This window comes from Trichocoleus sp. ST-U2, assembly GCF_039961875.1.
In the GTDB taxonomy this organism is placed as follows: Bacteria; Cyanobacteriota; Cyanobacteriia; order Cyanobacteriales; family FACHB-T130; genus FACHB-T130.
Genome location: NZ_JAMPJY010000032.1, coordinates 1 through 57,671 on the forward strand (window position 1 = coordinate 1; position 57,671 = coordinate 57,671).

The following is a 57,671-nucleotide window of genomic DNA, read 5'->3' on the forward strand; positions in this document are numbered from 1 at the left end:
TTATGAACTTCGGCTCAGTCAAAGGTAAGATGAGTAAAACTTATGACCGGCAGCTAGCAATCGCCTAATTTTAGACCCCATATTACCCCAGCGACGACTTTTGCAAGAGGTCTATTAAGTGCGCTTCGATCTGCCGGTGTGGGTGTCAGTCCTCAACCTGCCTTATTCGTTATGCTGTTTGGCATTCATGTGACGAATAATCCAATAACTAATTGAAAGAGATAATAGGGCAATTCCCAACCCAATTATGTCAACCCCTGATGTTTTTTCCAAGTCTAAAATAATAATTTTTCTAGCAACAGCGATTATAGAAGTAACAATAACTAATTCAACTTGAATAACGTGTTTTTTTAGATATGCAGTGATATTTTCTAGTATTTCAAGAGCAATCAAAACATTCAAAAACAACCCAAATATTTTGAATAATGTTTTAGTAAAAGGCTCATCTGGTTGACCAATCAGCGTTTGTGCCAAAGACAAGCCTAGATTCCAAATTGCTAACAGGATAACTAATATCATAGCAACCGAAAGAACCTTGGAAACTATGCCTTCTATATTTTCCAGCCCGTGCAGAAAGTTTTCGTCTTTGGAAGCGGCTCTGAGTTGTTTTGTTAGCTTTCTGCCTATCCGCATTTTCCCAGCCTCTTTACTATAGAAACACCATTGAGATTGTTTAAAAAGCGTTAGTATTTTTTATAATTAACGCGCTAAAAGGCAAAAGGAAAAAAGGTGCGTTATTTTTCCTTTTGCCTTTTGCTTTATTCGTCGTCGTGAGCGAAGCGGTTGTAGAGGAAATCCAGAGCGTGATTCCGCAGTTTGTAGTATTGCGGATCTTCCATAATTCGGGCGCGATCGCGCGGACGCGGAAAAGGTATTTCCATTACCTCACCAATTTTAGCGTGAGGCCCATTCGTCATCATCACCAATCGATCTGCTAGAAATAGAGCTTCATCAATATCGTGAGTGATCATCAACACGGTTGCCCGGTTGTCGTTCCAAATTTTCAGCAATTCTTCCTGTAATTCTTCCTTAGTAATTGCATCCAACGCCCCAAAAGGCTCATCCAAAATCAATACTTGGGGACGAATCGCCAAAGCACGAGCAATACTCACCCGCTGTTTCATCCCGCCGGATAATTGCGGCGGCTTTTTGTCAGCAGCTTCTGTGAGTCCTACCATTGCTAAATGATCTCGCACTATTGCCCTTTTTTCAGCTTCCGGTTTATTAGGATAAACTGCGTTAACAGCCAGGTAAATGTTTTCAAACGCAGTCCGCCAAGGCAACAAAGCGTAATTCTGGAATACTACCATGCGGTCTGGTCCCGGTTGGGTGATGCGCTTCGAGCCAACCCGCACCTCGCCGCTGCTGGGCGTATTGAAACCCGACACCATATTGAGCAGTGTCGATTTACCACAGCCAGAGTGACCGATGAGGCAGATAAACTCGCCTTGCTGTACGGTAAGGTTAACGTCTTCCAGCACCGTGTAAGGACCTTTTGGTGTTGGATAAACTTTGGATACGTTCTCAATCACCAAAAACGGTGAACTAGGGGATTTTTGAGTGTTGAGTGTTGAGTTTTGAGTTAAAGAATTTGAGGTTTGAAAGTTAAAAGCTTGCATGGCGGTAGAAGGAGTAAATAAACTGTGGGAGCAAAACTAGGGGATTTCTAATCGCGGCTACACAGGCAGAACTCTACAAAAGTGGGTTTCAAATTCAATCCACGCAGGCGGACAAGAGTTTGTATAGCCGCGAATGACCTTCGCTGAGGTTTCTATTAATTAAGCTGCCGTCTTTGTCCTGGAATCGATGACAACTTCCGCAACTGAAAAGTCCTGCTTAATTGCCAGACTGTTGAGGTAGGAAATTGGGTCATCGGCGTTAAAGGGAGTGCCGTCAAAAAGTTGAATTGCGCTGCGAGTGTAACTAATGTCAAGACCCAGTTCTCGCGCTGCTGTACTGAACGCACCAACTCGACAGACTCGTTCCAGGATTTCTACCCAATTTCTGGGGAAAGGAGTATCGCCCCAACGCGCTAGCTGTGTCATAATCCAAAGTTGCTCAGTACGACTGGGACGGTTGACACCACCTTCACCGTAAAACTGGTGATGGGCATACTCGCGCATGGGATGCTCTAAGCTACAGGCAGAGTAGTTTGGTTCTCCCATCTGGATGTAAGCCAAATCGGTGCTTACATACTCCCGTCGCGCCAAAATCTCCCGAATTTCTTGGGCATTAGCCATATCTGCACAGTATTTGCAAGCCTCTAAGAGAGCTTTAACTAAGGCAATGTGGGTGTTCGGATAAGCTGCTGCCCAGTCTTCCCGCACTCCTAGAACTTTGCCTGGGTGTCCCAGCCAAATTTCTAAGTCTGTCGCAATAGTAAAGCCAATTTCTTCCTCGGCGGCGCGGAGGTTCCAAGGTTCCCCGACGCAGTAACCGTCAATCGTTCCGGCTTGCAAATCTACCACCATTTGAGCGGGAGGGATGGTCTTCAGGGATACGTCGCGGTCAGGGTCAATGCCACCAGCTGCCAGCCAATAACGCAGCAGCAAATTGTGCATGGAACTGGGATGCACCATTCCCATCCGGTGCTGACGATCGGGGGTGCGACGCAGGTAATCTTTAAAATCAGATAAGGTGTACACGCCTTCCTCGTAGAAGTGCTTGGCGAGGGTGATGGCGTTGCCGTTGCGGGTCATGGTCAGGGAGGTGACGACCGGAACGGAGCGGTTTTCATGACCTCCCAGAGTTAACCAGAGAGGCATTCCGGAGGGCATCTGGGCGGCATCTAAATATCCGCCAGTCATGCCGTCGGTGATTCCCCGCCAGCTGGTTTCACGCATCAGGTTGACTTCATCAAGTCCATGCTTGGTAAAGAAACCTTTTTCTTTAGCGACAGCTAGAGGCGCACAAGCGGTTAGCGGTAAGAAGCCAATATCGAGATTAACTTTTTCTAGACCATGACGAGCGATCGCTGTCGTCTTCCTCGCCCGAATTTTCTTAATCCGTTTCTGCTGATTGAGGAAGTAAATCATCTCACTCCGCAAGCTGTAGTAGCTGGGATGTTCTACCACTTCCATCCGCTTGCGGGGTCGGGGAATATCAACTTCTAGAATTTGACCAATCTTGGATTCTGGCCCATTGGTGAGCATTACAATTCGGTCAGATAACAGTACCGCCTCATCGACATCGTGAGTCACCATGACGGCGGTGACTTGGTTTTCTTCGCAAATTTTCATCAGCTGTTCTTGCAAGTTCCCCCGCGTCAGTGCATCTAATGCACCAAACGGTTCATCTAATAGGAGTAACTTGGGACGAATCGCGAGGGCGCGGGCGATCGCTACCCTTTGTTTCATTCCACCGGATAATTGAGCGGGTGGCTTATCGGCAGCATGACGCAACCCTACCATATCGATATGCTGCTCAACGATTGCTTTGCGTTCCCCGGCTGGCAAATCTTTCATCACCGAGTTTACAGCTAACGCAATATTTTCCCGTACTGTGCGCCAAGGCAATAGCGAATAATTTTGGAATACTACCATCCGGTCAGGGCCAGGTTTAGTAATGCGTTGTCCTTCCAGCGTCACTACACCTTCAGTTGGCAAATCCAAACCCGCCACCATGTTTAACAAAGTGGATTTACCACAACCGGAGTGTCCAATCAGAGAGACAAATTCTCCCTTTTTTATCTGGAGGTCAATTCCTTTGAGGGCGACATAGGTGCCACCTCCGGTTAACGAAAAAACTTTATCAATTTGGTCAACGGCAACAAAAACGCTCATGGTAGTTGGTGATTGGTAATTGGTAATTGGTGATGACTAACGGGTGATTGGTAGTAGGTAATAGGTAGTAAGTAGGCGCTTTTTACCCATTACCCAGTCCCTACTTCTGTCCTTCGGGTAAAATCCGCGTTTCGATCCAACCCATCGCTTTATCTAGCAGCAGACCAACAACACCGATGTAGATTAAAGCCAAGATAACTTCGCTAACTGCGTTATTCTGATAAGCTTCCCAGATAAAGAAGCCAATCCCGACAATCCCGGACATCACAATTTCTGCTGCGATAATTGCCAACCAAGCCAAACCGATTGCAATTCTCAAACCTGTGAAAATGTAAGGTAAAGCAGCAGGAATGAGAATATTGAAGAAGTATTCTTTCCGTGAAAGCTGCAAAACTTTGGCGACGTTGTTGTAATCTTGGGGGATTTGCTTCACTCCTACCGCTGTATTAATCAAGATAGGCCAAATAGCGGTGATAAAAATTACGAAAAGGGCGGCTGGTTCGTTTTGGCGCAATGCTGCCAAAGAAATTGGCACCCAAGCTAGAGGCGGTACGGTTCGCAATAACTGGAAGATGGGATCTAAAGCTTTGGACATCATTTTATTTGTACCAATCAAGATGCCCAAGGCAATACCAATAATCGCTGCTAAGGAGTAACTAATAGCGACTCGTTGTAAACTAGCGAGAATCTGCCAAAACAAACCTTTGTCCGTACCGCCTCGGTCATAAAAAGGCCAGAAAATTAGTATCCAAGTATCTTTGACAACCTGTATTGGCCCTGGTAGCGTTGCACCTGGAGTCCAAGAAAACAGCTGCCACGCGCCGAGGAAGATAGCGATCGCAATAATTGGCGGTATCAGGTCAGGAAATTGTTTGTTCAGACGGGATAACCAGGTGTTCTGGGAAGCAGTTGCAGGGCGTCTTTGTAGCGTTGTCATGGACAGGGTTCTCCTAAACTTTACTAATGGGTAATCGGTCTATTGGTTGTTGCCCGTGGTCTATTGTTTGTTATCAACTAACTGCTGACAACCGACTAAGCTCTCACCTTCTTGATTTTCAGTTGTTGCAGGTAAGCTGTGGGATTCTCTGGGTCAAACTTGACACCATCAAAAAATTCTTCAACGCCACGAGACGTACTTGTAGGAATGTCCGCAGCAGAAATTCCGGCTTCTTTGGCAGCTTCTCGCCAAATGTCTTCCCGATTGACTTTATCAATAAGGGCTTTAGCATTTGCCAATGCAGATTCAGGCAAAAATCCCCAGCGGACGCTTTCTGTGATAAACCAAAGATCGTGGCTCTTATAAGGATAAGAAACACTTCCTTTTTCATCTTTCCAGTAAAGAGATGCCATTGATTTATCATCAATGATGCGACCGTCGCCCATGTCATATTTCCCCTGAAATGGTTCGGCTAAAATTTCGGATGGAAGATTAAAATAATTTCGTTCGCCAAGGATTTCAGCGGCTTCTTTCCGGTTGTCAAAATTATCTAACCACTGCTGCGCTTCCATCAGACCTTTCAAAAGTGCTTTGGTAGCTTTGGGATTCTTGTCAACCCACTCTGCTTTCATAGCAAAGTATTCTTCTGGGTGGCACTTCCAAATTTCCGCTGTCAATGCTGAAATGAAGCCAATCTTATCTTTAACAATTCGATAAGGCCAGGGGTCGCCTGTACTGAAAGCATCCATCGTTCCCGTCTTCATATTGGCAACAGTTTGAGCAGAGGGTACGGGAATTAATTTAACTTCCGTATCTGGATCGATGCCGTTTCCTGCTAACCAGTAGCGAATCCAGAAATCCTGATTAACTTGTGAAAAAGTATAAGCAGCGGTAAAAGGAGTTTTTGCGGATTTTAGTCCGTCAAAAAATGCCGTCGCTTTGTCCATTTTTAACTCAAGACCTTTTCCGAGATGCTTGCTAGCAATCGCGATTCCATTTCCATGAGTAATCAACTGAGCCAGCACGTACATGGGAATTTTCTGATTACCTTTGGTGATTAAGCCTTCAGTAATGAGATGCGGCATTGGCATCTGATATTGACCACCATCAACGCCGCCACCCGCTGAACCTATTTCGGTGTTATCCCGCATAGAACCCCAGGAAGCTTGCTTGGAAAGCTCAACTCCAGTCATGCCATACTTGGCAAAGAAGCCTTTTTCTTGAGCAATAATAAAAGGAGCTGCTTCTACAATTGGGATATATCCTAGTTTTACTTTATTAGTTTCCGGTGCTTGTTCTGGGCTAATGTTAGCGGCAGGCGTTGTCTGTGCTTGCGTTCTGTTGCTGAATTCCGGGGGATTTCCTAAACAGCCTTTGAGCAATAAAGACCCCATTGCGGATGCTCCAGCAGTTAGGATAAATTTGCGGCGTGAAAGTTTAGAAAATTCGCTCATAAAGTCTCCTTCCTACAATCTGGTTTAGTATTTTGAACGGAAGAGCTATCTTAATTAAAAGAACGCTTTTTGAACGCAAAAGCCATGCCAATTAGAGGCATACAAAACCGATTTCCTAGAAGGGTCAAAGGTTCAATGCACTAAAATTGACGGTTGTTTGCTACAACCAAGTCGCGAACCTAGTGATAGATTTACGACAATTAGCTTTTGAAAAATTTGCTGAGGTTGGTCGCGCTAGCTTCTTTGCGTCAGGTAACGCTGCTTTTCCTCTGCGTTAAAGGTAAATATATCACCTTGATTAGTGAGCGCCTAGCTAAAAAGCGTTACTTATCAGTGGAATCTTCAATGGTATTTATAAATTTTTTCTTTAGATTAGACGCCATAATCAGCTAAACCAATAGGCTGATTAACGGGTGATTATCTAAACTCCTGAATTTGAGCTAAAACCTAATTCAAGGCAGCGCGATCGCTCAAATTGCATACATCAGGCAGACTTGTTAATGAAAAATCCAATGGTAATCATAGAAATTTCCTTGGATGTCATCGCTCGACCGAATAAACAGCCTAATTAAGTTTTACTTATTTAACCGATTTAATGTGGTTTATCAATTTTCCTCAACTTGAGGCGAGCGCTGATGCTGAATGTATTGATCCCTCTAGCCTGTCGGGAGAGCTAAATTCATCTTCTATTTCCGCCTAACACACCAAGCAGACTGGCGATCTTGGTAGATTACGATGTGAAGCGAGCAGCCAGGTTGTGGTTGGGTTTCGCTCCCACACAAGCCTAACGAACGGCTTTTCAAAGGTTTCAAGAGTTTTGGAGAGTCTTGCAGCTCGAAACCTCGTCCCCAACTCTCTCTTTGCTTGCAGGGAATAGCCGGGGTGGGGTAAAACTGGACTGCATCCAAACCAGAATTGCTGTATGCGAAAACTAAAATATTACGTAGCTTGCACCATTGATGGGTTTATTGCCCACGAAGACCACACAATTGATGGTTTTCCTTCGGAAGGCGAACACATAACCGATTATCTCGAATCGCTCAAGCAGTTTGATGTCGTTTTAATGGGACGCAGGACATACGAGTTCGGGCTAAAGCTCGGCGTGACTAATCCTTATCCAGCGATGAAGCAGTACGTTTTCTCCCGGACGATGAAGGAAAGCCCCGATGAGAATGTTGAACTCGTTTCGGACAATATTGCTGAATTGGTCAGGAAATTGAAAAATGAAACCGGCAAAGACATCTACCTTTGCGGTGGCGCGAATTTAGCGACAATGCTTCTTGGCGAAAACTTGATTGACGAGATCATCCTGAAGTTGAGTCCGGTACTATTCGGTTCGGGCATTCCACTTTTTTCCGGAGTCATCAGGCAAACTGCTTTAGAACTCACCAACAGCAAAATCTATGGAAATGGGATCTTATTGCTTCATTATCGCGTGCAGAATTGAAGCGCTAAGACTTATAGATTAGAAGGATTAGAAGAGATGGTGGTTAGGCGATCGCAAATTCCCAAGCCTGATGCATTGATGAAACTAAAAAAGTTCATCGGGAGTAAGAGACTCTGATTGCAAGTCATAACGAGTAAGGCTTGACATCCAAAAACCTTTTGCAGGGTTTTGCACTTATGAATTTATTAGAAAATACTAATGCTGCCATTGCGGCATAATTAGTAGTTAGACCACTGCCGCTTGGTGAAGGGTTTGTGTAAAACCCGCTGCAAGCAATCCTTTTTTTCATGAAAATTGCATTTGACTTTGCCGATCCGGATCAAGCTACCAAGTTCCCCAGCCATGGTTGGGCTAGAAATAGCCAGGGAACTAAGCTTCTATGGTTGCCAGTTCTTCGATTGGTACATCAGGCTCCAATTATTCGCAAGGCAAATGGTGTGTCAGACAATTTGTCTCCTAGTCAATGGTCAGAAATTAGGGCTTTCGTTGAAACAATAAGGCGTCTTGTTCTCATACTTCGGGAGCTTCACAAGTGTGTTCGGATTGGGTCAGATCCGGAGTTCGACGAGCAGGATCAAGAGAAGTGGAATGCCAGCCAGGAAGCGATTTTGTTAATCCCATTGTTTGTTGACCAGGCTTTCGTTTATACCAGGAGGATTGCAGACCATTTCGCTAAGGCAAGCCGTCACGTTCTTTTCAAGAAGTCTGGCTCAGCGCCATGGGAGTATAAGAATCTTCGATCGGTTGTTGCTGACCGAGCCAAGTTGCAGCGACTATCTCCAATTTGTGACCTCGACTGTTTACAAAGAGCTTTTGAAAACCACTCAGGTTGGCTTGACAAACTCCGAAAATCTCAAAGCTCTAGTAATGAGAGTGGCGGAACACAAAAAGGCATTCGCGATATCATCGAACATGGTTCGACTAATGTCACCGTATCCCATCACAAATTAGGTGATGATCCATGGGAAGTGATTGCTAGTCTTGAAGAACTTGGTGCCTATTCTACCTTTCGGACAGATTTGCTTCCTACACTGAAAGATATTATTGCTGGGCTTAGCTGTCTTTGGACGGAAGTTTGTATTGCTACTAATCTGCCAAAAGCTGAGTGTCAGTGGGTTGCACCTTATGGCGATGCAGTATTACTTACGGGAAACGATGAAGATTTCACTGGCTTCTGGCCCGAAATAAAAAGCTAGAGACAGGTTCAGTGGTTGGGTGACAGATGCCAAACTGCGGCGAAATATGCTGGGTTGCATAAGTCAGCTGCCACAACCGGAAACTTCAGAAAACTTTTGGGTGCTTTACTGGTACAAGGAGCAATCTCAGGGAGAGAGTTAGGCGCGATCGCTCAAAATGAATGATTCCCTGGAAACAGCACTGCTTGGGACGCGATCGCATTTAACCGTCGCCAAGGAAACGGGGAGCGAACTGTATTTGCATCTCCTTGCGCGATCGCATCCAATTTAATTTATGACTCAGTAACACTCACCGCAGCCCTGAGAATTGCTAAAATTTGCATCATTTATCTTTCAGGGGGAGTGATGACAAACTGGCAAATCATTAGTGGTGGAGTAACGGCTCCTAGAGGGTATCGGGCGGCTGGAATCGCCGCCGGACTAAAGCCTTCAGGCTTACCGGATTTAGCGCTAATTTATTCAGAGGTAGAAGCGATCGCAGCAGGCGTTTTCACCACCAGTCAAGTACGCGCTGCCTGTGTCGATTATTGCCGTCAGCACCTCTCTACCAAACACAGCGCCCACGCAATTCTCTGCAACGCTGGGCAAGCCAACGCCGCCACGGGTTCCCAAGGTTGGATTGACGCGATTGAAAGCGCTCAGATGTTGGCTCAAATACTGAATATTTCCTCTGACTCTATCTTGTTGGCATCTACGGGCGTTATTGGGCAACGAATTAAGATGGATGCCCTGCGAGATGGAATTCCTAAATTGGTCGCTGCTGCTTCTGAAACCGGCGGCGATGCAGCAGCCCAAGCGATCGTCACTACCGATTTAGTGACGAAATCGATTGCGTTAGAGACCACTTTTGGCGATCGCCCGGTGCGAATAGGCGGTATGGCAAAGGGATCTGGGATGATTCATCCCAACATGGCGACGATGCTAGCTTTTGTCACTTGCGATGCGGCGGTTGCTCCTTCTCTCTGGCAAAAAATGGTGAGTCGAGCCGCTGACCAAAGTTTTAACCAAATTACCGTAGATGGCGATACCAGTACCAACGATACGCTGATCGCCTTAGCAAATGGGGAATCTCGCACCCCAGCGATTACCGAGATGGGACCAGACGCCGAGAAATTAGAGGCGATGCTGACTGAAGTTTGCCAATATTTAGCGAAAGCGATCGCCCGTGATGGCGAAGGGGCTACCTGCTTAATTGAAGTGCAAGTTACCGGCGCATCTGATGAAAAAGCTGCCCGTCAGGTTGCCAAAACGGTTGTCGGTTCATCCTTAGTTAAGTCAGCCGTGTTTGGGCACGATCCAAACTGGGGAAGAATTGCAGCAGCGGCGGGTCGTTCCGGAGTGCTGTTCGATCAAGAACATCTCCGCATTCAGCTAGGGGACTTCTTATTGATGGAAAATGGTCAACCGTTGCCCTTCGATCGGGCGGCGGCGAGTGCTTATTTAAAACAAGCGGCGTCGGCGTCGGCAAAAGAGGTTCTCAGCACTGATTCCAGCAATGACTTAATGCAAGTAGAGTCGGGTGAACCTGTTGCGTTTAGTCGTCCTGCATCGCCGACTGATTTTAAAGATCAGACCGTTGCGATCGCGCTGAGCATCGGAAATGGTTCGGGTTCTGGTATCGCTTGGGGCTGCGACTTGAGTTATGACTATGTAAAGATTAACGCTGAGTACACAACCTGAGTTTTGAGGAATTTGACCGATCTGTTCTGATTGCAATCCTGCCAACTCTCGCTAAGGTAAATAGGATGAAAACTGAAACAACCAAAAATATTATCAAATTTCAACCCTATAAGTTTGCCTTTGAGCGCATGGAAGAGCGCATTGGCTGGATAAGAGCGATCGCATACTAGGCAAACTTCAATTAAAAAGCTGCTGTATCCAAGATACAGCAGCAACTAAATTAAATTCGGTTTTTATTCACTTATGCTTTGACTGCAACTTTCTGCTGCTGTTTGCGCTTCAGGGAACCTGCACCCATAGCACCAAATGCTAACAGACCTAATACAGAAGCAGGTTCAGGAACAGGAGCTGTTTCAGTGTAAGCACCTTTTTTGCTAATCGTTAACTTTGAATCAAGCCCACTATCGAGCAAATTGAGAACCCCATACCCTACAGTGTAAATTCCATCTGCGGTGAAAGTATAAGTAGTATTGACTCCGTTGGCTTCACCATAATTACCTGATAGAGCAACATCACCTAGTTTCTGGATAACAGAACCGATGGAGAAAAAGGAAAAATCATTGTATGGCAGGTAGTCACCAGCGTTAAACTTCCAATCAAAACTAAATACATCTCCTGCTTTGGCTTTGATTGTTGTTTTCAGAGCAGAACCATTAGTAGCATTTTGACCTTGAACAGCGTCTAAACTACCTGCATTTAAGCCCAAGAATTGCTCTATCTCGGAATCAGATGTCCCAGAAGAATTTAAGATGGCCTCTCCATCGCTTGTTGTAACACTACCAATTGTCTGGGTGTTTGCAGGATTAAAGGTAAAACTTGCAGCATAGGAGGGAGTAGTACTCAAGACAGCAGCTAAACTCGCTAAGCTAATTCCAGCAGTTTTTAAAGTAGCAGCCATTGGTAATTTTTTCAGTGAATTTGCGTTAGTCATTAGTTTCCTGTCTCTACGGTGAACGTTAATGCCAAAGTTAGTTTGAGGTAAGCTTTCCTTTCAGAATCGCTCCACACTTCTCAGAAATCCAAGCGAATCTTTCCCATCTCTTCAAGCAATGCTTGAGAGGTTGGGTAAGAGCGATTGCAAGTATCAAATTATGTAGATGCTTTTAGCAATTAGCTTGCTTGTGAATTTTTTGAGCTTTAGTGCGCTCGCTTGTTGAATTAAGAATGACACACCTTTTCTGGCGTTCGCAAGCACCTACACTCGATCCTCATCAAAAAAATACATACTTTAGATAGATGCAATCACTGTATACACTGAATTTTTTAATCCCTAAAGCATACAGTACGAGGGCTTACCGCCTTAAAGGATACGTCTTTAGATAGAGGCTAAGATAAAGTTCCTGTGAAGGTTAGGGCTAGCGCTGGCTATGTTTAAGAGACTGTTTGTAAATAGATAGGAAGCAGCGGTGCGCCAAGAGATAAGAATCCTGACTCGCGGCTCTGAAAGATTGCCTGAAAATCACGAAGGGGTGATTTATGTAGTCCTGAGCCGATTGATGCTCCAGCGCTTGACGCAGAATCGCCGAACGGGGAAAGCGAAAACAACTTAATTAACATTTACTAGCACTTTCTGAAGAAAGTGTTTTCGTGGAATCAATTATGATTGCGGAAAGCATCATCTAGATCGGCTTCTGAGTTACTTAGTTGTTAGACTGAAAGAAGCTGGAGAAACTCATCAGTTTACAAATAAAGAAACCTTTCTAGGAAGATTGATTCAGGAATGGAAAAGGCGGGATGAGAAAGTTCCGTATAAAACTAGGGAAGATTTGATTGATGCTGTGAGGCTCTGGAGCTACGACCGGAATGAATGCGCTCATGGTCTTGTGAAATCTCGACCTGGCGACCCGACTACATCGGTAGAAGAGTTTACCAAAAAAGCTTCTAACTGTGCAGTCAATGGGAAACAGCTAGCCCGTGATATCTGTAGCTGGACGCAAAGCAAAAAATCAAAAATTAGAAAGACGAAAGTCCAAGCGCCTGAATCAATCGATACACCCACACAGCCTGCTTGTTCTGATTTAATTTAAGACGATCGCTTTCACCAAGCGATCGCTGAGTGCCCCATGAAATTACCAACACACGCATTGTCCTCCCTAGGAGGATCGATAATGTATGTTCAGAAAAATGGAGTTGCTTTGCCTTGCTATCATGTTGGGAATCGCCTTGCTGCCCAAACAAACACTGGCGCAAGAGTCATCTTACTTAGAATCGCGGATTTCTAGATTGGAATCCGAAACTTATCAATTGCGATCGCAAATGCGATCGCAAATAAATCAGCTACAGTCGCAGTTACAAGGACAGAACCAGTCCCCCTCTGGAAGAACCGGCTCAACGAAACCAGCGCCTCCTATCGCCCCTAGAGGCAATCGACCCGCCTCAGCAGACCCCATGTTTGACCGCCTAGCCACTCTGGTAATCGAACTCAAGCAGCGTATCAACAAACTAGAAGCACAAGTTGCTGAATTACAAAAACAACGCCGTTGAAACTCCCCACGGCTATAAGCCGGGGGATGCTTTCACCTCAGGGATTTCCATGAATTTATCCTCCCAAAGGTACTGCGGCGAAGAATTGGGTAGAAGCCAAACAATTTTAGATTTTTTAACTAAAACCTGGTGCATCTACGCTCCTGATAAATTCCCAGCAATTTCTCGATCCCGACAAAGCAACCTTTGATCGGGGAACCGCTAATCTTAAGCTTGGGTAAGGATTTCGACGCCTTCCTCAGTAACAGCCACCGTATGCTCAAACTGAGCGGAGAGCTTGCGATCGAGTGTGACAGCGGTCCACCCATCGTCGAGAAGCTCGACTTCCCAAGTTCCCTCATTAATCATCGGTTCAATCGTAAAAACCATGCCTGGTCTCAGACGCTTCCCGGTTCCGCGTCTACCATAATGGAGGATCTCTGGTGCAGTATGGAAAATGCGGTGAACACCGTGTCCCGCGAAGTTCCGCACCACTGAAAAACCTTCTCCTTCAGCGTACTCTTGAATCGCTGCCCCAATATCGCCAATCCGCGCCCCCGGCTTGACTTCAGCAATTCCTCTGTTTAGGCACTCCAGCGTCACCTCAACCAACTTTTTCGCGATGGGTGAGGGCTTCCCGACAAAAAACGTCTTAGAGGTATCGCCGTGGTAGCCATCCACCAGCGGCGTCACATCAATGTTAATGATGTCTCCTTCTTTGAGAACCTGTTTAGCGCTGGGGATGCCGTGACAGACCACTTCGTTGATACTGGTGCAAAGAGACTTGGGAAATCCCTTGTAGCCCAGCGGGGCGCTTTTCGCTTTGTGAGCCAAAGTCCAGCGTTCGGCTTCATCGTTGATTTCTAGGGTACTGACTCCTGGCTTGACCATCGGTTCTAGATGGTTGAGGAGTTCAGCCGCCAAGCGTCCAGCCTGACGCATTTTATCTAACTCCCGGTTTGACAACAGCTCAATTGTTTCGCTTTTCATCTGTAATATATTTCCTTGATTTTCTAGTGGCGATTAGCTGCTTGTGAGGCAAGAGAAGGCGTCTCATTTGCAGCTAATTCGTGTATCTGGGAATGCAGAGTAGAGGCGCTGCTTCCCCCTGGCTCTGTTTCTGGTGCGTTCTGGAGTGGTTTATTTCTGGGCGTGAATCACCTGCAAACTTCCACCTGCATGGAGAGTCGGTTCTTCCACCAGATTAAACCCAATCTCCTGCAACAACCCAGCCAAATCCGTCTTTAACAGCTGCCAAGCGGTTTCTGTTTCAAACAGCCACAAAAATAGGGAGATTGGAGGCCAAAATAGCGGATTTGTGGGACGATGAAAATCGACTAAGGCAAAGATACCTTCCGGTTTTAGTACCCGGTAGACTTCTTGGAGAATTTGCCGCAATCGATCGGGTTCCATTTCATGCATAGCAGCACGTTTGTGAATCGATCGTTAACCCTTGCAAAGGTAGTTGACGAAATCTTGCTTCCCCGCCTACACTCACAGCAGCTAAACGAGCGATCGCATCATACAACCACTGGTGTTGATAACTCCAAGTCCTTAAAATAGTAGCCACTACTCCACTCCTAGTTAAAATCTGTATCTCTTATTGCAGACCCGAACCTTTAAAAGAATATTATTGTTAAAATCAGTAACGAAAATGAAAGATTTGGAAACTGTAACCGCTATGGGTCGTGTAGGAGTTTTGCTACTAAATCTGGGTGGGCCGGATGATTTAGAGGATGTTGGGCCTTTTCTGTTTAATCTGTTTTCCGACCCAGAGATTATCCGCATACCCTTTTCTGGGCTACAGAAACCCTTAGCGTGGCTGATTTCCACCTTAAGAACCAAGAAATCGCAAGAAAACTATCAGGTCATCGGGGGTGGCTCCCCACTGCGACGGATTACAGAAGCCCAAGCAGAAGCGCTTCAGGCAAAATTGCAGCAACAAGGACAAGAAGCGAATATTTACATCGGGATGCGTTACTGGTATCCCTTTACAGAAGAAGCGATCGCTCGCATCAAACGCGACGCCATAGAACACCTGGTAATTCTCCCCCTCTACCCTCAATTTTCCATCAGCACCAGCGGTTCCAGCTTCCGCCTTTTAGAAAGACTATGGCAGGAAGACCCAGCACTTAGCCGGATTGAATACACCGTTATTCCCTCCTGGTATCAGCAACCCAGCTACTTGCAAGCAATGGCTGAGTTGATTACCCAAGAACTCAACCAATTTCCCAATCCCGACCAAGTTCATCTCTTTTTTAGCGCTCACGGCGTTCCCGTCAGCTACGTTGAAGAAGCCGGAGATCCCTACCAAAAAGAAATTGAGGACTGTACTGCTCTAATTATGCAGACCCTCAATCGACCTAATCCCCACACCCTGGCTTATCAAAGTCGAGTCGGGCCAGTTGAGTGGCTTAAACCCTACACTGAAGACGCCCTAAAAGAACTGGGAGCCAAGGGAGTCGAACATTTGTTAGTTGTACCGATTAGCTTCGTCTCCGAGCATATCGAAACCCTACAAGAAATTGACGTCGAGTACCGCGAACTGGCAGAAGAATCTGGCATCCACGACTTCCGCCGCGTGCCAGCGCTAGATACTCATCCCCGCTTTATTGAAGCAATGGCGACTTTGGTGATTGATGCTCTCGACGCCCCCAGCTTGAAGCTATCCCAAGTCACACAGCTCAAAAAGAAAGTCAAAATGTATCCCCAAGAGCGCTGGGAGTGGGGCATGACCACAGCAGCAGAAGTCTGGAACGGACGGCTGGCAATGCTTGGCTTTCTTGCCTTAGTAATCGAGTTAATTAGCGGTCGCGGCCCTCTACACTTTGTCGGACTAATGTAAAAACTAAAAATAAAACAAAAAAGTAAAAAAGCCAAACTAAAAACAAACAATCCTTTCTTTTGCCTTTTTACTTTTGCTTTCCTTTAGTCGGGTTGCTGATAGTGTCCCCTAGAGCGTTTTTGTCCTCGATACCAGCGATACCATTCCTTAGAGCTGCGAATAGCCAGCCACAACAAAAGTAAGGCGATGAGTCCTCCATGCTTGGGCGCATCGAAGGCGAAGACCACCAAGACAACGCACAGAACATCTTGCAAAAAGACGACCCACAGCGGTAGACGCCGCAAGCGGTAGAACCAGCCGACCTGAACTAGCTGGAGGACGAACGCTAATAAGCTGCCCACCACAGCAACTATCCAGAGAAGGCCAGTGGAAGCGCCAGCAATTTGGGCAACGGCAACGCCCATAATCGCTCCGACAATTGGGCTGAAAAGTAGCTGGATCAGTTGCAGTACGCGCTGACCCAACAGCTTTTTCGAGGCGAACAGCTCAAATAACGACCAGCTGGTTAGCACTCCTAAAACGACAGGAGGAGGAAATCGCGACAGTAGGGGCACGCTTGACCAGAGATTGGTACTATGCAATAGACCAATTACCAGCAAGGGAAGAGCTACTCTCATTCCTGCCGCCGCAGATGCAGAGAGTGCGGCTAAGATTTCAATCATAAGAATTCAGCCGACACAAGAACTGATTGCTTGACATCAGGGCAGACGAGAATTATTTCCTCTGTTTACAGTTTCACACTGCTTTAGAGAGCTTGCCACTAATTTCCAAGATATTTCATAAACAGCGATCGCGCTGATGGGTCATCCCCCCTCCCCCGCCGTCCTAAGCTCTACTTAAACCGGAATTGTGTCGCTTATTCTTAAAATGTTACATATAATACAGTTTTTTTTGTGTTTTAATGTTGGTAGGGAAAGTTAAGCGTCTTCCGAGAAAGAAAATTAATTGCAATACGTGCGACGCGCACACTTATTAAGTCGGTAAAAATAAACAAAAAATCCTCACTTTGCTGAGAAACTCGACGATGAGCAACTCGCAAAATTCCCTATTGAAAAATAGGTTTAGAGAGGGTTCGGTTTTTGCCTACTTAATTAAGAACCCTAGCCAAAGCAATCGTTTTCTATTGCGAGAATCTACTGAAACAGGTGGTGTAATTAAACATTACTTGTAGGGTTTGTAATGGGTAATTGGTTATGCTGCATACCAGTTAACTTTTTCACTTCCAATCCTCAAGAATTAGCTTAATTTGCACCATTCTGCTTTTCTTAAAGTGAAATTTGTATTTGCATACCAGCTTGATTGTGCAACAGGAGGAATCGTGGGATGTCAGACTCATTATTTGCTGATGCTAGCCAAAGATTAGAACAAGCCCTAAAATTTGTTTCTATTTCCGACGATGCAGCCGAACACTTAAAATATCCAAAAGCCAGTTTAGCCGTTTCAATTCCTGTCCGGATGGATAACGGTACTTTGAGGATTTTTCAGGGCTATCGTGTCCGTTACGATGATACCAGAGGTCCGACTAAAGGAGGGGTACGCTATCACCCCAATGTTTCAATGGATGAAGTGCAATCCTTAGCCTTTTGGATGACTTTTAAGTGTGCTGTGTTAAATTTACCGTTTGGCGGAGCGAAAGGGGGAATAACGCTGAATCCGAAAGAACTCTCGAAGATGGAGTTAGAAAGGCTAAGTCGCGGTTATGTGGATGCGATCGCAGACTTTATTGGCCCTGACGTGGATATTCCAGCACCCGACGTATACACCAATCCCATGATTATGGGTTGGATGATGGATCAATACAGTATCATCCGCCGTCAAATTACTCCAGCCGTTGTCACCGGCAAACCGTTAACAATGGGGGGTAGTTTAGGCAGAGATACTGCTACCGCTATGGGTGCTTTCTTTGTGATTGAAAGCATCATGAGCAAAGTTGACCGGCTCCCTCAAGAGACAACCGTAGCCGTTCAGGGATTTGGGAATGCTGGTGCAGAGATAGCAGAATTACTCTACAAAGCCGGATATAAAGTTGTTGCGGTTAGCGATTCCCAAGGTGGTGTCTATTCCAAAAAAGGTTTAGATATTCCCAGTATTCGGCAATATAAAGTCTCCAGCAGAGGTATTAAAGCCCTCTACTGCCAAGACACCGTTTGCCACATGGATGAACACGAAGTCATCAGCAATGAGGAACTTTTAGCTTTAGATGTGGATGTCTTGATTCCCGCCGCCTTAGAAAATCAAATTAATGAGGCGAATGTCAAGGATATCAAAGCAAAGTATATCTTTGAAGTTGCTAACGGCCCGATTAGTTCAGCCGCTGACAGAATTTTGGAAGAACGGGGAATTTACGTCTTTCCCGATATTTTAGTTAATGCGGGCGGCGTTACAGTCAGCTACTTTGAATGGGTACAAAATCGCAGCGGACTTTATTGGACGCTCAAAGAAGTCAATCAACGCTTAATGGAAAAAATGGTCGAAGAAACTGAGAAAATTTGGGCAATTTCTCAGGAACTAGCCATTCCAATGCGAACAGCAGCTTACGTCCATGCTTTAAATCGGTTGGGAGAAGCTATCAACGCCAAGGGTACGCGAGACTATTATCTCAACGGTCGAGTTTATGCATAGTCCGTAAGTTAACGAGAGGCGGCGCTATCTAGGGCAGGGGATACCTCTGCCCTATTTCGTTGATATCATCCATCTGAAACCCCCAGCCATCGGCAAACTGCCCATTGCAGTTTATGGCGTAGATAGACAAAAACGTAAATACCTTGAGATTGGAAAAGCTCGGTCTGGAATCGAGAGTAATCTAGGATACCTGTTTAAGTCTTGCCATTGGATAGGGACATCCAGCCGCTTTTTAGAGTATCAAGTTAGATTTATAGAAAAAGCTAATTGCAATGCCTATTGTCTCGGCTGAGAAACTGAGCAAAGTCTACCCAGTGGCGGTTAAAGAACCCGGACTTAAGGGGACATTACAGCACTTTCTGCGCCGCACCTACCGCGAGGTAAAGGCGGTTCAAGATGTCTCCTTCGAGATTGAACCGGGGGAAGTAGTGGGGTTTTTAGGTGCCAATGGCGCGGGAAAAACGACGACTCTGAAGATGCTCACGGGGTTAATCCATCCCTCCGCAGGGAATGTAAGAGTGGCGGGACAGGTTCCTTTCCAGCGTCAGGCGTCCTTTTTAAAACAAATTACGCTAGTGATGGGGCAAAAACAGCAGTTGCTCTGGGACTTGCCAGCGATGGACTCGCTGAGGATAAACGCCGCTGTTTATAACATCTCCGACAAAGAGTTTCGGCGGATGGTGGGGGAACTGACGGAGATGCTTTCACTGCAAGGCAAGCTGAATCAGCCGGTGCGGAAGCTTTCTTTAGGGGAACGAATGAAGGCTGAGTTGCTAGCAGCACTCCTCCACCAGCCCAAGGTACTGTTCTTGGATGAGCCGACGCTGGGGCTGGATATCAATGCTCAGGTGGGGGTGCGGGAATTTTTGCGGGAGTACAATCAACTCTATGGAGCGACGATTCTCTTAACCAGCCACTACATGGCAGATATCACGGCTTTGTGTCAGCGGGTGCTACTGATTCATCAAGGTCAGCTAATTTATGATGGTAGTTTGGATGGACTCCTAGACCGCTTTGCCCCCTACCGCGAGGTGAAAATAGAGTTGACGCATCCGCTACCCAAAGACGATCTTGAAAGGGGAAGTTTGGCATCTTTAAAGTCTTATGGCGAAATCAAAGCGGTAGAAGGTCAAGTGGTGCGGTTGCTGGTGCGGCGGGAGGCGCTGACACGCACAGTCGCTAAAATTTTGGCGGAAATGGATGTATTGGATTTGGCGGTGACTGACCCGCCGATTGAAGAAGTCATCGGTCAGGTGTTTCGGGCGGGAGTCGTTGTATGAGTTCAGCAATTAGAACCGCCAAAACTTTGCTGATAGCTTATTACGCTCATATGGTGGAGTATCGGGCAGAGTTATTTTTGTGGGCGTTATCAGGTTCTGTGCCCTTCATCTTGATGGGGATTTGGATGGAAGCAGCATCGCAAGGTGGACAATTTGGACTGTCGCCAGTAGATTTTGCCCGCTATTTCATTGCAGCTTTTCTGGTTAGGCAGTTTACGGTTGTTTGGGTGATTTGGGAATTTGAGAAGCAGGTGGTACAAGGGACGTTGTCTTCTCGGCTGCTGCAACCCTTAGACCCGGTGTGGCATCATGTCGCTTCTCATCTTTCCGAACGCCTTGCCCGTTTACCGTTCATTGCGGGGTTGATAATCTTGTTTTTCACTCTCTACCCGAAGGCTCTTTGGTTGCCGAGTGTGGGGACAATTTTATTATTTTTCGGGGTGTTAGCGATCGCCTTCACGCTCCGCTTTCTCATCCAATACACGTTTGCTCTGTTTGCTTTTTGGACGGAACGCGCTAGCGCCATCGAGCAATTCTGGTTTTTGCTGTATCTGTTTCTTTCTGGCGTTGTGGCACCCCTAGAAGTTTTTCCGCCAGCGATGCGTGAGGTGGTGCTGTGGACGCCATTTCCCTATCTGGTGCATTTCCCGGCGGCCTTGTTGGTAGGGTTGCCAGTGGATTTAGGGCGGGGTTTGTTGGCAATGTTCGGTTGGTGTTTGCTGTTTTTTGTCTGGAATCGTTGGATGTGGCGGCGGGGATTGAAACAATATTCGGGGATGGGGGCGTAGGAAGAAAGAGGGGAAGAGTGCGATCGCTCTCGCAGTCTTGCTAGGACTAAATCGCGTTACTTTCAAATTGGCACACCTTGCAACCTTGAGAAGATGCAACGATATCTACGGGTACTAAAGCTATTTTGGAGTACAGCGATCGCTGCCGAACTTGAATACCGGGTTAATTTTGTTCTAGCAGCACTCAGTAGTTTGGGAAACTTAGCCGGTAGTATGTTTGGGTTGTCCTTGTTTTACCGCAATGGTTACACCTTTGAAGGGTGGAAATGGGAGGAAGCTTTGGTTGTGCTAGGAGTTTTTACGATCCTGCAAGGCTTTTCTAATAGCTTTTTGGTGCCTAATTTAAACCGGATTGTCGATCAGGTTCAGCAAGGGACATTAGATTTTGTGCTGCTGAAGCCCATCAGCAGCCAATTTTGGCTTTCTACCCGCGCCTTTTCTCCTTGGGGACTGCCAGATTTAGTCTTTGGAGGGGTGCTGATTGGCTATGCTGGGGCGCGGTTGGGTTTGAGAATCAGTGACTATTTTTTAAGTACGATTCCGCTACTATTCGGTTTCGCAATTTTGTATAGCCTGTGGTTTATGCTGGGGGCGACTAGCATCTGGTTTGTGAAAATCTACAACGTCACTGAGGTACTCAGAGGCTTTTTAGAAGCTGGGCGATACCCAATGGTTGCTTATCCCGCTGCTTACCGTTTTTTCTTTACTTTCATAGTGCCAGTAGCGTTTTTAACGACTATCCCAGCGGAGGCGATGCTGGGGCGCGTCGAGGTGGGTTGGATAGTGAGTGCGGGAATTCTGGCGTTGGCGCTATTATTCGCTTCGCGGGTTTTCTGGCGGTTTGCACTGCGATTTTATACGAGTGCGTCGAGTTAGAATTACCAGAATTTGCGATCGCTTGTTGAGAACTAACCGTCAGACAGACGATTTCCATCCGGCAATCTTCAATCAATTGAAGGGGTAGAAGACGAAAGCAAAATCAAACAATGGAAACGAAAGAACTCGGACATACGGGTGTCAAAATCAGCGCGATCGCACTGGGTGGAATGCCGATGTCTTTAAGTAGCAGACCCCCAGAATCAGAATCCATCAAAGTCATCCATCGCGCCCTCGATTTGGGCGTGACGCTGATTGATACCGCTGATTCCTACTGCAAAGATGAATCAGATAAGCACCACAACGAAGGCTTAATTAGTAAGGCGCTTTCCTCTTATTCAGGTGATAAGAGTAATGTGATCGTTGCAACCAAAGGCGGACTCATGCGCCCTAATGGTAGCTGGACGCGCAACGGCAACCCTGACCATCTGCGAGAGACAATTCGGATCAGCTTTGAGACTTTGGGGGGAAAGCCGATAGATATTTGGCAATACCACGCACCCGATACAGATTACACGATTGAAGAGTCACTGAAACCAGCCAAAGAAGCTGTAGAACAAGGGATGATCCGGTTTGTCGGCGTCTCTAACTTTTCAGTAGAGCAAATTAAACGCGCCCGTGATGTGGTTGAGATTGTCTCTGTACAAAATCAGTACAATCCTTGGAATCGTCAGCCGGAAGAGGACGGAGTGCTGGAGTATTGCGAAAAGGAACAACTAACGTTTTTACCTTGGAGTCCGTTGGGTGGTAGCCGTCGCGTGGGCAAACTGGAAGATATTGATGCGATCGCTCAACTTGCCCAAGAAAAAGGCGTTTCTGTCTACAATATTGTCCTAGCATGGCTGCGGGCAAAATCTCCAGCCATTGTGCCTATTCCCGGCGCAAGTAAAGTTTCTAGCATTGAAGACTCTGTGCGTGCTGTCGATGTCAAGCTGTCAGATCGAGAAGTTGACCAAATCGACCGCGCTACAGCATCCTGATGATTGTAGGGGCTTACGCATTCCAGCGAAAAAACGCTTGCTGTAACAATAGTTGCTCCGAAGGCTTCGCCCTTCCCACGGCTAGATTGAGGGCGAAGTCTTCGGGTTCAAAAATCAGGGTGTGTAACAGAAGTGTTCGCCTAAATGCGAAAGCCCTACAGGAAATCAGAGAACGAGAAAATAGGTTAAGCTACCGCTAGTTCTGCTTCCTCAGACATTTCTGTGGGAACGCCATCCTGAACCAGAGAAGGCATCTGTCCGCTTTTCTGCATCAGATTTGTCACCATTGCCAACAAAGCATTCACCTTGCGAGTCCGCCACGCATCCACCATCTCTTCTACTGCTGCATCTGGGAGGCGACGCTTTAGCGCTTCTAAAAGATAAGCGGCGTGTCCGGTTTCGTCGTGGGCGATACTGAGGAGTCCCTTTTTCAAGCTAGCGCTGTTCGGTTCATCCTCTGGTAACACATTAGCCATGCGAACGAAGTCTTTGCTGGCATCCAGTTCTAGGATATACGTGCTAGCCATGAACACCACCCAGTCAATATTCTGCGGTTTCAAGCTTTCTTGGGAGTATCCTTCAAAGTAAGCTTCAAAAAAGGGACTGCGGCGGCGTTCATCCGGCTTACCCTCTGGCTTGGCTTCAGCGGCTTTCTTGAAGTCAATGACTTGCTTATTCAGCCGCTTCAGCGCTTGGGCAAAAATTTGACCGTGACGCTTTTCATCAGAGGCGTGGCGGGCAAGTTTTTCAGCTAGCCACGTATCGCCTTCAGCAGCGGCGCGATCGCTTAAGGCTTGCAGAAATGGAACTGAACCTGATTCTGCCAGTTGGAACCCGGCGAGGACGTTTGGGCGCGTTAGAGGATCGCGGATTTGGCGGGCACCAATGTAAGCACTAGCACCCGATCCGGCTAAGTGCAACAGGTAGGTAAAAAAGTTCATGCTGAAATTTTCTTGAGTGTTTAGAGCTAACGGATGATATTCTATCGCTGTTTTTTTAAATAGGGGGTTAGAGAGAATGCTTTTGTTGTTGCCAATGTGGGGTTGTTCGCTGACTCTAAGCTCTTCGCTTTATTGAGCTGAAATACTAAAAAGCATCCCTCCCAGGAAATATTTATTGTAGTTACCTTTGAGGATTTTAGGTTGCAGAAGATTCTAAGCTGAGCGGGCAACAGTTTAACAGGAACTGAGTGTTTCGCTAATTTAAAAGGAATTGTCAATCCTCAAGTAAAAATTTAAAATCAAATAATCTCTGCATTGAAAAGAATAAGATTGCCATGAAAAGTTTACCCGTAATTTCACTGAGTTTTGTTGCGATCGCGACGATTTTCATGTCTTCGGACGCACTCGCAGAAATTTTCAAAACCAGTCGGAGACTATCGGGTTTCTCAACCGATAGTCGTCACTATATTTACCTTGAAAGTTATCGAAACCCGATTACGGAAACGCCTAAAGCACAATTGCAAATCGTAAATGCACCTACAAATTCTTGCGTTGAATATGGCTGTATAGAAACAGAAAATACTCAGGAATCTTCAAGCCCAACGACTCAAGCCGCTGAAACAGAATTACTTAAAAAAACTTCGGTAATTCGGTACAAATTAAAATTAAATCGTCCAGCAGCAGGAAGAAGACTGCCTGCTCTTTCTCGCGTCACCAACCCAGATGGAAGTGAAGTTTATACCTTTTTAGTGAAGAATAAGAAAGACCCTCTACAGGTATTAATGCGGCAAAAATATATCCCATCAGTTGCGTATGGAGGAAATGCGGATACAGATCGTGCTGCCCTACAACTTGAGATTATTTACAACAATCGGAGACGTACCCTGAGCAGCCTGAATACATACCGCGATAATACGATGAAATATGCGCTCAGAGAAGTGCGCTTAGCCCCAAATGGACGCAGTGCGGTTATTCTAATGAATACGATCGAACCTGCTGAACAGGGGGCGGTACAGACGACTTTGGTACAGAGTTTCCCGCTTTAATCCAGCTATAAATTGTCCGGTTTAAAAATGCAATGCCGCCAGAAAATTTAACCGATTATCCCTACTTTAGTGCCCGACGAGTGGTGATGGGGCAGCGAGGTGCTGTGGCAACTAGCCAACCTCTGGCGGCTTTGGCTGGGATGGAAATGCTGATGGCTGGGGGAAATGCGGTGGATGCCGCGATCGCGATGGCGATCGCGCTGACTGTCGTAGAACCCACCTCTAACGGCATCGGTTCAGACGCTTTCGCTTTAGTTTGGGATGGGCAATTGCACGGATTGAATGCTTCGGGGAAAAGTCCTCAGCATCTCAATCTAGACGCTTTTGCTGGGATGCAGCAATTTCCCGATTTGGGTTGGCTGACTGTCACTGTACCGGGTGCTGTGTCGGGATGGCAAAAATTATGGAAGCGTTGGGGAAAGCTACCGTTTGAGCAGCTATTTGTCCCGGCGATTCGATACGCTGAAGAAGGTTTTCCCGTGTCACCGGAGACGGCACGGGCGTGGAAGCGAGCCGAGGCAATCTATTTGCCGCTGATTGCACCGGAGTTTCAGCCATTTAAAGAAGTATTTTTTCCAGAAAATCGGGCACCCGCCGCTGGGGAAATTTGGCGGAGTCAGGTTCATGCCAAAACCCTAAGAGCGATCGCCCAAACGGAAGGGGAAAGCTTTTATCGCGGGGAAATTGCCGAAAAAATCGCTAACTTTGCTGCCAAAACCGGCGGTATTTTAACAGCATCTGACTTGGCAACCCACGCCTGTGACTGGGTGCAGCCGATTTTTACTAACTACCGGGGCATTACCGTCTGGGAAATTCCTCCCAATACTCAAGGCATCGCAACGCTAATGGCTTTGAATATTCTCGAAGGTTATCCCCTACCCGATTATCCCCGCGAATCCGTTTCTAGCTACCATCTGCAAATTGAGGCGATGAAGCTGGCTTTTGCAGATTTACATCAATATATTGGCGATCCTCGGTTTATGGAGGTGCCCCTAGAACACCTGCTAAACAAAGCTTATGCTGACGAACGACGCTGTTTGATTGGACAAGAAGCTGCGATCGCTCAGCCTGGGTTGCCCAAGGGAGGCACCGTCTATCTAGCGGCGGCTGACGGCGAATTGATGGTATCTTTCATCCAATCCAACTACAGTGGCTTCGGAAGCGGCATTCTCGTTCCCGATACGGGCATCGCCCTGCAAAACCGGGCATCGGGATTCACGCTAACTCCCGGACACCCAAATCAAGTGGCAGCCGCTAAACGCCCCTTTCACACGATTATTCCCGGCTTTCTGACGCAAGACAATCAACCTTTAGGGCCATTTGGGGTCATGGGGGCACCCATGCAACCACAGGGACATCTGCAAGTCGTTGTCAACCTCCTAGACTATGGGATGAATCCCCAAGCAGCGCTGGATGCACCGAGATGGCGGTTTGTCGCTGGCAAGACAGTGCTTTTAGAACAGATAGTGCCTCGAAATATCGCTTTAGCTCTGGCCGAACGCGGTCATGATATCCAAATTAGTGCCGAGCCGGGAATGTTTGGCAGAGGTCAGATCATCTTGCGGCAAGGCGGGGTACTGGTTGCCGCCTCCGAACCCCGCGCCGATGGGCTGGCATTAGCCTGGTAACACCTTTCCTTAGAGAGACGCGATCGCATCTCTAAATACCTCCATAGGCTGAGAGGCTCTTGACCAATTTATTATTAACTTTTGTAAATAGCTCTGTAATTTATCTTTACCAAAAGGCCATTCATGAAAAGTTTAGGAAAACTGTTGTTCAGCGTCATCGGTGTTGGTAGCCTGGTCGTTCTCTCTGCTTGCGGCGGTCAGCCTGGTGCAAACACAGCGAACCAAGCTCCGACGGGCGATTCGACCGCAACAACCGAATCACCAGTTGCTGAAGCTCCTGCAACTACTACCTCACCCAGTGCTGAAGTTTCTCCTACTGCCTCCCCTGGTGCTGAAGCCAATGGTGCGGCAACCGAAGACAAAAACCTGGGAGAACTGGCACAAACAGCAGCCAGCAATGGTTCCTTCACCACTCTCACCAAAGCAGTGCAAGCAGCAGGCTTGACTGACCAATTAACCGGAGACAAGCCATACACGGTATTTGCACCGACTGATGCCGCTTTCGCCGCTTTACCAGCCGGTACTGTGGACAAACTCCTGCAACCAGCAAACAAACAAACTCTAGTCAAGCTTCTGAGCTACCATGTGGTGCCAGGTAAAATCCCTTCCACCGAACTAAAATCCGGCGAAGTGAAAACCGTTGAAGGTACCCCCGTTACCGTTAAGGTTGATAGTGCCAGCAGCGAAATCACCATAAACAACGCCAAGGTGATCCAGCCGAATATTCCAGCCAGCAACGGCGTCATCCACGTTGTTGACAAAGTAATTCTGCCTCCGGATATTCAAGCAAGTCTTGGTTCTAGTCAGACAGCACAGTAGGACTTGACACTCCCCTGACTGAAGCGGATTTTTCTAGATATCTATCAAAGCCTTGTTTCAATACAGATGTATCTACCTGAATTCCATCGTTTCAAGCTTTGGCATTCAAGCTTTTAAATGTGGGTAACAATGAGGCATCGATTAGCCTTTCAGGGCGGGGAAACCCGCCCTTTTTAGTGGGTTGATTTCCCTAATCTCCAGAAAATGAGAAATTATAAAATGTTTACGGAGAGCCTAGCGGCTGCTTTGTAGCGACGTTTTAGCCCGATCTAGAATTCCAAATCGTCGCTGCCTTGCTTCCCCGCGACTTAGCCTCAAGAGCTGCCGATGTTCAAAATTCTTAATGAAAATTCTCAGCAAATCAGTCTAATCTAACGTTTTAGCGGTTTTCAAGCCGTGGAAAAGATCGGTACGCTCCTCCGTAGACTTTAGGGATAAGAAATTTAGCATGAGCAGCAATTTAGCAACCAAATTGCGTGAGGGAACCAAAAAATCCCACACAATGGCGGAAAACGTTGGTTTTGTCAAGTGCTTTTTAAAAGGCGTTGTTGAGAAGAACTCTTACCGGAATTTGGTAAAGAACCTCTACTTCGTCTATTCCGCAATGGAAGAAGAGATGGAAGGGCACCGGCAACACCCCATTCTGTCTAAGATTTATTTCCCCCAACTGAACCGGAAAAAGAGCCTAGAACAAGACCTTGCTTACTACTACGGCACCAACTGGCGCGAACAAATCTCTGCCTCGCCTGCTGCTGAAGAATACATCCAGCGCATTCGGGAAGTTTCGACTTCGGCTCCAGAAATGTTAGTTGCCCATTCCTATACCCGCTACCTTGGCGACTTATCCGGCGGTCAAATCCTCAAAGGCATTGCTCAACGGGCGATGAACCTCACGGATGGGCAAGGGACAGCTTTCTACGAATTTCAAGAAATTGACGATGAAAAGGCGTTCAAGGCAACTTATCGCCAAGCCATGAACGATCTGCCCATTGATGACGCCACAGCAGACAAGATTGTGGATGAAGCCAATGATGCTTTTGCCATGAATATGAAGCTGTTCCAAGAATTAAATGGCAACTTGATCAAGGCAATTGGTCAGATGCTGTTCAACACGCTGACACGCAAACGCACTCGCGGCAGCACGGATCTCGCAACTGCCGAATAATAAGTTGACGCTCCCTCAAGACTCTTAGACTACAACACACGATTTTCTACAATCCTGGAGGCTGGGTGATGGTGAAGCCATTATCATCAAGCTTTCAGGATTGTCAGCTTTTATCGGGCATCGTGATGATAGGAAATGTCTCTTAAACGCGACTGCAAGAAGGCGATCGCGTAGCTGCACGCGCTTGGTCAATCCATTGTGCGATCGCGCCCCGCGTGGGACAGAGATCCCGGCGTTGTAGAGTGGCGACTTGGAGCCGCAAAATTTGTTGATGTATCCTTTCAACGGGCGTTTGCGCGAGTTGGGCGCAAGAAGCAATTCCGGCATGAAGCAACAGCCCACAATATTCGCAACCCACACCCGGAAGGCGAGACAAGTCCGCCAAAGCCACCCATTTATTGATGTGTTGAATATGAATCTGTAACTGGGTAGCTAAGGCTTGTCTTTGCACTGGGCTACTGGCTTGCTGGAGTAGTTGCAAAGTGGTTCTTATGCCACAGTCTATTAGTCCAGCTTGATTTTCAGCACTTAATCCAGGCAGTTGCTCGATTCGCCAATTGCTAGAAATGAAGCGATTTGGACGCGAGGGATGAACAGGTTTCATTTTCCGAATTACAAAGTGCATGGACTTTTAAGAAATCTACAAGATTGCAGCGGTTGTATCAGCGCTTCCACACACCGAGAAAGTCACATCCCGCTTGGGAGGTAATATTTTTTACTCTATCAAATGGCTAATAATACAGCAACTAACGATTTAATTGGCTGAAAATTCAGATAAAAGTTACGTAAAATCATTTACTTCTTCAGAGAGACGTAAGAACTAAATTCCTTTTATAAATTAACTAGAGTTTGAGTGTTCCCATTTTGAGAGCGCTTATTTAACCAAGTTTGATAATTTTAGGGTTTGCAGAGAATTATGGCATCACATCACGCATTTTTAGAGAAAGTCAAGGCAAAGGGGAACTTAAACGATCTGGATGAGGCAAAAAATGCGACTGAGGTAGTCTTCCGCACCATGCGCGACGTAATGACGAATGAAGCGGTGGAGCGAGTCGAAGAAGAACTGGACAAGTCAGCAACTGATGAAGTGGAAGATTTGTGGGAAGACACAAATCCAATTGTCAGTTTCTTAAGCAAGATAAGACCCCAGCTAAAAATCAAGCCGGAGAACTTTTTAGTTCGACTGAGGCAAGAGGGCAACTTACCCGGAAGAGACGCAGAAACAATTATTAAAGCCGTATTTTCTGCAACCAAAGAGGAGCTGTCTTCGGAACGAATTCAGGAAGTTGCTAGCTATCTCCCAGGTGAAATTCAAGAGATGTGGCAACAAGCTTAATCAAGTAGGATGGCACAAATCAACCTGATTTAATAAGACGGTTCATAGTTCATTGAGGGATAGAAAATTATTTGCGAACTATGAACCACGAAGCGCAAGCGTGAGTCATCTTTATCTTTAGCCAGTAGCTTATAACTCATCCAAAAAGTCCTTGGCTTAAGTGAATATCTGCGTTCATCTGTGGTTTATAGCGGTTCTCACTACTGGCATCCAATACAACTTAGAGTAGGCGCATAGCTTCACAACGCGCCTACGAGTGTATTTCGCTCAAATTGAGAACCGCTATAAACACTTTTTATCTTATTTTGCTTTTGCGGATAGGCTCTAATAACCGATCGCCTAGGGTGCGTTAGAATTACGTTGCGCCAAATTGCTACCGCTTGCGGGTGGTTTTTGGCTTTTTGGACAGTTGTAGCTTGTTGAATTAGCTGTTCAATAAGAGAAGCATTTGTGATTTGGGGAACTGTAAGCAAAGATAAACGGAGCAGCAGAGTCAAGAACTGGAGCCATCGCATCCTCTGCTGATTCCTCAACAAAGTAAACGCGATCGCATTTCGTAGGGTACATTGAGACGCACCCTACAAAATCAGCGATCGCACTATGCTATTGCTTAAATTGTTGTTCTGTGGAGGTGAGCGCTCGCAATATTTTCTGGAATTAAGTTGGGATGACGATAAAGACTTACCGGATGATGTGGAGTGAAGGCGATTAATCTTTTTTGGAGGAGTAGAGGAGTTGAGGCAAGGTCTTTTCTTGTCAAGAACACGGTTCATATTCTCAGAGTACCCAACTCCCTGGAGTTTAGACTAATGCCACAGTAGTGCTTTTTCAGGAAAATTGTCGCCTAAATTCCCTACATATAGCGTGGTTTTTGATTGAGTCTAAAATTCAGAACTCCGCTCAGCTACTTTTTTATATGACTCAATGACATTTTTCAAATTAGCAATACCCTCCTCGAAAACATTAGTTTTTCCAAAAACTTTGGCGTATTCTTTATGTTCCAGTACATTATTCACTATCTTTTCTATCTGCTCTATTAACTTATTCAAGGCATATATATCAGCTTCTAATTTTGCCGTTACTTCTAAGAGAATCTTACCAAAAGCTTTCAGTTTTTCAAGAGGAACTGAATCTATAGCATCAATACTGTTTACGATTGTGTCGAGGTATTTGTTGAGGAAATTGGTTCTCCTTTCGAGAGTAAATTCATTATTTATAATAAGTTGCTTAAAGCGGGCTACCTGCACGGGATACATCGCCTTACTTCTAATCCTTTCATGATTAATGACTGAAATTTCCTTTTCTGCCTCATTTAACAACTTGTCTGATACATTAGAGCCGTTAGTTGCCATAGGTGTAGCGATTTGTTCCCGAACCTTGCCTTTAATGCGTCTTGCTTTCCAGTTCTTGAGCTGACTAAATCTATGATTGCTACCTTCGATTTGCTCTGTATCTTTAATTTCTTGCGCTGATTTCAAAAGCTCATCTACCTCAATCTTTTCTAACGATTCAAATTTACTAGGTAGTTCATTAATTAGCTTTTGTAGAACCTTCAAATTTTTAGCTTGTTGCTGTTCTCGAACAATTTGTTGCCGTTCTTGAACAATTTTTTGGCGCTCTGGTCGAAGTTGGGTCGAGCGTTTCTTGATAGCTTCTATAAACTCTGGATTGTCCATGATACTTGGAGCATCGCCCTGTTTTTCACGTTCCTTCTTTAGCTCCTCCTGACGCTCTTTGTCACGTTCTCCCAAAATTTCGTGGACATTAATATAGTTTGTAAAAAGATCTGGTCGGTTTGTAGGGGAGTCAACACCTAAAATATTGTATAGCTGACTAGGTGCAACTTTTTCGTCTGAATCCTGTCTTGTTTGTTGCCTTATTTTTGACTTATATTTATCTTTTGTTGCTTGGCTGCTTTCAGGATCGAGAACCTCATCTTTATCTCTAGCATTGTATAAGTCAAATACTTCTCGGAGGGAGATTCCACCATATTGCTCTGCTTCCCTAATTAGAAACTGAATATCTTCTAAGTTACGTAAAGCTTTTGCTTCATCAAATACCTGTTGCTTTTGCTTATCTTTTGGTTTATTGTCAGATTTATCTTTGTACGTAGCTGCCTTAAGTACTTTTTTTAAGTGTTCCCCATCCATTTCCAAAATGCGTTTTTTAGTATCCTCAGTAAGAAGTTTATTGGCGTTAGGTAATCCAACGGGAAATGAGCTTGAATATACTCCAGTATTATTCCTATCTACTTTTCCTATCCCATAATCATCATTATCAATTTTTTGTAAATTACCCTGATTAAACATATATTGAGTATAAGAACCATCTTGATACTGAAACAGCATATCGAGGATGACTACATCCTGAATTTGCTGCTCATCTACATCCAGCTCCTGAGTTTTCTCGCTTGTAAATTTTTCATAAGCTTCAGATGCTTTTTGATTAAATCCAAATTCTTTTTTGAGTTGATTTTGTTTTTCCTCTGAAATATTGGCTATAGATTTCCCTGTCTTCTCTTTTACAAAATTTTCAAAAGCTGTATTTATTTCTTGAAAATCGGGAAAGCTTTCTGCTATTTCACGCATCTTTTTGCTGCCATCTTTTCCTGGTGCTAGATTAGAAAGGACATTATTCTGTTTGTTCTGTCTATTATTATCTATCTGGCTCTCTTGCGGCATTGATGTAGAAAGCGGCATATGCGTAAATCCCAACTCATGAGCAACTAAAGGGATATATATAGCTCGCTTACGTTCGGCTTTTCGTTCATCATAATCTCTTTCACCAAGGTTTTCTTTCTTAATTACATGAGTGGCAGGATCGCTATCTGAACTTCCTGATTTTTTATAGGGAACCACTGTCCCAAAAGTCCCTTTACCTACGGGCCAAATACTTGCTTGTTTGAGGATATCTTTCCCAGTTAATTGTTCAAGTTCTTGATATGCTTTAAGCGTTTCTGGATTTTGTAGAGTTTTTAGAAACTCATTCGTTCCTTCTGTTCGTCCCAGATTAGTCAAGGTTATGTCTTGTTCGGAATCGCTAGGTTGTTTTGCTCTTTTCTGCTTCCTGTTATAAGGCGTTAAACCTTCTGGTCTCGGATTTTTCTTCACCCATTCTGCTGCTTCTTCCTTCCCCTTTCCTTGCTCCACACGCTGAATTTTGGCATTTTGCGTATTCTGCTGCACCACATGAGTCAACTCATGAGCAAGCAACTCCTGCCCTCCCCGACTCCCCGGATCGTATGCCCCCTGGCGAAAGAAGACATCCTGCCCCGTTGTAAATGCCTTCGCCTGAATGGATTGATTCATCTGGTCAGACTGAGCATCTGTATGAACCTTGACGCCACTGAAGTCAGCCCCAAATGCCTGTTCCATCGGTTCTCGGATATTGTCCGAGAGTGATTGTCCCCCACCTTTAGCCTGTTGAATAGATGATTCTAAGTCAGGCGTAGCCGCCATTGGTTCACTATCTGATTTACGCTGCATCTGAAGTTCTTCATCTTCGGGCATTTCCTCGCGCTGGAGAGTGCTAGATGCGGGTTTCATCTGAAGTTCTTCATCTTCATTTTCAGGCATCTCCTCACGCTGGAGAGTACCGGATGCGGGTTTCATCTGAAGTTCTTCCTCTTCGGGCATCTCCTCGCGCTGGAGAGTACCGGATGCGGGTTTCATCTGAAGTTCTTCCTCTTCAGGCATCTCCTCGCGCTGGAGAGTTTCACCTTGAGATGATTGCTTGGAAACTGGTGCGTTAATCTGATTTACGACTCGCTGTGCCGTTTGGTCAGCTTCCTGCTCATATTGATCTCCGGGCTGACCAATGGTAAGCTTCGCTTGAATCGGTTCTAGCTCCTCTTTGCCCGACTCTTCCTGACGCTGGACTACTCCTGCCCCTGACAGACTCCGCATCAAGTTATTATTAGTCGCCCAATTAGCGGGTAGTGGAGTGTAACTTGGTAGTTCCTGCTCTTGTGGCGACGCAGAAACTGGTTTAGCTTGCACTGGCATCGCAGGGGTAGTCCAGCGAGAATCTTTTTTATGGATGTGAGAATTCCCAGAGGAGCGTTTGGAGACTCGTTCGTAAGCCATAAATTATTGACCTCTACGTGCCAGTGTCAGGAATTTTTTCAATAATATCTTTAGATAAATGGATTGAGTATTCATGTGCATGAATATTAATATTTTCTCATCAAAACAAGTAAAAATAATGACCTCAATATCTTTCTTTGAACTAAAAAAATAAGTAGCTATGTATACAAATTTTCAATATTTTTTCGTGTAAACAAGTAAAAATCATTGGCTTGAATGACGCTTCTGTACCAGCGGTGCAGGAGAAGTGGTGATGATGAAACATAGGCGGCAAGCGGCTAAAAGCGAGTATTTGGAATTGGAGCGATCGCTTACTGATGCTGAGGGAAAAAGCTGGAGCTAATATAGAGCCACCTGTATTCACCATCAACTATCTTTAAGCTTGTGAAGGGCTATCCATTCACATTGCACCGGCTGATGGCGATAACTGTATCTTATTTGTTGTTAATAGACTCGCATCGCCAAAAGAACAATCAGATTGCCTGTCAAGGTAGTACGGAAAAGCCTCTTATTTTTGAAATAGCTGCTACACAAGGGGTTCAAGCATTTAGTTTTTATATTTTTCTAATGATGAGATTCTGCTGGGGAAGGACATCCAGAATTTAGCTGCGATCGCCCTGGAACGATCGCGCCATCCACCTAAATTTCAGCTTTCAGCCTAGAATAGTCAATCGTGTATACAAGGCACTTGTAAAGAAACAGAGATACACCCTAGCTGCCTTGGTACTGAATGATTAATTCAAAACTCAAAACTCAACACTTTTCAAACAATGGCTACCAAAATTCCCGTCACTGTTATCACCGGATTTTTAGGGAGTGGTAAAACAACTCTGATTCGCCACCTGCTACAGAACAATCAAGGACGCCGCATCGCCGTTTTAGTCAACGAATTTGGCGAATTGGGGATTGATGGCGAATTGCTGCGTTCTTGTGGCTACTGTCCAGAAGAAGAAGCCGACAGCACCAGCAACATTGTTGAATTAACCAATGGTTGCTTGTGCTGTACGGTTCAGGAAGAATTTTTGCCGACGATGCTAGAACTGCTGAAGCGCAGAGATAGCCTGGACTGCATTTTAGTGGAGACATCGGGATTGGCGTTACCGAAGCCGCTGGTGAAGGCGTTTCGCTGGCACGAAATTCGCAACGCAGCAACGGTAGATGCTGTGATTACCGTCGTGGATTGCGAAGCGGTGGCGGCGGGAACGTTTGCCAACGATCCCGAAGCGGTGGACGCACAGCGCCAGGAAGATCCCAATCTGGAACACGAAACACCATTGCAAGAACTTTTTGAAGATCAGCTAGCGTGTGCCGATTTGGTGGTGTTGAATAAAACCGATCTGGTGAATGCTACGCAGCAGGCTGAGGTTGTGGAGTTGGTTGAACGAGAACTGTCTCGTGCGGTCAAGATGGTACCAAGCGATCGCGGAAAATTAGATCCGGAGGTTCTTTTGGGCTTCCAGAGTGCCGTAGAAGATAACTTAGATAATCGTCCCAGTCATCACGACACTGAAGAAGACCACGATCACGACGAAGAAATTACCTCAACTCAAGTGATTTTAAACCGTGCTTTCGATCCCCAGAAGCTGCAAAAACAGTTGGAAGCGTTAGTGCAACAACAGGAAATCTATCGAATCAAGGGATTTGTGGCTGTTCCCAACAAAGCGATGCGGCTGGTATTACAAGGAGTGGGAACGCGATTCGATCAATTTTATGACCGTCCTTGGCAACCAGAGGAAACCCGGCAAACTCAGTTAGTCTTTATTGGTCAGAAGCTCAATTCCGATGAAATTGAGTCGCAGTTGGCAGCGTTACCTGGCTAAAATCTTTCATCTTGCAAGTGCAAGGCATCCTGGCGGGAGTTACTCAAGTCGCCTTTGGCCTTTTGCACTAGCCTTCCATCTTCCGGCGTTACAGTGACATCCTCTTCTAAAAACTAGCAAGTTTCCGGATCGTCGTAGGTTTAGGAAAATTCGGAAACTTCTTTCATCCAAATGGGTCTAGCGGAGACGCCCAACTGGGTGAGATGCGATTGACTCGGCTGATGCTGAACCTTTACCTTTACTGTCATCTGGCGCTCGCCAGAAAGCGTATGCTTGCCTTAGCACAATTTGCTCTAGTTTTTTCTAGATGTAGGACTGGATATCCACACCACATTGATCGACTAGATAACAAAGCGCCCGAAAACGCAATCCTACCAGTTGGTCATAAAACGGATTCAGTTTGCACAACGGAGGAATGTGTCCTACTTTGTGACCAAATAGCTTGATATCACGCTCAAAGGGGCACTGTGCCGGAATCGCCTTTGCGAGAAGCTCAGCCATCTGACGGTCAGAAATCGCAATTCCGTCCAGCCATTGACGGAGTGGGCGCAGGATATCGAATTGCTGCTTTTTAGGCGAGCGAACGACTTTAGCTGCTTGTACGCTTTCTGCTGAAGCGAGTGCAATACTTTCTAGGGTATTCGGCTGTTTGTCTGTGCAGATCATACTCATTAGGTTCACCCTTGTGTTTTCCAATTGCTTGAGTATTTGCTCATCCCTATTTCCAAGATACAAACCCTAAAGAAATGTTTCATAAAACTACGAACAAATTCTATCAGGATTTTTAAAGATTTGATGAAATAATCACCAATTAAACAAATGCCACGTCAAAATACCTAAGCTGGGATTGCTTAGAGACTGAATTTAGTTTATTTCTCGACTGGTTGAAATCATGAAATGCCAGCTCAAGCCAATTTTAGAAGAACAGAATTAGATAAGTTAAACAAATGTTCCGATAATTCTGATCTAGGAGATTTACACAGTTAGCTTGGCTGTACTGCATTCATTAATTACATTAAAACTAAGTATTCAGTCAAAGCGGAAGTACCCAACGAGGTAATTTTTTTGAGTGCAATTTGTTCATTATCTTTCCTGAGATTGATAGAGGATTGGTAGCAAAAATAACAAAAAATTTGCAGGGAGACAGGAAGAGGTTTTGACACTACCGATTTGCCCGATCTAATAGCAGACAAACTTAAAGACAAATTTCAACTCTTCGACCCTGCAAACCGAGCTGTCAGTACTGATATGTAAATTAGACGAGTGCCGGTTCTGGGAGTGCCCCTTGCATCTTACCCAACCAAGTAATCAGATGTTCCGTCTGCTGCTCGGCAGGCAAGACGCCCAAACCGCGAACGGTGACTTTACCGGAGGTGTAGACAAAGCGAGTTTTCAGGTGTTCTGGCAGATTATCTTTGAGCAGGTTCCAGGCGGGTTCCTCCATCGGTGTCTCTAGGATAACGTGTTGTTTGCTTTCTGGTTTGATCCGGCTGAAGCCGAGTTTTTTCGCCAGTTGTTTCAGTTCCATTACCCGCAGCAACTGAGTTGCTGATTTAGGGATACTCCCGTAGCGATCGCTCCATTCTGCGGCAATACTCACTAATTCTTCCTTAGAATTCGCCGCAGCCACTGCACGGTAAGCGCTCATCTTTTGATCCAAATCGGTGATGTAGTCCGCGGGGATAAACGCCGTCAGCTGCAAGTCAATCTGCGTATCGTCAACTTGGGGAATTTCCTGTCCGCGAATTTCGCGAATCGCTTCCTCCAACATTTCCATATAAAGGTCGAAACCAATGGCATCCATCTGTCCCGATTGTTCCGCACCCAATAAGTTACCGACGCCCCGAATTTCCATATCGCGCGTGGCAAGTTGATAGCCAGAACCCAATTGGGTGAATTCCTGAATGGCTCGTAACCGTTGCCGTGCGGCATCTGAGAGCGCCTTGTGCTTGGGATAAAATAGCCATGCGTGAGCTTGGATGCCAGCACGTCCCACCCGTCCGCGCAATTGGTATAGCTGGGATAGACCAAATTTATGGGCATCTTCAATCAGGATCGTGTTGACTCTGGGGATATCTAAGCCGGATTCAATAATCGTGGTACAGACGAGGATATCCGCTTCGCCAGCGCTGAAGGCAAGCATCGTCGCTTCTAACTCAGATTCGTCTAATTGACCGTGAGCGATCGCAAGTCTGGTTCCTGGGACCATTTCTCGCAGCTTCGTAGCCGTTTCTTCAATTCCCTCGACTCGCGGGACGACATAAAACACCTGTCCCCCCCGGTCGAGTTCTTGACGAATCGCCGTGCGGATCGCTTCGGGATCGTAGGATGCCAGGTGAGTTTTAATCGGACGCCGAGAGGGTGGCGGCGTAGTAATCAAACTCATTTCCCGGATTCCCGACAGTGACATATAAAGGGTTCGGGGAATTGGGGTGGCGGAAAGAGTTAGCACATCCAACTGCGTTCTCAGAGATTTGATTTTTTCCTTCTGGTTAACGCCAAATCGCTGTTCTTCATCCACCACCAACAACCCTAAATCTCGGAAACGAATTTCCTTACTTAAGAGTTGGTGAGTGCCAACGACGACATCTAATTCACCCGTCGCCAGCCGTTTGATAATATTGCGGCGTTCCTCAGCACTGCGGAAGCGGTTGAGTAAACCCACCTCAATTGGGTAGGGGGCGAAACGCTCTTTTAGGGTGTGGTAGTGCTGCTGAGTCAGAATCGTCGTTGGGGCGAGGAACGCAACTTGCTTCCCGGCGGTAATCGCTTTAAATATGGCTCGGATGGCGACTTCCGTCTTGCCGAAACCGACATCACCGCACACCAACCGATCCATCGGGCGATCGCTTTCCATTTCCCGCTTCACATCCTGCACCGCCTTCAACTGATCCGGCGTCGGTTGATAAGGGAAAGAATCTTCTAATTCCTCTTGCCAAGGCGAATCCGCTGGATAAACAAAACCTTGTTGTTGCGATCGCTGAGCATACAACTTCAGCAAGTCCACCGCCAACTTCTTAATCGCCTTGCGGACTTTATTCTTGGTAGATTCCCACGCCTTGCCGGACATTCGATTCAGTTCCGGCGGTTTCCCCTCCGTGGCGCGAAACCGAGACATCGCACCCACCTGATCTGCCACTACTCGCAGCAAACCATCCGCGTACTGCACTACCAAATACTCACGGGTTTCGTTATTAACCGTCAGACTTTCCAGCCTGAGAAACTTACCAACCCCGTGATTTCTGTGAACCACATAATCACCGGGGCGCAACTTGTTGGGATCGACTTGCTTAGACGCCGCCCGACGACGCTTGCGGATATAGCTGGGACTTGCCAGAGAATGCTGTCCGAAAAACTCCCTGTCTGTCACCACCACCAATCGGAAGGTTGGCAGGATAAATCCTTCCAGTTCCGCGATCCCCGAATATTTTACCGCCACCGGCGTCTTCTGGATTTGCAACTTGTCAATCGCCGGATAATCGTGGGGATTGGGGACAAATTGCGCCGGACAATCGTGTTCTTGGAGCAGCGACACAGAACGGGAAGGCTGTGCAGAAACGATCCAGATCGAGAAACTGCGATCGCGCTCGTTTCGCAAAGTTTCCGCAATTTTAGCAAACTGATGCGGCGTTACCGGAACCGGACGACTAGCCAGATTGAGTGCGGAGGACTGAGGATTGAGGACTGAGGACTCAACCAATTCTGATAAATACAGCCGCTTAAAGCGTTCCGCCGCCGCTAAAGATTCATCAAAATTGCGGTGAATTTTGGGTAATTCCTCCTTCCTATTCGCAATTGCCCATTGTTCTTCAGCGTGTTCCACCCAGCGATCGCTATGGGCGCGACATTGCTCCGGCTCATCAATCGCAATCAGCGTATTTTCCGGCAAATAATCCAACAAAGAAGCCGGTTTCTCAAAAGCCACCCCCAACAACCGCCGCGTACTCTTCTCTGGTTCTTCTTCCCTCTCTTCCCTCTCTTCCCTCTCTTCCTTCGCGACCTTGGCGTCTTGGCGGTTCGTATCTTCTAACGCCGCCCGAACAATCGGACTAAAATCAGTCGGAGTTAGCACCAGCCGCTCAATCTTATCTAGCGATCGCTGAGTTGCCGGATCGAACTCCCGCATCTGATCCAGTTCATCCCCGAACCATTCCAAACGCACCGGCAACTCAGCCGACACCGGGAACACATCGATAATATCCCCGCGCCGACTCCATTGCCCCTCCATTTCCACCAGAGGCACCCGTTCGTATCCCAGAGTCGCCACCTTCTTGCTAAAGGCGTTTAAATCCCAACTCTGTCCGCGTTCCAGGGTGATGCAGAAAGGCTTAAAAGCTTCAGGAGGTGGCAAATGAAGTTGTAGCGCCCGTTCCGTCGCCACAACCGCCATCTTGGCTGAGGAGTGAGGACTTCCTGTCGCCTCAGCCTTGACTAAATCTGCCAATACCTGCATCTGTCCCCAAGTCATCTCCGATTCGGGATCAAATGGCTCGTAGGGCGATGCTTCAGAAGTCGGATAAAAATGTACCGTCTGCCAACCCATCGCTTCCAGTTGAGCGCAACAGCGGCTGACTTCCTCCAGGGTGGCACACACCACGAACAAATTCTGTCCTTGGGCTTGCGCGAGGGCAGAAGCCACCAATCCCTTTGGCAAACGGGGAATGCCGTTGAGCTGTAGATACCGTTGTTGGTCGAGCTTAGAAAGGAGTTCTGTCGTGAGAGGCGATCGCCCTAGGGCACGAATAATAGAAGAAAATGCCATCAGTTGGAGGAAATGCTTAATTCGTTCTGACAAAAAGGCAGGAGTATACCTCCCTACTTCCATCATTTTAGAAGGCAGTTCAAATCGAGACTGCTCTACCGATAGATTTCTGCTTTACACAAAATGCTACTTTCTCTATAGCTACTGCTTTTTTGGGGAACCCCAGCTTTTGATATCGGGGTGGGCACATTGGTTCTCTGGTTTTCTAACCATCCAACTTCGGGTATCGCCCCTACTTCCATCTAAGGCACCGTTCGCCGATATTACTGACACATTGACAAATGACCCCTACTACCGAATTTCTGATTGTTTTGCTACTGATCGTTGCCAATGGCATCTTTGTGATGTCAGAGTTAGCTATCGTCTCGGCTAGGAAGGTGAGGCTGCAACAGCTGGCTAACCAAGGGGATGTCAAAGCACGCGCTGCCTTGGAACTGGCGAATTCCCCGAATCAGTTTTTGGCGATTGTTCAGGTGGGGATAACCCTCCTAGCAATTATCTCCGGTGCTTTCGGCGAAAGAACTATCGCCAAAAGCCTTACCCCTCTATTAGGGTTGATTGCCTGGAGCGCTCCGTATAAAAACGCGATCGCATCAGCGATCGCCATCCTGATCATCACCTATCTGACACTGATTATTGGCGAACTAGTGCCCAAGCGGCTGGCTTTAAACTATCCAGAACGGATTGCTTCATCTGTTGCTATCCCGATGCGGATGTTGGCTACTATTGCTGCCCCAGTTGTTTATCTATTGAGTACCTCCACAGATATGATGGTGCGGCTGTTGGGCATCAGACCGTCTACCGATGGTGAAATCACCGAACACGATATTACAGCCTTAATCGAGCAAGCCACGGAGGCGGGAACCTTTGAGGAAGCAGAACAAGACATGGTGGAACGAGTGTTTCGCCTGGGAGACCGACCCGTGAGTGCGTTAATGACACCCCGACCGGATATTGTCTGGCTTGACCTAGAAGACTCCCAGGAAGAAAATCAACGCAAGATTATAAACAGCGCCTATTCCCGATTTCCCGTTTGTCAGGGGGCGCTGGATAATGTTTTGGGCATCATTCCCGTGACTGACCTATTAGGGCGCTGTCTGTCCGGACAACAGCTTGACCTAACGCTCTCGTTGAAACAGCCGGTATTTGTGCCTGAAAGTACCGGAGGGCTGAAAGTTCTAGAATTATTCAAGCAAACCGGCACTCACATGGCGCTGGTTGTAGATGAATACGGCGTCACTCAGGGAGTAGTTACGCTCAACGACATCTTAGTAGAAATCGTTGGTGATGTAGAAATCGATAGTACAACATCTCCTCCAGCCGTACAACGCGAAGATGGTTCCTGGTTGATTGATGGAATGTTGTCGGTGGAAGAGTTTTTTGAAATATTAGATATTGAGGAATTGCCGGGAACGCAAAAAGGAAACTATCACACAATGGGCGGTTTTATGATTACCCATTTAGGGAAAATTCCTACGGCTGCCGACCATTTTCATCTGGGTAGTTGGCGTTTTGAAGTGATGGATATGGATGGCAATCGCGTTGATAAGGTGCTGGTGATGCCCGTCTCTAGAGATGCCGCTGATTCTGAGTCTGGCGATTGAGATGCTGAAATTGCTGGGTTGAGCATGTTTTAACGCTTTGCGTGTTATCGGCATTGCCTGCATCGTGCGTTGATGTTGACACAGAAAGCGATCGCTTCTTAATCCGGTTCGCTTAGAGCTAAAAATACCAATTCCACCGAATTTCCATTCTGCCCACACCTGTTTTAGGAGCCAAAAATGCAGTCAGAAGAAGCAATCCGAGAGCAATTTGACCGTGCAGCAAATGCCTACAGTACATCACCCATTTTCGCACAAGGGCACGATCTGGAGCTGATGGTGCAGGCAGGTGAACCAACATCAGAGATGAGTGTACTTGATGTAGGGTGTGCGGCAGGACATACGGGGTTTGCTTTCGCCCCCCATGTCCGCGAAGTGATTGGCATCGACTTAAGCCAGAAAATGTTAACAGAGGCATCGCGGCAAGCAACGGCACGAGGCTTAAATAACGTGCATTTTCAGGAAGCCAATGCTACAGCACTCCCCTTTTCAAATGAGCAGTTTGATATTGTGACTTGCCGCTATGTCGCTCATCACTTCCCCAGCTTGGCACCCGCGCTGAGTGAGGTTTTTCGAGTGTTGAAAGCGGGTGGAAAGTTTCTGGTTGTGGACATTATTTCACCGGAAGATATTGCACTGGCAGAGTTTATCAATCAGGTGGAGAAACTACGCGATCCTTCTCATAGTTGGGATTGGATGATATCGGAGTGGCAAGCGGCTGGCGAAAGTATTGGGATGCCCTTCACCGCGATGCAACAGTGGCACCTACCGATTGATTTTGCAGATTGGACAGCACGACAGCAGACACCACCAGAAGCAGTTCAAGAACTGGAAATATTACTGGATAATGCTTCTTCACAAGCAAAATCGGTATTTTCTATTGTGGGTGCGCCGCAGCGTTCCTTTTGCGAATACTCGGCTCTCCTGCGGGGAACAAAATCATAAACTAGGGAAAGAAATTTTGCCCTTCCCTACTGAAAATTGAAGGTGGAAACTAGAGGTGAAGAAACCACGTTGCAGTGTGCCCGCGCCGCCTCAATCAAGGCAGTGATATCCTCTTCCTTAGTGTTGAAAGCCGTTACTAATCGCACGGTTGATGAATATTCCCCCTCCCAGCGATAAAATTGGAAACCATCGGCAAGAAGCCCTTGGATAACTTCCTCCGGCATCTGAATAAAGATTTCATTTACTGCAACCAGATAGCACAGGTTCATTCCTGGTAGCGCTGTTAGCCCGTGCGCTAATTTCTTAGCCATCTGATTAGCATGGGCAGCATTTTTCAGCCACAAATCATCTTTAATGTAAGCTTCCAACTGGGCAGATAAAAACCGCATCTTTGAAAAGAGATGCCCGCTGCGCTTGCGACGATAGGCGAAAGTTTTTGCCAAATCTTGATTAAAAAAGATGACGGCTTCTGCTGCCATTGCACCATTTTTAGTCGCTCCAAACGATAGTACATCAACCCCAGCCCGCCAAGTGATATCCGCTGGAGAACAACCCAAGCTAGCAACCGCATTCGCAAAACGGGCACCATCCATATGTAAACCCAAATTGTAGGAATGGGCAATTTCGGCAATCTGGGAAATTTCCTCTGGCTGATAGATAGTTCCAGCTTCCGTTGCCTGAGTCAAGCTTACAGCCGCAGGCTGTACGTGATGGACGACGCCAGCGCCCGATTTTGCCAGTACAGCAGCCAAGTCAGCGGCGCGAATCTTGCCATCTGCACCATCCAGGGTTACTAGCTTTGCGCCGCCGGTATAAAATTCGGGTGCCCCGCATTCATCCAGATTGATATGAGATTGGCGATGACAGTAAATCGCCCCAAACGGAGGTGTCATAACGGACAGGGCGAGGGCATTGGCAGCAGAACCCGTGGTGACGGGAAAAACGGTTACATCTGTCTCAAACAATTCCTTGAACTGGGCTGACAAGCGCTGGGTATATTTATCATCACCATAAGGCATGGTGGTACCCTGATTAGCGGCAGCGATCGCTGCCATAATTTCCGGCGAAATCCCGGTGACATTGTCGCTACAAAAGTTCATCTGTTCGTCTCGCGTTTCTCAATACTCAACTCTATGCTAATCGCCTCTGCCGACATAGATCCTCGACTTCTGGAATCATTTAGAGTTGCGATATCTTGTTCTGCGAAATCGGAATCTTAATGACGAACTCTGCCCCCTCTCCGGGTGCAGAAATACACTCCATACTGCCACTATGTTTTTCTACTACAATCTGATAACTAATCGATAGCCCTAAGCCGGTACCTTTCCCGACTGGTTTCGTTGTGAAAAAGGCATCGAATAGATGAGAACGGACTTCTTCTGTCATGCCTGGGCCGTTGTCGGCAATGCGAATCACCGCTAGCTTTTCGTCTTCAACAGCGGTGCTAATTTTAATACTGGGTAAAAGACAAAATATTTCCTCCTTAGCGACTGACTCTTCTAGTGCATCAATCGCGTTACTCAGCAGATTCATAAACACCTGATTCAACTGTCCCGCGTAACATTCAACTAATGGCAAATCGCTATATTCTTTGGTCACGGTGATCGTGGGACCGCCAGCGATCGCTTTCAGGCGATACTGCAAGATTAGCAAGGTGCTATCAATGCCTTCGTGAATATCAACCGGCTTCATTTCCGCTTGATCGACGCGAGAAAACGAACGTAAGGACTGAACAATTTCCCGAATTCTCTCAATTCCTAAGTGCATTGATTTTAGTAACTTTGGCAAATCTTCAATAATAAAATCAAGGTCACTTGCTTCAATTTCTTGGTCAATTTCAGGTGTAGAGGGGTATTGTTGTTGGTAAAGGTGTAACAAATAGAGCAAACTATTCGCATAGTCACAGGCATAATTTATATTGCCGTGAATAAAGTTAATTGGATTATTTATTTCGTGAGCAACTCCAGCCACTAATTGACCGAGGCTAGAGATTTTTTCAGTTTGAATCAGTTGAGCTTGAGTTTTCTGGAGGTCAAGCAGAGTAATTTTTAGCTCTTGAGATTTTTCTCGATAACGATTTTCACTTTGCTTGCGCTCAGAAACTTCAAGCAATAACAGATCGTTGGTCTGTCTAATTTCTGCTGTTCGTTCCTCAACTCTCCTTTCAAGCTCAACATTGGAGCGGTGCAACTCCTCTTCTACTTGCTGACGCTCAGCGATTTGTTTTTGCAGCTCAAGATTAATCAGTTCTAACTGCTTGGTTTTATCTAATAATATTTTTTGTGTGGCTTCTAATTTGTCAACGGTTAGGGCTTCTTCGCGAAGAGTATGAATGTAGTCCGAACTCAAGCCAATAAATGGGACGAGGTAAGCAATAATTTTGAGAAAATGGGCAATATTAAAATGGTTGTCGAATAATGCAGTTGACCCAAAAGCTATGTGGAGTTGAACGGCAATTTGGGGAATCACGCTAATCGCTAGCGCTAAAGAAAAATGGCTGGGATAAGCATCATAAAAGCGAGGAAAAACAAAAATACCTGCAAAGATAAACAATAAGAGGGGAGGGACATCCCAAGGACGAGTGACAAGCGCGTTCGGGAAAATAGTTGCCGGTATGGCACTATGGGTACAGAAATAGACAATTGTATAAGAAGCAATAGCAAAAGATACACTAGCGATCGCAACAAAACCCGCGCCTCCCTTCCACTTTCCTGGTTTCGTCGCCAGAAAAATTCCCGCGCCTCCCAGCAGAATCAAAGCATTAAAAAGTCGGCAGACTGCCCAAGTCAAAGGAATTAGGTTTTGGCTATCTGCTATCCCCTGGCTCAATCGGTCGGCGGCTAAAGCATGAAAGGTGTCCATGCACCCCGCGCAAAACATTGCCACGCCAATTATGAGCGTGACAGCATCGCGCTTCAGGCTGAAGTGAATCAAAGACAAAATAACAATGGACAGAGCAATACAGAACGCACTCCACTCCAGAATGGTGTGCAGAAAGCTTCCGGAAAGCGTGTACTGCATCGCTTCGACAAATGCGCGGGGAGACATTCCCACAGCAGCTGGCACCTCGAAGGGATGCTTCGGTGAGGCAAAATCCACTCCCAACAAATTCAGCAAGCTAGGCAGCACACAGATCGCTACCACTACCCAAATCAATTGAAAAGGAATCCTCATTGTTTCCATAGCATTTTTCTCAATCCCCCTATTTCAAGATGCCACTAAAGCTTAGCCACAAGTACAGAGGCAGTCATTTCTGACTCTACTAGCGTGGCTTTTAGCCTTCTGCCATTGCCAGAGGTCAGTAAGCTGATATGCGCGATCGCTAATTGAGTAAATAAAAATACACCTTATGGCAGTTCTACGTAACTAAACGTAACTATATTCTGGGATACGTTAATGCGACTTCGCCATCAGGCGAAAAATACTCTTAACAGCGAGGCTAATTAAAGGTGAGAATTGGCGCTTGTTACTTGGGCAACGGAAATTGTGAATTTACCGTTTGGGCACCCACTCTTCATACAGTAGCCGTACAAATTGTTTCTCCTGAAGAACGCCTTCTCACAATGCAACAGGATGAAGAAGGTTACTGGAAAGTTAAAGCTTCAGGCATTGAACCAGGAACGCTTTACTACTACAAACTCGAAGGAACAACTGATAGACCAGACCCAGCTTCAAAATACCAACCGAAGGGGGTACACGCCCCTTCTCAAGTCATCGATCCTAGCACTTTTGCCTGGAACGATACTAATTGGTCTGGCATTCCCTTAGATGAAACTATTATCTATGAATTACACGTTGGCACCTTCACTCCAGAAGGCACCTTTGAGGCAATAATTCCCCGACTTGCTGAATTAAGCGAGTTAGGGATTAATGCCATTGAAATTATGCCAGTTGCTCAATTTCCCGGTGAGAGAAACTGGGGATATGATGGGGTGTTTCCCTTTGCCGTGCAGAATTCCTATGGTGGCCCTGAAGGATTAAAAAAACTCGTTGATGCTTGTCACCAACACGGTATCTCAGTCATTCTCGATGTCGTCTACAATCACCTAGGTCCTGAAGGAAATTACTTCCGAGATTTTGCTCCCTACTTCACTACCAAATATCGCGGTGATTGGGGAGAGGCGATGAATTTTGATGACAAATACAGCGATGGCGTCCGTAACTTTTGTTTAGAAAACGCTCTTTACTGGCTCCAAGAATATCACATAGACGGTCTAAGATTAGATGCCATTCAGGGCATTTTTGAGATGGGTGCTAGACCCTTATTACAGGAAATGGCAGACCAAGTTGCTAATTTTTCCCAGCAACAAGGTAGAAAATTTTATCTGATAGCCGAAAGCGATTTGAACGATGTCCGAGTCATTCGACCCAAAGAAGTGGGCGGCTATGGAATAGATGCACAGTGGAATGACGATTTTCACCACGCATTGCATACCTTACTCACCGGAGAGAACGATAGGTATTACGAGGATTTTGGAAAGGTTGAACAACTCGAAAAATCTTTCAAAGAAGGCTTTATTTACTCCGGACAATACGCTTCTCATAGAAAGCGCCGTCATGGTAGTTCTTCCAAAGACGAACCAGGATATCGATTTATTGTTTTTACCCAGACTCACGACCAAATTGGTAATCGCGTCCTGGCAGAAAGGTTATCTCAGCTTGTTTCCTTAGAAGGTCTGAAACTAGCTGCGGCTGCTATTTTTCTATCTCCTTTTGTCCCCTTCCTTTTCATGGGGGAAGAATATGGTGAGGAAGCGCCTTTCTTTTACTTTATCAGTCATTCAGATAAGGATTTGATTGAAGCAATTCGCAAGAGTAAAGAAGAAGAATTCAAAGTATTTGTGGGGCGAGGCGAAATGCAAGATCCCCAAAGTCCTGAAACCTTCCAGAAGTGTCAGATTAACTGGGAAAAACGAAAAGAAGGAAAACACAAAGCTCTTTGGGAATTTTATCAGCAACTTATACATCTACGCCGAACAATTCCTGCTTTGAAGAAACCAGACAAAAACACCCTAGAAGCGTCCAGTATTGAAGCCGATAAAATCTTATTCCTTCGGCGTTGGAGTGAAACTAGTCAGATATACTCCATTATGAACTTCAATCAAAAAGAGGTCACTTTTACAGCTAATCTACCAAGTGGCAACTGGCAAAAGATTTTAGACTCTTCCGATACTCAGTGGATGGGTTCTGGTTCCACTTTACCGGAAAAACTCACGCTAAACCAAGAATTGACCATCAAACCACAGAGTATTGTTCTCTACGAGATAGCAGGATAATAGACGAGGCAGAGCCTTCCAATCCTAATTATCAAACTGATGATAACGAGACGATTGAGGCTTTGCTTCGCCAGTCGTCACTGTAGAGCAAGCACTGTTCACCTGACAAAATTAGAAAAATCATTGAGGAATTAAAATTACATCATGCGGATTCCAGCAGCTACTTACCGAATTCAATTTAATGCAGATTTTCCCTTTGATTCAGCCAAGAAAATTATTGCTTATCTCGCTGAATTAGGAATTTCCGACCTTTACGCTTCGCCCATTTTTAAAGCAAGAGAAGGTAGCACTCATGGCTACGATGTTGTTGATCCCACACAACTGAATCCCGAACTAGGAACACCGGAAAATTTTGAAGCATTGGTGAATGAAATCAAGAATTACGATATGGGATGGGTACAGGATATTGTTCCCAACCACATGGCTTATGATAGCCAAAATCAGTTCTTGATGGACATCCTCGAAAATGGACCAAATTCCGAGTATTTCGATTACTTCGATATTGACTGGAATCATCCTTATGAAAACCTGAGAGAGCGCGTTCTTGCCCCAATGTTGGGGAATTTTTATGGGGATTGTTTGGAAAATGCCGAAATTCAACTCCAGTACGATCAAAGCGGGCTGAGTGTTAATTACTTTAGCTTAAAACTTCCTGTAAAAATAGAATCTTATGCCCCGTTCATTACTCATAACTTAGGAAAACTAGCTAAATCTCTGGGAAGAAATCATCCAGATTTTGTTAAATTACTAGGGATTCTTTACCTGCTTAAAAACACGCTAGTAGAACCAAAAGGTAAAGAACGATATGACCAGATAGCCTTTGTGAAAGGACTTTTGTGGGAACTTTATACCCAAAATCCAGAAGTTCAGGAGTTTATCGATAGCAACATAGAGTTTTTTAATGGGGAGAAGGGCAATCCAGAAAGTTTTAATTCTCTTGATAGGTTGCTTTCAGAACAGTTCTATCGCCTTTCGTTTTGGAAAGTGGGTGCTGAAGAACTGAATTATAGAAGATTTTTCACCGTCAACGAATTAATTTCTGTCAAAGTCGAAGAAATCAAGGTTTTTCATAAAACTCATAATTTTATAAGTCAGTTGGTTGAGTCTGGAACAATCACAGGACTCCGAATCGACCATATTGACGGACTCTACGATCCAAGTGAATATTTGCAACGGCTGAGAAACAAAGCTGGAGATGTCTATATTACGGTTGAAAAAATTCTGGAACATAAAGAAGATTTACCTGCTTACTGGCCTATAGAGGGAACCAGCGGCTATGACTTCTTAAACTATGTTAACGGTATTTTCTGCCGAACTGAGAGCGAGGAACGGTTTACTGAGATTTACTCTAGACTGACAGGTTTAAATACCCCCTACGAGCAGCTTTTTATGGATAAAAAAAGGCTGATTGTAGAGAAAAATATGGCGGGAGATGTAGATAATTTAGCCCATCTTTTGAAACGAGTATCGGGGCATTCTAGAGTAGGAATCGATTTTACTCAGCATGGTCTGCAAAGAGCTTTGGCTGAGATTCTGATACTGTTTCCCGTTTATCGAACTTATATCAATCAAGAGGGATTAAGAGAATCGGATCGCTTCTATGTGAAGGAAGTCATTGAAAAAGCTAGAGAGCAAGTGCCGTTGCTTTTGAAGGAACTGAACTACATTGAAAAACTCTTGTTGCTAGAAGAGGAGGACTCTTTAAAGGCAGAACAAAGAGAAGTACAGCGTCACTTCGTGATGAGACTTCAGCAGTTGACTGGCCCATTGATGGCGAAAGGAATTGAGGATACGCTTTTATATGTTTACAACCGACTTTTATCCCTGAATGAAGTGGGTGGAAATCCGAGCCAATTTGGGGTTAGCGTTGCAGATTTTCACGAGTTCAACCAAAAGCAGCATGAGCGTTGGCCTCATAAAATGAATGCCACGGCAACCCATGATACCAAGCGTGGGGAAGATGTCAGAGCTAGAATAAATGTGCTTTCAGAAATTCCCGATGAGTGGGAAGAACAGGTAAAAACTTGGAGTAAAATTAACGACTCTAAAAAACGCCGCATGAAGGGTCGAGTTTTTCCTCAAAAGAATGATGAATATTTCTTTTACCAAACGCTGGTTGGTGCTTTTCCGTTTGCTGAAAGCGAGCGATCGCACTTTGTAGAGCGCGTGAAAGAATATGTAGTGAAAGCGGTTCGAGAGGCTAAGGTTCACACCGCTTGGCTCAGACCGGATACTGATTATGAAGATGGCTTTGTTGCTTTTATCGAAGAAGTCCTGAACCCTTCCACAGATAATCAATTTCTCCAGGAGTTTCTGCCCTTCCAACAATCGATAGCTTACTACGGAATTTTCAATTCTCTCTCTCAAACTTTGCTAAAAATTACCGCTTCTGGTGTACCTGATTTTTATCAAGGAACGGAGTTATGGGAGCTGAGTTTAGTAGACCCAGATAATCGGCGTCCAGTGGACTTTGAGCAGCGGCTAGCATTCCTTAAAGAGATTAAAGAGAAAGCTAAGGCAGATGTTCTGAAGCTGATCGATGAGCTATTTACGAGTAAGGAGGATGGAAGAATTAAGCTTTTCTTGATAGCTAGGGTTCTGGAGGCAAGAAAACAAAATTTGGCAGTTTTCCAAAAAGGAGATTATATACCGCTAGAAGTGAATGGAAAGTTTCAGGATCGGATTGTTGCTTTTGCCAGAAGTTATGAAAATCGGGTGGCAATTACAATTGTCCCGCGATTGCTGACGAACGTTGTCCAAGAAGGAGAATATCCTTTGGGAGAAGTATGGGGTGACACCCAGTTGAAGCTACCGCAGGGAATGCCATCTGCAATGAAAGATGCAATTACTTCTCAGTCCCTGAGCGCGAATGGCACGGTGTTGATTGGGGACGCCTTAAAACACTTTCCGGTAGCTTTATTAATTAGCGAAAGCGATCGCTAATATCGATTCCCCTTTGTCATACTGGACATCAGATACTGTTGCCCCTCATCGATCGGGGGGCAACAGACAGATTTATTACAAATACTAAGGAAAAATCGTGATTAATCAATCATTACCTCAAACCGAATTGTTTCCCTCCCTAGAACAAATTCAGGCAGTAAAAGCCTACATTAAAAAAACTTGGAAAACCCTCTATCGCTCTCACGAGCATATTTTGGATGCTGCCCGCGACCCAAAAATTGGTCATATTTCCGGTAAAGGTTGGCCTATCTATGTCTCGCAATCAGAAGATCGAGCGCTCATTGAGGCATCTTTGCGGGAAGTTTTGAGCAACGAAGAATTTAATCAAATTGAAATTCGCACGTTACCGGCAGAAGTTGATCAAATTGAAGATCACGGGTTGCTCTATTTACCTCATGCCTATGTGGTTCCGGGCGGTCGTTTTAATGAGATGTACGGCTGGGATAGCTATTTTATCCAGTTAGGATTGTTGCGAGATGGAGAAATAGAATTAGCCAAAAGCTTGGTGGAACAGCTAATTTATGAAATTGAGCATTACGGCACGATTTTGAATGCCAATCGTACCTATATGCTGACGCGATCGCAACCTCCCGTCCTTACGCCGATGATTTTGGCTCTCTTCCAGCACACGCAGGATCGGGACTGGCTGCAATCAGTACTGCCAACCGTTGAACGTTTTTACTACTATTGGACATTACCCCCCCACCTGAATCAAGCAACCGGACTTTCGCGCTATTTTGCATTAGGTGAAGGTCCAGCGCCGGAAGTGTTAATTTCCGAGCGGGATGAAGAAGGGAGAACTCATTATGATCGGGTACGGGAATATTATCGGACGTTTGCAGTTGAAGCTTACGATGTCAACTTGTATTATGACCGCCAGAGCGATCGCTTAACTGATTTATTTTACAAAGGCGATCGTTCCATGCGAGAATCTGGGTTTGACATCAGCAACCGTTTTGGCCCATTTAGTGTAGATATTATTCACTATGCGCCCGTTTGCTTGAATGTTTTGCTTTATAAAACAGAACAAGATACCGCTCAGATAAACGATATTTTGGGATACGAAGAAATTGCTCATCAGTGGCGCGATCGCGCTCGCAACCGCCACAAATTAATTGACCGATTTCTTTGGGATGAAGAAGCTGGACTTTACTTTGATTACAACTTCCATACTGGCAAGCGTCGCCCCTATGAATTTGCCACCACATTCTATCCTTTGTGGGCTGGAATTGCATCTGAAGAACAAGCCAAAAGAGTAGCCGAAAATTTACCCGAATTTGAGGCACCGGGAGGATTACTCACCAGCACTCATGTAACCGGAAATCAATGGGATGCTCCCTTTGGTTGGGCACCTTTACAGTTAATTGCAGTTCAAGGACTTCATCGCTATGGTTATCACCAAGACGCCGATCGTTTAGCGAAAAAGTTTATATCTCTGCTAGTGCAAGAGTTTGAAAGATACGGAACGCTAGTAGAAAAATATGACGTTTGTAATTGCTCCGCCAATGTTTCCCATGAAATTCTCTTTGGCTACAGTTCCAACGAAATTGGCTTTGGTTGGACAAACGGAGTCTTCCTCGAACTGTTATCAACCTTAGAATAACTGAAAATTTATAACGCAGAGTTAGTAAAAGGAAATCACCAAGGTACACGAAGTTAAATATTCCTTTGCGTACCTTTGAGATTTCCTTAGCGTACCTTTGCGTTTAAATTATTAAGATTCCCGTCCTGTTGCCCATCTATCGCGCCATTTTACTGTCCCTTCCGTGGCAATAACCCAGCGGCGACCGACAGTATTTTCGCGCAAGGGTGCCTGACCTTCACGCCACAGTGCATACTTGTAAGTAATTAACTTTCCAGCACTTTCATCAAAGGGAATTTCCCCAAACCAAGTATTAGTATTGATGAATTCTAGCGGATACGCCTTAGAGATATCCCAATTGCCTAACTCCGGACAATCTCCGATTACCACAACAGTTTCACCCGGCTGTGTCTGCACTCCATTAAGTTGCACCCGCACAATCGTTTGCCCCTTGATGCGTTCCCCAACATGACTGATGACAATTACATCCCGCGCGTCTAGTTCCAAGTCTTGCAACTTTCCGTCTGTAACTTCAAACTTGCGCCGCATTAAAATATCGGTATGTTCGCCGTCTGGTAACTCCGTATCAATTGCTTCCAACTTGACAGCTTCCCCTCGATTCATCGCTACAAACAAAACAGAATCGCGGTAACGACGTACATAACAATAAACATCAGGCGTTAGATATTTTTGCCACTGACTCCCCATCGATACGGCTGGATTTAATCGCCGCAAACCTGATAGCAACCGGATATCTCGATAGAGGCGTGACTCGGTGTCCCAATTTTCCATCATCGGACGGTTGTAAGGATCGTTCCCGTCGTTGGTATCGTCGTGGAGATACTGTTCTGTACCGTAGTAGATACAGGGAATCCCACGGGAGGTCATAATCACAGCGATCGCTACCCGCAGCATCTCTGGATCGGGATTCAATGACTGGAAGCGGGGCATATCGTGATTATCAATAAATGTAATCAACTCCGTCGCCCCGCAGTAACGATGATCCAGATCCAGAACATCTTGAATCAGGTGAAATCCTCCTTCAGCACCCTGCGCCAAAGCCGCTCGGATTGCCAAACAAAAACCAAAATCTAGCATTGTCATGCCAGATTCATTGGCGAATTCTACCGAAAGGTCGCTTCGAGGGTCGCTAAAAATCCACTCGCCAAAGATAAAAACATCTGGTTTGTGAGTGGTAATATCCGCGTTAAATTCTTGCCAAAACCAGATCGGCATATGCTTTACAGTGTCAACTCGTAAAGCATCAACTCCCCGGTCTAGCCATTGTTTAATAGCTCCTTTAATGTAGTTTCGGTACTCGACGTTATTTTCGTTAAAAGTTGCTAAACCAGACAATTCACAATTTTGCACCTGCCACTCATCTTCCCAATTGGTAACTTCACCATAGTGGTGATACCAGTTATCTTTATCGTCATTAAAATCAGCAATTTTTACTCCATCGTCGTAGAGTTCTCCCTTCTTCCCGCTGAAATCTGGATTACTGTGATTACACACAATATCCAACACCAGTTTCATCTTGCGTTTGTGTAACTCAGCAACTAATCTGTCAAAAACTGTATCTTTTGTATCTTGAGTTTTATTGAGCGAAGGTTCTTCATCCTTGCCAATAAAGCGAGGATTAATCCGTTTAAAATCCTTCGTCCAATAGCCATGAATCGCAGCTTGCTCAACAAATAATGCTTCCACTTGCTCAAACAGGGGGGTAAGCCAAACTGCGGTAACTCCTAAGTCCTTTAAGTAATCTAGTTTTTCAATAATTCCCTGTAAATCTCCACCCCAATATTTACCCCAATCTTTTCGCTCTGGATCGTAAAGTTCTGGGTTTGGCCCTTCGCTGTTGTCAGGATCGCCGTCATAGAAACGATCTACAACAATGAAGTAAATGGTTTCCTGGCGAAATTCAATATCTCTGGTGTATAGAAACTCTAAATCAATATCACTTTCTGGTTTAGCTTCGATAACCAAAGACTCGATTTCTGCTTCTGAATTAGTAACTTCGTATTGAGATGACGAAGCTTGAGATGGAGGAGTTGATACCATAAAGTTTAGTGCGGCTAGTGTTGATAGAGGTGCGCTTTTGGAAAGGTCTGTGCTGTCCGGCTAAAGAGTTTAAGCCTTCAGACTAACTTTTTATAAATCTAACGAATTGTTTCCTTTTTTGTATATATATCCGGAGATAGTAGACTAATGGGACAAAGCCGTGATAAATGGAATAATTTTGTGGAAATTTTTAAAGCAACGAAATCTGCGGTTGGTTTGAAGGATTAGGTCTTACCCAACCGAACAGGGTGTTGGATTGAAGGAAGAAAGCCAACCTACAAAATACTTTACCCTCTTTTAAAGGCTACCGTGGACACACAAGTCTTCTTGAACTTGCAAGCGTCGTTTTATTCTCATAACCTCCCTTAAACAAGGGGAAAATCAAGTTAAAATCTCCCAATTTATTGGGGGGATGCCAGGGAAATCAACGTTTTGCAACTTAACTAAAGACGTGCGAACACCGTATCTTTTAGCCGAAGGAGAAATACAAACAGATGTACACTCCTCCGATTAAATTTATTTTGTATGCTCCGCAGATTAAATTTAATTTTTAAAATAAAAAGAAATTTTCTTAGATAATTGTTACCACTGAGGATCTGCTTCAATTAGTTCTGAAGCTAATTTACTTTCTACAGGTTTGGAAAACAAATATCCTTGACCAAAATCACAATTGAGCGCTCTTAGTTGGGCTAATTGACCGGAAGTTTCTATTCCTTCAGCAATCACATTTATCCCCATCGTATGAGCCATTCTCATAATTGCGGGAACCAGCCCTATATTTTCTTGACTACTTTCCATACGGTTAACGAAAGATTTGTCAATCTTCAGGGTATTAATTGGAAAGCAGTGCAAGTAACTTAAGGAAGAATAACCTGTTCCGAAGTCATCAAGGCTTAACTGAATTTGACGCTTCTTGAGTTCCTGAATAATTGCCATTGCTGATTGGCTATTATTTATAAGGACACTTTCTGTGATTTCTAGTTTTAAGCTTTGTGGACTTAGTTGAGTTTTTTTAAAAATTTCGTCTATTTGCTCAATTAAGTTTGATTGGGAAAACTGCCGACCTGAAAGATTCACGCTAATTGTTAGAGGTTCTTGCGTGAGTTTCTGTTCTTGCCAAATCTTTAATTGCTGGCAAGCTTCCCGCATGACCCAAGTATCAATCTGAGTAATCAAACCTGTTTCTTCTGCAATTGGAATGAAGTCCAATGGAGAAATAAATCCTCGATGGGGATGATTCCAGCGCACTAACGCTTCAAATCCAGCAAGTTTGCCCGTATTCAGTGCAACAATCGGCTGATAATAAACTTGAAATTCTTGTTGATTTATAGCCTTTCGTAGGTCGGTTTCTAACTGTAAAAGCTGGATAGCTTCCTGGTGCATAGCTGGATCAAAAACGTGATACCGAGCTTTGCCATATGTCTTTGCATGGTACATAGCGGTATCTGCATCCCGCAACAAATATTCAGGTTGTTCATAATTAATATTCCCCAGAGCGATGCCAATACTGGCGCTCATGAATACTTCATGTCTGGATAGTTGAAAAGGATGCATCAGTTCTTGAAGAATTCGATCGGCAACTAGGGTAGCAGTGCAGGCATCATTAATTTGTTCAACGATGATTGCAAATTCATCCCCTCCTAATCGCGTTAGCGTATTGACGATGTTCAAACAGGGTTCAAGTCGTCTGGAAAGAGCCTTTTGGACACGCTTGGCAAATGCAATCAGCAGTTCGTCTCCTACCAGATGACCGAGAGAATCGTTGACGACTTTAAAGCGATCGCAATCGAGAAATAACACCGCAAACTGATAATCTGCCTCTTGCTTAGTCCGGCTGAGTGCGTTTTCGAGACGCTCCATGAAGACAGCCCGGTTGGGCAAGCCAGTTAACGGATCGTGCAACGCCATATCTAGCAGTTGGCTCTGGATTCGCTTGCGCTCAAGAATTTCTTCATTGAGTTCTTGATTCGTCCTTTCTAACTGACTGGTACGCTCCTTGACCCGATTTTCAAGCTCTGCGTTCAGTTCCAGAACTTTTACTTGTGCTTCTCTCAGAGCCAGTTGATTCTTGACGCGGACTAACACTTCTTCTACCTGAAACGGCTTGCTGATGTAATCGATTCCACCAACCGTAAAAGCTTTTACCTTGTCAATCGCCTCATCGAGAGCGCTTAAAAAAATTACAGGAATCTCGCGGGTTTGCTCGTTCGCTTTCAGTTTTTCGCAGACCTCATAGCCATTCATTTGAGGCATATTGATGTCGAGCAAAATCAAATCCGGCGGTTTTGCCTGACACGCTTTTAGAGCAGTTTGTCCGTTCGTTACACTGCGAACTTTATAGCCCTGATGACTTAACAAATCGGATAACAGCCGCAGATTGTTTGGCGTATCGTCAACAAGTAGAATATTTCCGTTTAGTGGAAATACGCGATCGCTATTCATTAGATAATTTGTTCGATTAAATCAGTGATCTGTTCAAACTGAAAGTTGTTGACACAATCCACCAGAGCATTGAATATTGGAGCCTTTGACTCCGCGATTTGCTCGGCGAGGCTCAAAATCAACTCCGCATCTGCCTCAATAGCGGCTTGATAGAGAGCTGCAATCCACTCAACAGGCATCTCTTGAAAGAATGAAGGAGTTAGGAGAAACGATGAATTGGGTGTTGAAGTTTCCGTACTCCCCCTAGGTCGAGGGAGGAAGCAACTTTCGCCTTCTAATGACTCTTCATAAAGATAACGTACCCCTAAATGTTGAGCCATTTTTTCAAAGATAATTTCATTCCGGAAAGGTTTGCCGATGAAATCATCGCAGCCTGTTGACAAAATCAGGTTTCGCTGATCTTCAAAGGCACTGGCGGTTATCGCAATAATGACTACTGCCTGACCATTCACATCCGCTTTAATGCGTCGGGTGGCTTCATACCCGTCCATCACTGGCATCCGCATATCCATCCAGATCAGGTGCGGCTGCCAAGTCTTCCACAGGGCAAATGCTTCTAGACCATTTTCGGCTTCGCGCACTTCAAATCCAACATCTGTTAAGAGTTTGACTAGCAGGATGCGATTTTCCAAGCGATCTTCCACAACCAGGATGCGATATTGAAGTTGGTTCGGGACTAAACCAATCACCCTGGGTTGCGGTTGTGTCGTTTGAATATCAGTCGCTTCAGCTTGACGAATCTGGATATCAAATGAAAATCGCGTTCCCCGATCTACTTGGCTGCTGACTGCAATATCTCCTCCCAGAAGTTGCACAAATTTGCGGCTAATTGGTAGACCTAATCCAGT

The 57,671-nt window shown here is 45.5% G+C and carries 40 protein-coding genes and 1 pseudogene (1 of these 41 running past the window's edge); 22 read left to right on the forward strand and 19 right to left on the reverse strand.

Annotated elements, in window-relative coordinates; translation table 11 throughout:
- Positions 1 to 162: 162 nt before the first annotated feature.
- The 5 genes from NC996_RS19445 to NC996_RS19465 form a co-directional block, all read right to left on the reverse strand.
- Entirely contained in the window at positions 163 to 633 is a 471-nt protein-coding gene (locus tag NC996_RS19445; RefSeq protein WP_190687774.1) for a phosphate-starvation-inducible PsiE family protein, read from the reverse strand.
- Positions 634 to 758: 125 nt separating this feature from the next.
- Positions 759 to 1,619, reverse strand: a complete 861-nt coding sequence (locus tag NC996_RS19450) for a nitrate ABC transporter ATP-binding protein (RefSeq protein WP_190687780.1) — start codon at positions 1,617 to 1,619, stop codon at positions 759 to 761.
- Between the two features lie 159 nt (positions 1,620 to 1,778).
- Positions 1,779 to 3,782, reverse strand: a complete 2,004-nt coding sequence (locus NC996_RS19455; RefSeq protein WP_190687784.1) for a nitrate ABC transporter ATP-binding protein — start codon at positions 3,780 to 3,782, stop codon at positions 1,779 to 1,781.
- 100 nt (positions 3,783 to 3,882) lie between these two features.
- Complete coding sequence (gene ntrB, locus NC996_RS19460) at positions 3,883 to 4,719, reverse strand: nitrate ABC transporter permease (RefSeq protein ID WP_190410101.1); 837 nt, start codon at positions 4,717 to 4,719, stop codon at positions 3,883 to 3,885.
- A 95-nt stretch (positions 4,720 to 4,814) separates the two neighbouring features.
- Positions 4,815 to 6,173 carry a CmpA/NrtA family ABC transporter substrate-binding protein gene (locus NC996_RS19465; protein WP_190687786.1) on the reverse strand — a complete coding sequence of 453 codons (1,359 nt, stop codon included), beginning with the start codon at positions 6,171 to 6,173 and terminating at the stop codon, positions 4,815 to 4,817.
- A gap of 922 nt (positions 6,174 to 7,095) precedes the next feature.
- On the opposite strand from NC996_RS19465, the gene NC996_RS19470 reads away from it, so the two are divergent.
- The 3 genes from NC996_RS19470 to argJ all read left to right on the forward strand — a co-directional run bounded on the left by NC996_RS19470 (position 7,096) and on the right by argJ (position 10,496).
- A complete protein-coding gene (locus tag NC996_RS19470; RefSeq protein ID WP_190687789.1) occupies positions 7,096 to 7,620 on the forward strand; it encodes a dihydrofolate reductase family protein in 525 nt (174 codons plus the stop codon).
- Between the two features lie 287 nt (positions 7,621 to 7,907).
- Positions 7,908 to 8,816 carry a hypothetical protein gene (locus NC996_RS19475; protein WP_190687792.1) on the forward strand — a complete coding sequence of 303 codons (909 nt, stop codon included), beginning with the start codon at positions 7,908 to 7,910 and terminating at the stop codon, positions 8,814 to 8,816.
- Positions 8,817 to 9,161: 345 nt separating this feature from the next.
- Positions 9,162 to 10,496, forward strand: a complete 1,335-nt coding sequence (argJ, locus tag NC996_RS19480) for a bifunctional ornithine acetyltransferase/N-acetylglutamate synthase (protein WP_190687795.1) — start codon at positions 9,162 to 9,164, stop codon at positions 10,494 to 10,496.
- A 241-nt stretch (positions 10,497 to 10,737) separates the two neighbouring features.
- On the opposite strand, the gene NC996_RS19485 is transcribed toward argJ, so the two are convergent.
- A complete protein-coding gene (locus NC996_RS19485) occupies positions 10,738 to 11,427 on the reverse strand; it encodes a PEP-CTERM sorting domain-containing protein (protein ID WP_199303228.1) in 690 nt (229 codons plus the stop codon).
- A 778-nt stretch (positions 11,428 to 12,205) separates the two neighbouring features.
- Between NC996_RS19485 and NC996_RS19490 the strand changes: the two genes are divergently transcribed.
- Together NC996_RS19490 and NC996_RS19495 are read left to right on the forward strand one after the other, a co-directional pair.
- Positions 12,206 to 12,523: a hypothetical protein gene (locus tag NC996_RS19490; protein ID WP_348260011.1), complete on the forward strand. Its 318-nt coding sequence runs from the start codon at positions 12,206 to 12,208 to the stop codon at positions 12,521 to 12,523.
- An 85-nt stretch (positions 12,524 to 12,608) separates the two neighbouring features.
- Positions 12,609 to 12,980, forward strand: a complete 372-nt coding sequence (locus NC996_RS19495) for a hypothetical protein (RefSeq protein ID WP_190687798.1) — start codon at positions 12,609 to 12,611, stop codon at positions 12,978 to 12,980.
- Between the two features lie 207 nt (positions 12,981 to 13,187).
- Here the strand turns inward: NC996_RS19495 and map are convergent, their stop codons facing one another.
- Both map and NC996_RS19505 read right to left on the reverse strand, forming a co-directional pair.
- Complete coding sequence (map, locus tag NC996_RS19500) at positions 13,188 to 13,949, reverse strand: type I methionyl aminopeptidase (RefSeq protein ID WP_190410107.1); 762 nt, start codon at positions 13,947 to 13,949, stop codon at positions 13,188 to 13,190.
- A gap of 150 nt (positions 13,950 to 14,099) precedes the next feature.
- Positions 14,100 to 14,529: pseudogene (locus tag NC996_RS19505) on the reverse strand (hypothetical protein).
- Between the two features lie 111 nt (positions 14,530 to 14,640).
- On the opposite strand from NC996_RS19505, the gene hemH reads away from it, so the two are divergent.
- Positions 14,641 to 15,804, forward strand: coding sequence for a ferrochelatase (hemH, locus tag NC996_RS19510; RefSeq protein ID WP_190687858.1), 1,164 nt, complete (start codon positions 14,641 to 14,643; stop codon positions 15,802 to 15,804).
- A gap of 83 nt (positions 15,805 to 15,887) precedes the next feature.
- Here hemH and NC996_RS19515 read toward each other — a convergent pair whose 3' ends face one another.
- Positions 15,888 to 16,466: a DUF4126 domain-containing protein gene (locus tag NC996_RS19515; protein WP_190410108.1), complete on the reverse strand. Its 579-nt coding sequence runs from the start codon at positions 16,464 to 16,466 to the stop codon at positions 15,888 to 15,890.
- 661 nt (positions 16,467 to 17,127) lie between these two features.
- Here NC996_RS19515 and NC996_RS19520 point away from each other — a divergent pair.
- The 5 genes from NC996_RS19520 to NC996_RS19540 all read left to right on the forward strand — a co-directional run bounded on the left by NC996_RS19520 (position 17,128) and on the right by NC996_RS19540 (position 22,350).
- Positions 17,128 to 18,426 carry a Glu/Leu/Phe/Val dehydrogenase gene (locus tag NC996_RS19520; RefSeq protein WP_190687801.1) on the forward strand — a complete coding sequence of 433 codons (1,299 nt, stop codon included), beginning with the start codon at positions 17,128 to 17,130 and terminating at the stop codon, positions 18,424 to 18,426.
- Positions 18,427 to 18,698: 272 nt separating this feature from the next.
- The gene (locus NC996_RS19525) at positions 18,699 to 19,706 is read left to right on the forward strand and encodes an ATP-binding cassette domain-containing protein (protein ID WP_190527042.1); all 1,008 of its coding nucleotides are present in this window, start codon (positions 18,699 to 18,701) and stop codon (positions 19,704 to 19,706) included.
- The gene (locus NC996_RS19530; protein ID WP_190687804.1) at positions 19,703 to 20,494 is read left to right on the forward strand and encodes an ABC-2 family transporter protein; all 792 of its coding nucleotides are present in this window, start codon (positions 19,703 to 19,705) and stop codon (positions 20,492 to 20,494) included. The genes NC996_RS19525 and NC996_RS19530 overlap by 4 nt, the downstream gene beginning before the upstream one ends.
- Positions 20,495 to 20,587: 93 nt before the next feature.
- Complete coding sequence (locus tag NC996_RS19535) at positions 20,588 to 21,370, forward strand: ABC transporter permease (protein ID WP_190410112.1); 783 nt, start codon at positions 20,588 to 20,590, stop codon at positions 21,368 to 21,370.
- Positions 21,371 to 21,480: 110 nt separating this feature from the next.
- Positions 21,481 to 22,350, forward strand: a complete 870-nt coding sequence (locus NC996_RS19540) for an aldo/keto reductase (protein ID WP_190687806.1) — start codon at positions 21,481 to 21,483, stop codon at positions 22,348 to 22,350.
- A gap of 185 nt (positions 22,351 to 22,535) precedes the next feature.
- Here the strand turns inward: NC996_RS19540 and NC996_RS19545 are convergent, their stop codons facing one another.
- Positions 22,536 to 23,291, reverse strand: a complete 756-nt coding sequence (locus NC996_RS19545; protein WP_190687807.1) for a ferritin-like domain-containing protein — start codon at positions 23,289 to 23,291, stop codon at positions 22,536 to 22,538.
- Between the two features lie 335 nt (positions 23,292 to 23,626).
- Between NC996_RS19545 and NC996_RS19550 the strand changes: the two genes are divergently transcribed.
- The 4 genes from NC996_RS19550 to NC996_RS19565 all read left to right on the forward strand — a co-directional run bounded on the left by NC996_RS19550 (position 23,627) and on the right by NC996_RS19565 (position 27,949).
- Entirely contained in the window at positions 23,627 to 24,337 is a 711-nt protein-coding gene (locus tag NC996_RS19550) for a DUF2259 domain-containing protein (protein WP_190687809.1), read from the forward strand.
- Positions 24,338 to 24,369: 32 nt separating this feature from the next.
- Positions 24,370 to 25,965, forward strand: coding sequence for a gamma-glutamyltransferase family protein (locus NC996_RS19555; RefSeq protein ID WP_190687811.1), 1,596 nt, complete (start codon positions 24,370 to 24,372; stop codon positions 25,963 to 25,965).
- 123 nt (positions 25,966 to 26,088) lie between these two features.
- Positions 26,089 to 26,784: a fasciclin domain-containing protein gene (locus tag NC996_RS19560; protein WP_190687812.1), complete on the forward strand. Its 696-nt coding sequence runs from the start codon at positions 26,089 to 26,091 to the stop codon at positions 26,782 to 26,784.
- A gap of 448 nt (positions 26,785 to 27,232) precedes the next feature.
- The gene (locus NC996_RS19565; RefSeq protein WP_190429697.1) at positions 27,233 to 27,949 is read left to right on the forward strand and encodes a heme oxygenase (biliverdin-producing); all 717 of its coding nucleotides are present in this window, start codon (positions 27,233 to 27,235) and stop codon (positions 27,947 to 27,949) included.
- Positions 27,950 to 28,091: 142 nt separating this feature from the next.
- Here the strand turns inward: NC996_RS19565 and NC996_RS19570 are convergent, their stop codons facing one another.
- Positions 28,092 to 28,553: a DUF4332 domain-containing protein gene (locus tag NC996_RS19570; RefSeq protein ID WP_190687861.1), complete on the reverse strand. Its 462-nt coding sequence runs from the start codon at positions 28,551 to 28,553 to the stop codon at positions 28,092 to 28,094.
- Between the two features lie 312 nt (positions 28,554 to 28,865).
- On the opposite strand from NC996_RS19570, the gene NC996_RS19575 reads away from it, so the two are divergent.
- A complete protein-coding gene (locus NC996_RS19575) occupies positions 28,866 to 29,285 on the forward strand; it encodes a DUF2267 domain-containing protein (RefSeq protein WP_190429698.1) in 420 nt (139 codons plus the stop codon).
- Between the two features lie 881 nt (positions 29,286 to 30,166).
- Here NC996_RS19575 and NC996_RS19580 read toward each other — a convergent pair.
- On the reverse strand, positions 30,167 to 33,370 hold the full coding sequence (locus NC996_RS19580) for a DUF4157 domain-containing protein (protein WP_199300535.1): 3,204 nt from the start codon (positions 33,368 to 33,370) through the stop codon (positions 30,167 to 30,169).
- A 770-nt stretch (positions 33,371 to 34,140) separates the two neighbouring features.
- Here NC996_RS19580 and cobW point away from each other — a divergent pair.
- Positions 34,141 to 35,190: a cobalamin biosynthesis protein CobW gene (gene cobW / locus NC996_RS19585; protein ID WP_190687814.1), complete on the forward strand. Its 1,050-nt coding sequence runs from the start codon at positions 34,141 to 34,143 to the stop codon at positions 35,188 to 35,190.
- Positions 35,191 to 35,493: 303 nt separating this feature from the next.
- On the opposite strand, the gene NC996_RS19590 is transcribed toward cobW, so the two are convergent.
- On the reverse strand, positions 35,494 to 35,856 hold the full coding sequence (locus NC996_RS19590) for a Mo-dependent nitrogenase C-terminal domain-containing protein (protein ID WP_190410141.1): 363 nt from the start codon (positions 35,854 to 35,856) through the stop codon (positions 35,494 to 35,496).
- Between the two features lie 589 nt (positions 35,857 to 36,445).
- Positions 36,446 to 39,952: a transcription-repair coupling factor gene (mfd, locus tag NC996_RS19595; protein ID WP_190687815.1), complete on the reverse strand. Its 3,507-nt coding sequence runs from the start codon at positions 39,950 to 39,952 to the stop codon at positions 36,446 to 36,448.
- Positions 39,953 to 40,233: 281 nt separating this feature from the next.
- Between mfd and NC996_RS19600 the strand changes: the two genes are divergently transcribed.
- Positions 40,234 to 41,556, forward strand: a complete 1,323-nt coding sequence (locus tag NC996_RS19600; RefSeq protein WP_190687818.1) for a hemolysin family protein — start codon at positions 40,234 to 40,236, stop codon at positions 41,554 to 41,556.
- A 177-nt stretch (positions 41,557 to 41,733) separates the two neighbouring features.
- The gene (locus NC996_RS19605; protein ID WP_190687821.1) at positions 41,734 to 42,498 is read left to right on the forward strand and encodes a class I SAM-dependent methyltransferase; all 765 of its coding nucleotides are present in this window, start codon (positions 41,734 to 41,736) and stop codon (positions 42,496 to 42,498) included.
- 26 nt (positions 42,499 to 42,524) lie between these two features.
- On the opposite strand, the gene NC996_RS19610 is transcribed toward NC996_RS19605, so the two are convergent.
- Both NC996_RS19610 and NC996_RS19615 read right to left on the reverse strand, forming a co-directional pair.
- Entirely contained in the window at positions 42,525 to 43,598 is a 1,074-nt protein-coding gene (locus NC996_RS19610; protein ID WP_190687824.1) for a low specificity L-threonine aldolase, read from the reverse strand.
- 79 nt (positions 43,599 to 43,677) lie between these two features.
- Positions 43,678 to 45,681, reverse strand: coding sequence for an ATP-binding protein (locus tag NC996_RS19615; protein WP_199303230.1), 2,004 nt, complete (start codon positions 45,679 to 45,681; stop codon positions 43,678 to 43,680).
- A 266-nt stretch (positions 45,682 to 45,947) separates the two neighbouring features.
- On the opposite strand from NC996_RS19615, the gene treZ reads away from it, so the two are divergent.
- From treZ to NC996_RS19630, 3 genes are all read left to right on the forward strand, one after another.
- Entirely contained in the window at positions 45,948 to 47,774 is a 1,827-nt protein-coding gene (gene treZ, locus NC996_RS19620) for a malto-oligosyltrehalose trehalohydrolase (protein WP_190687828.1), read from the forward strand.
- A gap of 144 nt (positions 47,775 to 47,918) precedes the next feature.
- Positions 47,919 to 50,717, forward strand: coding sequence for a malto-oligosyltrehalose synthase (gene treY, locus NC996_RS19625; RefSeq protein ID WP_190687833.1), 2,799 nt, complete (start codon positions 47,919 to 47,921; stop codon positions 50,715 to 50,717).
- Positions 50,718 to 50,817: 100 nt separating this feature from the next.
- Positions 50,818 to 52,341: a trehalase family glycosidase gene (locus NC996_RS19630; protein WP_190687867.1), complete on the forward strand. Its 1,524-nt coding sequence runs from the start codon at positions 50,818 to 50,820 to the stop codon at positions 52,339 to 52,341.
- A 111-nt stretch (positions 52,342 to 52,452) separates the two neighbouring features.
- Here the strand turns inward: NC996_RS19630 and NC996_RS19635 are convergent, their stop codons facing one another.
- From NC996_RS19635 to NC996_RS19645, 3 genes are all read right to left on the reverse strand, one after another.
- Positions 52,453 to 54,381: an alpha-amylase family glycosyl hydrolase gene (locus NC996_RS19635; protein ID WP_190687836.1), complete on the reverse strand. Its 1,929-nt coding sequence runs from the start codon at positions 54,379 to 54,381 to the stop codon at positions 52,453 to 52,455.
- Positions 54,382 to 54,963: 582 nt separating this feature from the next.
- The gene (locus NC996_RS19640) at positions 54,964 to 56,823 is read right to left on the reverse strand and encodes a GGDEF domain-containing response regulator (RefSeq protein WP_190687838.1); all 1,860 of its coding nucleotides are present in this window, start codon (positions 56,821 to 56,823) and stop codon (positions 54,964 to 54,966) included.
- A protein-coding gene (locus NC996_RS19645; protein ID WP_190687841.1) for a PAS domain-containing protein crosses the window boundary here: on the reverse strand, positions 56,823 to 57,671 show its 3' end. Its footprint extends 5,613 nt past the window's final position; 849 of the gene's 6,462 nt are visible here — the last part of the coding sequence; its start codon lies beyond the right edge, outside the window; it ends in the stop codon at positions 56,823 to 56,825. Before NC996_RS19645 ends, NC996_RS19640 begins: the two co-directional genes overlap by 1 nt.

What these genes read in the sequence shown, in the direction of transcription:
- NC996_RS19445 (WP_190687774.1), bottom strand. Translation starts at nt 633, where the DNA reads ATGCGGATAGGCAGAAAGCTAACAAAACAACTCAGAGCCGCTTCCAAA.
- NC996_RS19450 (WP_190687780.1), bottom strand. Translation starts at nt 1,619, where the DNA reads ATGCAAGCTTTTAACTTTCAAACCTCAAATTCTTTAACTCAAAACTCA.
- NC996_RS19455 (WP_190687784.1), bottom strand. Translation starts at nt 3,782, where the DNA reads ATGAGCGTTTTTGTTGCCGTTGACCAAATTGATAAAGTTTTTTCGTTA.
- ntrB (WP_190410101.1), bottom strand. Translation starts at nt 4,719, where the DNA reads ATGACAACGCTACAAAGACGCCCTGCAACTGCTTCCCAGAACACCTGG.
- NC996_RS19465 (WP_190687786.1), bottom strand. Translation starts at nt 6,173, where the DNA reads ATGAGCGAATTTTCTAAACTTTCACGCCGCAAATTTATCCTAACTGCT.
- NC996_RS19470 (WP_190687789.1), top strand. Translation starts at nt 7,096, where the DNA reads ATGCGAAAACTAAAATATTACGTAGCTTGCACCATTGATGGGTTTATT.
- NC996_RS19475 (WP_190687792.1), top strand. Translation starts at nt 7,908, where the DNA reads ATGAAAATTGCATTTGACTTTGCCGATCCGGATCAAGCTACCAAGTTC.
- argJ (WP_190687795.1), top strand. Translation starts at nt 9,162, where the DNA reads ATGACAAACTGGCAAATCATTAGTGGTGGAGTAACGGCTCCTAGAGGG.
- NC996_RS19485 (WP_199303228.1), bottom strand. Translation starts at nt 11,427, where the DNA reads ATGACTAACGCAAATTCACTGAAAAAATTACCAATGGCTGCTACTTTA.
- NC996_RS19495 (WP_190687798.1), top strand. Translation starts at nt 12,609, where the DNA reads ATGTTCAGAAAAATGGAGTTGCTTTGCCTTGCTATCATGTTGGGAATC.
- map (WP_190410107.1), bottom strand. Translation starts at nt 13,949, where the DNA reads ATGAAAAGCGAAACAATTGAGCTGTTGTCAAACCGGGAGTTAGATAAA.
- hemH (WP_190687858.1), top strand. Translation starts at nt 14,641, where the DNA reads ATGGGTCGTGTAGGAGTTTTGCTACTAAATCTGGGTGGGCCGGATGAT.
- NC996_RS19515 (WP_190410108.1), bottom strand. Translation starts at nt 16,466, where the DNA reads ATGATTGAAATCTTAGCCGCACTCTCTGCATCTGCGGCGGCAGGAATG.
- NC996_RS19520 (WP_190687801.1), top strand. Translation starts at nt 17,128, where the DNA reads ATGTCAGACTCATTATTTGCTGATGCTAGCCAAAGATTAGAACAAGCC.
- NC996_RS19525 (WP_190527042.1), top strand. Translation starts at nt 18,699, where the DNA reads ATGCCTATTGTCTCGGCTGAGAAACTGAGCAAAGTCTACCCAGTGGCG.
- NC996_RS19530 (WP_190687804.1), top strand. Translation starts at nt 19,703, where the DNA reads ATGAGTTCAGCAATTAGAACCGCCAAAACTTTGCTGATAGCTTATTAC.
- NC996_RS19535 (WP_190410112.1), top strand. Translation starts at nt 20,588, where the DNA reads ATGCAACGATATCTACGGGTACTAAAGCTATTTTGGAGTACAGCGATC.
- NC996_RS19540 (WP_190687806.1), top strand. Translation starts at nt 21,481, where the DNA reads ATGGAAACGAAAGAACTCGGACATACGGGTGTCAAAATCAGCGCGATC.
- NC996_RS19545 (WP_190687807.1), bottom strand. Translation starts at nt 23,291, where the DNA reads ATGAACTTTTTTACCTACCTGTTGCACTTAGCCGGATCGGGTGCTAGT.
- NC996_RS19550 (WP_190687809.1), top strand. Translation starts at nt 23,627, where the DNA reads ATGAAAAGTTTACCCGTAATTTCACTGAGTTTTGTTGCGATCGCGACG.
- NC996_RS19555 (WP_190687811.1), top strand. Translation starts at nt 24,370, where the DNA reads ATGCCGCCAGAAAATTTAACCGATTATCCCTACTTTAGTGCCCGACGA.
- NC996_RS19560 (WP_190687812.1), top strand. Translation starts at nt 26,089, where the DNA reads ATGAAAAGTTTAGGAAAACTGTTGTTCAGCGTCATCGGTGTTGGTAGC.
- NC996_RS19565 (WP_190429697.1), top strand. Translation starts at nt 27,233, where the DNA reads ATGAGCAGCAATTTAGCAACCAAATTGCGTGAGGGAACCAAAAAATCC.
- NC996_RS19570 (WP_190687861.1), bottom strand. Translation starts at nt 28,553, where the DNA reads ATGAAACCTGTTCATCCCTCGCGTCCAAATCGCTTCATTTCTAGCAAT.
- NC996_RS19575 (WP_190429698.1), top strand. Translation starts at nt 28,866, where the DNA reads ATGGCATCACATCACGCATTTTTAGAGAAAGTCAAGGCAAAGGGGAAC.
- NC996_RS19580 (WP_199300535.1), bottom strand. Translation starts at nt 33,370, where the DNA reads ATGGCTTACGAACGAGTCTCCAAACGCTCCTCTGGGAATTCTCACATC.
- cobW (WP_190687814.1), top strand. Translation starts at nt 34,141, where the DNA reads ATGGCTACCAAAATTCCCGTCACTGTTATCACCGGATTTTTAGGGAGT.
- NC996_RS19590 (WP_190410141.1), bottom strand. Translation starts at nt 35,856, where the DNA reads ATGATCTGCACAGACAAACAGCCGAATACCCTAGAAAGTATTGCACTC.
- mfd (WP_190687815.1), bottom strand. Translation starts at nt 39,952, where the DNA reads ATGGCATTTTCTTCTATTATTCGTGCCCTAGGGCGATCGCCTCTCACG.
- NC996_RS19600 (WP_190687818.1), top strand. Translation starts at nt 40,234, where the DNA reads ATGACCCCTACTACCGAATTTCTGATTGTTTTGCTACTGATCGTTGCC.
- NC996_RS19605 (WP_190687821.1), top strand. Translation starts at nt 41,734, where the DNA reads ATGCAGTCAGAAGAAGCAATCCGAGAGCAATTTGACCGTGCAGCAAAT.
- NC996_RS19610 (WP_190687824.1), bottom strand. Translation starts at nt 43,598, where the DNA reads ATGAACTTTTGTAGCGACAATGTCACCGGGATTTCGCCGGAAATTATG.
- NC996_RS19615 (WP_199303230.1), bottom strand. Translation starts at nt 45,681, where the DNA reads ATGGAAACAATGAGGATTCCTTTTCAATTGATTTGGGTAGTGGTAGCG.
- treY (WP_190687833.1), top strand. Translation starts at nt 47,919, where the DNA reads ATGCGGATTCCAGCAGCTACTTACCGAATTCAATTTAATGCAGATTTT.
- NC996_RS19635 (WP_190687836.1), bottom strand. Translation starts at nt 54,381, where the DNA reads ATGGTATCAACTCCTCCATCTCAAGCTTCGTCATCTCAATACGAAGTT.
- NC996_RS19640 (WP_190687838.1), bottom strand. Translation starts at nt 56,823, where the DNA reads ATGAATAGCGATCGCGTATTTCCACTAAACGGAAATATTCTACTTGTT.